This is a genomic window from Nocardia sp. bgisy134 (assembly GCF_965341865.1).
GTDB lineage: Bacteria > Actinomycetota > Actinomycetes > Mycobacteriales > Mycobacteriaceae > Nocardia.
Genome location: NZ_CBDQZP010000014.1, coordinates 170,490 through 225,669 on the forward strand (window position 1 = coordinate 170,490; position 55,180 = coordinate 225,669).

The 55,180-nt window shown below is 70.0% G+C and carries 47 protein-coding genes and 1 riboswitch (1 of these 48 running past the window's edge); of the genes, 29 read left to right on the forward strand and 18 right to left on the reverse strand.

From position 1 onward, the window contains the following. Positions 1 to 897 carry the 5' portion of an ABC-F family ATP-binding cassette domain-containing protein gene (locus ACRWNM_RS24295; RefSeq protein WP_431970431.1) on the reverse strand. 579 nt of this gene lie to the left of the window's left edge, so the window shows 897 of its 1,476 coding nt (coding positions 1–897); the start codon lies at positions 895 to 897; its stop codon lies off the left edge, out of view. Positions 898 to 968: 71 nt separating this feature from the next. Here ACRWNM_RS24295 and ACRWNM_RS24300 point away from each other — a divergent pair, with 71 nt between their 5' ends. Further along, the gene (locus ACRWNM_RS24300) at positions 969 to 1,556 is read left to right on the forward strand and encodes a TetR/AcrR family transcriptional regulator (RefSeq protein WP_431970381.1); all 588 of its coding nucleotides are present in this window, start codon (positions 969 to 971) and stop codon (positions 1,554 to 1,556) included. Between the two features lie 69 nt (positions 1,557 to 1,625). On the opposite strand, the gene gcvP is transcribed toward ACRWNM_RS24300, so the two are convergent. From gcvP to ACRWNM_RS24335, 7 genes are all read right to left on the reverse strand, one after another. Further along, positions 1,626 to 4,448 carry an aminomethyl-transferring glycine dehydrogenase gene (gene gcvP / locus ACRWNM_RS24305; protein WP_431970382.1) on the reverse strand — a complete coding sequence of 941 codons (2,823 nt, stop codon included), beginning with the start codon at positions 4,446 to 4,448 and terminating at the stop codon, positions 1,626 to 1,628. Between the two features lie 184 nt (positions 4,449 to 4,632). Next, positions 4,633 to 4,731, reverse strand: a riboswitch (glycine riboswitch). 133 nt (positions 4,732 to 4,864) lie between these two features. After that, entirely contained in the window at positions 4,865 to 5,449 is a 585-nt protein-coding gene (locus ACRWNM_RS24310) for a MerR family transcriptional regulator (protein WP_431970432.1), read from the reverse strand. Between the two features lie 220 nt (positions 5,450 to 5,669). After that, complete coding sequence (locus ACRWNM_RS24315) at positions 5,670 to 6,143, reverse strand: bifunctional nuclease family protein (RefSeq protein ID WP_141811267.1); 474 nt, start codon at positions 6,141 to 6,143, stop codon at positions 5,670 to 5,672. 215 nt (positions 6,144 to 6,358) lie between these two features. Continuing rightward, the gene (ftsR, locus tag ACRWNM_RS24320; protein ID WP_431970383.1) at positions 6,359 to 7,162 is read right to left on the reverse strand and encodes a transcriptional regulator FtsR; all 804 of its coding nucleotides are present in this window, start codon (positions 7,160 to 7,162) and stop codon (positions 6,359 to 6,361) included. Positions 7,163 to 7,232: 70 nt separating this feature from the next. Beyond that, positions 7,233 to 7,718 carry an oxoglutarate dehydrogenase inhibitor Odhl gene (gene odhI, locus ACRWNM_RS24325; RefSeq protein ID WP_431970384.1) on the reverse strand — a complete coding sequence of 162 codons (486 nt, stop codon included), beginning with the start codon at positions 7,716 to 7,718 and terminating at the stop codon, positions 7,233 to 7,235. Positions 7,719 to 7,882: 164 nt separating this feature from the next. Then, a complete protein-coding gene (gcvH, locus tag ACRWNM_RS24330; RefSeq protein WP_431970385.1) occupies positions 7,883 to 8,281 on the reverse strand; it encodes a glycine cleavage system protein GcvH in 399 nt (132 codons plus the stop codon). Between the two features lie 42 nt (positions 8,282 to 8,323). Beyond that, positions 8,324 to 8,965: a CDP-alcohol phosphatidyltransferase family protein gene (locus tag ACRWNM_RS24335; protein WP_431970386.1), complete on the reverse strand. Its 642-nt coding sequence runs from the start codon at positions 8,963 to 8,965 to the stop codon at positions 8,324 to 8,326. 128 nt (positions 8,966 to 9,093) lie between these two features. Between ACRWNM_RS24335 and ACRWNM_RS24340 the strand changes: the two genes are divergently transcribed. From ACRWNM_RS24340 to ACRWNM_RS24350, 3 genes are all read left to right on the forward strand, one after another. Next, on the forward strand, positions 9,094 to 10,788 hold the full coding sequence (locus ACRWNM_RS24340) for a GMC oxidoreductase (protein ID WP_431970387.1): 1,695 nt from the start codon (positions 9,094 to 9,096) through the stop codon (positions 10,786 to 10,788). Positions 10,789 to 10,901: 113 nt separating this feature from the next. Next, positions 10,902 to 12,245 carry a DUF2252 domain-containing protein gene (locus tag ACRWNM_RS24345; protein WP_431970433.1) on the forward strand — a complete coding sequence of 448 codons (1,344 nt, stop codon included), beginning with the start codon at positions 10,902 to 10,904 and terminating at the stop codon, positions 12,243 to 12,245. Between the two features lie 110 nt (positions 12,246 to 12,355). Further along, positions 12,356 to 13,246 carry a nuclease-related domain-containing protein gene (locus ACRWNM_RS24350; protein ID WP_431970388.1) on the forward strand — a complete coding sequence of 297 codons (891 nt, stop codon included), beginning with the start codon at positions 12,356 to 12,358 and terminating at the stop codon, positions 13,244 to 13,246. A gap of 24 nt (positions 13,247 to 13,270) precedes the next feature. Here ACRWNM_RS24350 and ACRWNM_RS24355 read toward each other — a convergent pair whose 3' ends face one another. Continuing rightward, positions 13,271 to 15,205, reverse strand: a complete 1,935-nt coding sequence (locus ACRWNM_RS24355) for an acyl-CoA dehydrogenase (RefSeq protein ID WP_431970389.1) — start codon at positions 15,203 to 15,205, stop codon at positions 13,271 to 13,273. Positions 15,206 to 15,291: 86 nt separating this feature from the next. Here ACRWNM_RS24355 and ACRWNM_RS24360 point away from each other — a divergent pair, with 86 nt between their 5' ends. Genes ACRWNM_RS24360 through ACRWNM_RS24370 form a run of 3 tightly spaced genes read left to right on the forward strand, consistent with a single transcriptional unit; the run spans position 15,292 to position 18,556 of the window. Next, entirely contained in the window at positions 15,292 to 15,945 is a 654-nt protein-coding gene (locus ACRWNM_RS24360; protein ID WP_431970390.1) for a TetR family transcriptional regulator, read from the forward strand. Next, positions 15,945 to 16,877 (forward strand): ABC transporter ATP-binding protein, encoded by a 933-nt coding sequence (locus ACRWNM_RS24365; protein WP_431970391.1) that lies wholly within the window; start codon positions 15,945 to 15,947, stop codon positions 16,875 to 16,877. The genes ACRWNM_RS24360 and ACRWNM_RS24365 overlap by 1 nt, the downstream gene beginning before the upstream one ends. Continuing rightward, positions 16,874 to 18,556 (forward strand): ABC transporter permease, encoded by a 1,683-nt coding sequence (locus ACRWNM_RS24370; protein WP_431970392.1) that lies wholly within the window; start codon positions 16,874 to 16,876, stop codon positions 18,554 to 18,556. The genes ACRWNM_RS24365 and ACRWNM_RS24370 overlap by 4 nt, the downstream gene beginning before the upstream one ends. A 48-nt stretch (positions 18,557 to 18,604) precedes the next feature. Here ACRWNM_RS24370 and ACRWNM_RS24375 read toward each other — a convergent pair whose 3' ends face one another. Further along, entirely contained in the window at positions 18,605 to 19,465 is an 861-nt protein-coding gene (locus ACRWNM_RS24375) for an LLM class F420-dependent oxidoreductase (protein WP_431970434.1), read from the reverse strand. 233 nt (positions 19,466 to 19,698) lie between these two features. Between ACRWNM_RS24375 and ACRWNM_RS24380 the strand changes: the two genes are divergently transcribed. Further along, positions 19,699 to 21,123: a threonine/serine ThrE exporter family protein gene (locus ACRWNM_RS24380; RefSeq protein WP_431970435.1), complete on the forward strand. Its 1,425-nt coding sequence runs from the start codon at positions 19,699 to 19,701 to the stop codon at positions 21,121 to 21,123. A gap of 111 nt (positions 21,124 to 21,234) precedes the next feature. Then, complete coding sequence (locus ACRWNM_RS24385; protein ID WP_431970393.1) at positions 21,235 to 21,897, forward strand: heme oxygenase (biliverdin-producing); 663 nt, start codon at positions 21,235 to 21,237, stop codon at positions 21,895 to 21,897. Positions 21,898 to 21,900: 3 nt separating this feature from the next. On the opposite strand, the gene ACRWNM_RS24390 is transcribed toward ACRWNM_RS24385, so the two are convergent. Beyond that, a complete protein-coding gene (locus tag ACRWNM_RS24390; protein WP_431970394.1) occupies positions 21,901 to 23,415 on the reverse strand; it encodes a sugar transferase in 1,515 nt (504 codons plus the stop codon). A 496-nt stretch (positions 23,416 to 23,911) separates the two neighbouring features. On the opposite strand from ACRWNM_RS24390, the gene ACRWNM_RS24395 reads away from it, so the two are divergent. The 4 genes from ACRWNM_RS24395 to ACRWNM_RS24410 are packed head-to-tail and all read left to right on the forward strand — an operon-like array spanning position 23,912 to position 27,694. Beyond that, positions 23,912 to 25,231, forward strand: a complete 1,320-nt coding sequence (locus ACRWNM_RS24395; protein ID WP_431970395.1) for a methyltransferase domain-containing protein — start codon at positions 23,912 to 23,914, stop codon at positions 25,229 to 25,231. Next, the gene (locus tag ACRWNM_RS24400; RefSeq protein WP_431970397.1) at positions 25,228 to 26,004 is read left to right on the forward strand and encodes a glucose-1-phosphate cytidylyltransferase; all 777 of its coding nucleotides are present in this window, start codon (positions 25,228 to 25,230) and stop codon (positions 26,002 to 26,004) included. The genes ACRWNM_RS24395 and ACRWNM_RS24400 overlap by 4 nt, the downstream gene beginning before the upstream one ends. Then, the gene (locus ACRWNM_RS24405) at positions 26,001 to 26,651 is read left to right on the forward strand and encodes a PIG-L deacetylase family protein (protein ID WP_431970398.1); all 651 of its coding nucleotides are present in this window, start codon (positions 26,001 to 26,003) and stop codon (positions 26,649 to 26,651) included. The genes ACRWNM_RS24400 and ACRWNM_RS24405 overlap by 4 nt, the downstream gene beginning before the upstream one ends. 2 nt (positions 26,652 to 26,653) lie before the next feature. Further along, positions 26,654 to 27,694, forward strand: a complete 1,041-nt coding sequence (locus tag ACRWNM_RS24410) for an NAD-dependent epimerase/dehydratase family protein (RefSeq protein WP_431970399.1) — start codon at positions 26,654 to 26,656, stop codon at positions 27,692 to 27,694. A gap of 25 nt (positions 27,695 to 27,719) precedes the next feature. Here the strand turns inward: ACRWNM_RS24410 and rfbC are convergent, their stop codons facing one another. Then, positions 27,720 to 28,292, reverse strand: coding sequence for a dTDP-4-dehydrorhamnose 3,5-epimerase (gene rfbC / locus ACRWNM_RS24415; protein ID WP_431970400.1), 573 nt, complete (start codon positions 28,290 to 28,292; stop codon positions 27,720 to 27,722). 34 nt (positions 28,293 to 28,326) lie between these two features. On the opposite strand from rfbC, the gene ACRWNM_RS24420 reads away from it, so the two are divergent. Both ACRWNM_RS24420 and ACRWNM_RS24425 read left to right on the forward strand, forming a co-directional pair. Further along, the gene (locus ACRWNM_RS24420; protein WP_431970401.1) at positions 28,327 to 29,466 is read left to right on the forward strand and encodes a class I SAM-dependent methyltransferase; all 1,140 of its coding nucleotides are present in this window, start codon (positions 28,327 to 28,329) and stop codon (positions 29,464 to 29,466) included. A gap of 61 nt (positions 29,467 to 29,527) precedes the next feature. Beyond that, the gene (locus ACRWNM_RS24425; RefSeq protein WP_431970403.1) at positions 29,528 to 30,166 is read left to right on the forward strand and encodes an MspA family porin; all 639 of its coding nucleotides are present in this window, start codon (positions 29,528 to 29,530) and stop codon (positions 30,164 to 30,166) included. Between the two features lie 21 nt (positions 30,167 to 30,187). On the opposite strand, the gene ACRWNM_RS24430 is transcribed toward ACRWNM_RS24425, so the two are convergent. Together ACRWNM_RS24430 and ACRWNM_RS24435 are read right to left on the reverse strand one after the other, a co-directional pair. Further along, entirely contained in the window at positions 30,188 to 31,024 is an 837-nt protein-coding gene (locus tag ACRWNM_RS24430) for a glycosyltransferase family 2 protein (protein WP_431970404.1), read from the reverse strand. 9 nt (positions 31,025 to 31,033) lie between these two features. After that, positions 31,034 to 32,359, reverse strand: a complete 1,326-nt coding sequence (locus ACRWNM_RS24435) for a polysaccharide pyruvyl transferase family protein (protein ID WP_431970405.1) — start codon at positions 32,357 to 32,359, stop codon at positions 31,034 to 31,036. Positions 32,360 to 32,607: 248 nt separating this feature from the next. Between ACRWNM_RS24435 and ACRWNM_RS24440 the strand changes: the two genes are divergently transcribed. The 11 genes from ACRWNM_RS24440 (at position 32,608) to ACRWNM_RS24490 (ending at position 47,573) form a co-directional block, all read left to right on the forward strand. Then, positions 32,608 to 33,684: a glycosyltransferase family 4 protein gene (locus tag ACRWNM_RS24440; protein ID WP_431970406.1), complete on the forward strand. Its 1,077-nt coding sequence runs from the start codon at positions 32,608 to 32,610 to the stop codon at positions 33,682 to 33,684. Continuing rightward, on the forward strand, positions 33,681 to 34,835 hold the full coding sequence (locus ACRWNM_RS24445) for a glycosyltransferase family 4 protein (RefSeq protein ID WP_431970407.1): 1,155 nt from the start codon (positions 33,681 to 33,683) through the stop codon (positions 34,833 to 34,835). Before ACRWNM_RS24440 ends, ACRWNM_RS24445 begins: the two co-directional genes overlap by 4 nt. Further along, positions 34,828 to 36,219 (forward strand): lipopolysaccharide biosynthesis protein, encoded by a 1,392-nt coding sequence (locus tag ACRWNM_RS24450; protein ID WP_431970408.1) that lies wholly within the window; start codon positions 34,828 to 34,830, stop codon positions 36,217 to 36,219. Before ACRWNM_RS24445 ends, ACRWNM_RS24450 begins: the two co-directional genes overlap by 8 nt. Continuing rightward, positions 36,216 to 37,229 (forward strand): CgeB family protein, encoded by a 1,014-nt coding sequence (locus tag ACRWNM_RS24455; protein WP_431970409.1) that lies wholly within the window; start codon positions 36,216 to 36,218, stop codon positions 37,227 to 37,229. Before ACRWNM_RS24450 ends, ACRWNM_RS24455 begins: the two co-directional genes overlap by 4 nt. A 73-nt stretch (positions 37,230 to 37,302) precedes the next feature. Further along, positions 37,303 to 38,649: a hypothetical protein gene (locus ACRWNM_RS24460; RefSeq protein WP_431970410.1), complete on the forward strand. Its 1,347-nt coding sequence runs from the start codon at positions 37,303 to 37,305 to the stop codon at positions 38,647 to 38,649. Between the two features lie 19 nt (positions 38,650 to 38,668). Beyond that, positions 38,669 to 39,949: a Wzz/FepE/Etk N-terminal domain-containing protein gene (locus tag ACRWNM_RS24465; RefSeq protein WP_431970411.1), complete on the forward strand. Its 1,281-nt coding sequence runs from the start codon at positions 38,669 to 38,671 to the stop codon at positions 39,947 to 39,949. Beyond that, positions 39,946 to 41,304, forward strand: a complete 1,359-nt coding sequence (locus ACRWNM_RS24470) for a glycosyl hydrolase family 28-related protein (protein ID WP_431970412.1) — start codon at positions 39,946 to 39,948, stop codon at positions 41,302 to 41,304. The genes ACRWNM_RS24465 and ACRWNM_RS24470 overlap by 4 nt, the downstream gene beginning before the upstream one ends. Before the next feature lie 4 nt (positions 41,305 to 41,308). After that, positions 41,309 to 42,658, forward strand: a complete 1,350-nt coding sequence (locus ACRWNM_RS24475) for a GNAT family N-acetyltransferase (protein ID WP_431970413.1) — start codon at positions 41,309 to 41,311, stop codon at positions 42,656 to 42,658. Between the two features lie 75 nt (positions 42,659 to 42,733). Beyond that, positions 42,734 to 44,113: a glutamate-1-semialdehyde 2,1-aminomutase gene (locus ACRWNM_RS24480; protein ID WP_431970414.1), complete on the forward strand. Its 1,380-nt coding sequence runs from the start codon at positions 42,734 to 42,736 to the stop codon at positions 44,111 to 44,113. Continuing rightward, positions 44,110 to 45,249 (forward strand): glycosyltransferase, encoded by a 1,140-nt coding sequence (locus ACRWNM_RS24485; protein ID WP_431970415.1) that lies wholly within the window; start codon positions 44,110 to 44,112, stop codon positions 45,247 to 45,249. The genes ACRWNM_RS24480 and ACRWNM_RS24485 overlap by 4 nt, the downstream gene beginning before the upstream one ends. Positions 45,250 to 45,545: 296 nt before the next feature. Next, positions 45,546 to 47,573: an SDR family oxidoreductase gene (locus ACRWNM_RS24490; RefSeq protein ID WP_431970416.1), complete on the forward strand. Its 2,028-nt coding sequence runs from the start codon at positions 45,546 to 45,548 to the stop codon at positions 47,571 to 47,573. 13 nt (positions 47,574 to 47,586) lie between these two features. Here the strand turns inward: ACRWNM_RS24490 and sigJ are convergent, their stop codons facing one another. Then, positions 47,587 to 48,510 carry an RNA polymerase sigma factor SigJ gene (gene sigJ / locus ACRWNM_RS24495; RefSeq protein ID WP_431970417.1) on the reverse strand — a complete coding sequence of 308 codons (924 nt, stop codon included), beginning with the start codon at positions 48,508 to 48,510 and terminating at the stop codon, positions 47,587 to 47,589. A 177-nt stretch (positions 48,511 to 48,687) separates the two neighbouring features. On the opposite strand from sigJ, the gene ACRWNM_RS24500 reads away from it, so the two are divergent. From ACRWNM_RS24500 to ACRWNM_RS24510, 3 genes are read left to right on the forward strand one after another with little or no spacing between them, the layout of a single operon-like run. Then, positions 48,688 to 49,797, forward strand: coding sequence for an amidohydrolase family protein (locus ACRWNM_RS24500; protein ID WP_431970418.1), 1,110 nt, complete (start codon positions 48,688 to 48,690; stop codon positions 49,795 to 49,797). Positions 49,798 to 49,827: 30 nt separating this feature from the next. Then, a complete protein-coding gene (locus ACRWNM_RS24505; RefSeq protein ID WP_431970419.1) occupies positions 49,828 to 50,214 on the forward strand; it encodes a hypothetical protein in 387 nt (128 codons plus the stop codon). Further along, on the forward strand, positions 50,196 to 51,779 hold the full coding sequence (locus ACRWNM_RS24510; protein WP_431970420.1) for a multicopper oxidase family protein: 1,584 nt from the start codon (positions 50,196 to 50,198) through the stop codon (positions 51,777 to 51,779). Before ACRWNM_RS24505 ends, ACRWNM_RS24510 begins: the two co-directional genes overlap by 19 nt. Before the next feature lie 107 nt (positions 51,780 to 51,886). On the opposite strand, the gene ACRWNM_RS24515 is transcribed toward ACRWNM_RS24510, so the two are convergent. From ACRWNM_RS24515 to ACRWNM_RS24525, 3 genes are all read right to left on the reverse strand, one after another. After that, positions 51,887 to 52,492, reverse strand: coding sequence for a cutinase family protein (locus tag ACRWNM_RS24515; RefSeq protein ID WP_431970421.1), 606 nt, complete (start codon positions 52,490 to 52,492; stop codon positions 51,887 to 51,889). A gap of 234 nt (positions 52,493 to 52,726) precedes the next feature. Continuing rightward, the gene (locus tag ACRWNM_RS24520) at positions 52,727 to 53,740 is read right to left on the reverse strand and encodes a zinc-binding alcohol dehydrogenase family protein (protein ID WP_431970422.1); all 1,014 of its coding nucleotides are present in this window, start codon (positions 53,738 to 53,740) and stop codon (positions 52,727 to 52,729) included. A 275-nt stretch (positions 53,741 to 54,015) separates the two neighbouring features. Beyond that, complete coding sequence (locus ACRWNM_RS24525) at positions 54,016 to 54,879, reverse strand: expansin EXLX1 family cellulose-binding protein (protein ID WP_431970424.1); 864 nt, start codon at positions 54,877 to 54,879, stop codon at positions 54,016 to 54,018. Positions 54,880 to 55,180 lie beyond the last annotated feature (301 nt).

The window sequence follows — 55,180 nt, forward strand, 5'->3', positions numbered from 1 at the left end:
CCGCGAGGAGATCGAACTCTGCACCCGTCCCGCGTTGCGGTCGTAGGCCATCTTGTTGTTGTCCTTCATGACCCGGCCCGCCGCGACCCGGTGCGCGGTGGTCGCGGAGAACTCCTCGAGCCGCCGGATCTCGTCCCGCCACTGCGCGTACTCCTGCTCCCAGCGCTGCCGCGCCGCCGCCTTGGCGGCGAGGAAACCGGTGTAGCCGCCGCCGAATCGCGTGACGCCGCCGTGCTCGACCTCGATGATCGCGGTCACGACCCGGTCCAGGAAGACCCGGTCGTGCGAGACCACCACGACGGTGCCGCGATGGGCGCGAAGACGGTCTTCCAGCCAGGTCAGGGCGGCGTCGTCGAGATGGTTGGTCGGCTCGTCGAGCAGCAGGATCTCCGGGGACGCCGCCAGCAGGCAGGCCAGCCCGAGCCGCGCCTGCTCCCCGCCGGAGAGGCTCGCCACGGCGCGCTCGCGACCGATGCCCGCGAGGCCGAGGCCGTGCATGGCCTTGTCGACCCTGGCATCGGCGTCGTAGCCGTCCCTGGCTTCGAAGGCGGTGAGCAGGTCGCCGTAGGCGTCCATGTCCTGCGCGGCGGCGGCTTCGTGCATGCGCCGCTCCAGGTCGCGCAGGTCGGCAAGCGCCAGATCGATGGCGTCGGCGACGGTCTCGCCGGTCAGTGTCTGCGCGAGATAGCCGCGGCCGCCTGCCGCGGTGATGGTCACGACGCCCTCGTCGGCGGGTTCGGCTCCGGTCATGACGCGCAGCAAGGTCGACTTGCCCGAACCGTTCTCACCGACGATCCCCACCCGTTCGCCGGGCCGGATCGAGAACGTGACTCCGTCGAGCACACGACGGTCGCCGTAGGACTTCGCAACACCCCGAAGGGTCAGTTGGGTGGTCAGATGCACTCCAATCGCTACTTGTGTAGCTTTAACTTAGCAAGCCGTCCGCACTAACGCAACAGGAGTTGTCTTTGGAGACTCGGAAACGTCCCGGCGGCCGCAGCGCGCGGGTACGCGACGCGGTGCGCGCGGCCACCCTGGAGGAACTCGCCGAGCACGGTTACCAGGGCCTCAGCGTGGACGCCGTCGCCCAGCGATCAGGGGTGCACAAGACCACGGTCTACCGCCGCTGGGGCAGCCCAGAAGGACTGATCGCCGACGCGCTCGACTTGGCCGCCGACGAGCCGTGGCCCATGCCCGACACCGGCACGCTCGCCGAAGATCTGCGCGCGCTGACCGAACTCGTCCGCACCGGCTTCGCCGATCCAGAGGCGGGCCCGGTCGCCGCCGCGTTCATCGCCGCCGCCATGCAGAATCCGGCCGCGGCGACCGCGCTGCACGACTTCTATCAGGCACGCCATCGACAGTCGGCCGAGATCGTGCGCCGGGCCGTGCGCCGCGGCGAACTCGACCCCGAGGTCGACGCGGAGCAGGTCGTCCGCTTCGCGGTCGCGCCGATCTTCTACCGGCTGTTCATCTCTCGCGAACCGGTGACGGCGGAGGACGCCCGCCATGCCGCCGACGCGGCCCTCGCCGCCGCCCGCGCCCACGCGCTCTGAACGCTTCCGAATACGCGAAAGGCCGCCGCACCGCGGAACGATCCTCGAGTGCGGCGGCCTGGCTGTACGTCAGTCGGCGTAGGCGTCCAGCGGCGGGCAGGAGCACACCAGGTTGCGGTCGCCGTACGCGCCGTCGATGCGCCGCACCGGCGGCCACACCTTGGCCCTGGCGTGCGCGAGACCCCGTGGGTAGACGGCGATTTCGCGGCTGTACGGATGATCCCAGTCCCCGACCAGGCTGGCCGCGGTGTGCGGCGCACCGCGCAGCGGATTGTCCTGCACCGGCCAGACACCCGCGCCGACCTGATCGATCTCTTTGCGAATGGAGATCATCGCCTCGATGAAATCGTCCAGCTCGGCGAGGTTTTCACTCTCGGTCGGCTCGACCATCAGCGTGCCGGCGACCGGGAAGCTCATGGTCGGCGCGTGGAAACCGTAGTCCGCCAAGCGCTTCGCCACATCGTCGACGGTGACGCCGGTCCGCTTGCTGATCTCGCGCAGATCGAGGATGCACTCGTGGGCGACCATGCCGTTCTCACCGGTGTAGAGCACCGGGAAGTACTCGTCCAGCCTGCGCGCCAGGTAGTTGGCCGAGGCGATGGCCGAGAGCGTGGCGCGACGCAGGCCGTCGGCGCCCATCATCCGGATGTAGGCCCAGGTGATCGGCAGGATCGAGGCCGAGCCGTACTTCGCGGCTGATACCGCGTGCGAACCGCGTTCCAGCGGGTCGCCCGGCAGGTACTTCGCCAGATGCGAGCGCACCGCCACCGGGCCGACGCCGGGACCGCCGCCGCCATGCGGGATGCAGAAGGTCTTGTGCAGGTTCAGGTGGCTGACATCGCCGCCGAACCGGCCAGGCCGGGCCAGACCGACGAGCGCGTTCAGGTTCGCGCCGTCCACGTAGACCTGGCCACCCGCGTCGTGCACCAGCGCGCACAGCTCGGCCACCTCGTGCTCGTACACGCCGTGCGTGGACGGGTAGGTGATCATGATGCAGGCCAGCCGGTCGGCGTGGTCGGCGATCTTGGCGCGCAGGTCGTCCAGATCGACGTCACCATTGTCGCGGCACTTGACCAGTTCCACGCGCATGCCGACCATGGCCGCCGAGGCGGCGTTGGTGCCGTGCGCGCTGGACGGGATCAGGCAGGTGTCGCGGTGCGTGTCGCCGCGGTCCAGGTGATAGCGGCGGATGGCCAGCAGACCGGCGTACTCGCCCTGGCTGCCCGCGTTCGGCTGCAGGCTCACCGAGTCGTAGCCAGTGATCTCGCAGAGCCAGGTCTCCAGGTCTGCGACGACCTTCAGCAGGCCGGGGGCGTCGTCGACCGGGGCGTAGGGGTGCACCCTGGCGAAACCGGGCCAGGTGATGGGCTCCATCTCCGCGGTCGCGTTGAGCTTCATGGTGCACGAGCCGAGCGGAATCATGCTGCGGTCCAAGGCGATGTCCTTGTCGGACAGCCTCCGCAGGTAGCGCAGCATCGCGGTCTCGGTGTGGTAGCTGGTGAACGCGGGGTGGGTGAGGAATTCGGAGGTACGCGTCTCGATGGCGGAGGCGGGCGCGACGGCGGCGTCGGTGTCCAGCGACCGTGCGGTGCCGAAGGATTCGAGCACGGCCGCGACGTGCGCCGAGGTGGTGGCCTCGTCGCAGGCGATGGCCACGTGATCGGCGTCGACCAGCCACAGGTTGATGCCGCGCGACTTCGCCTTGGCCACAACGGCTTCCGCGCCGCCCGGCACGTGCGCCAGCACGGTGTCGAAGAAGGTGTCGTGCACGACAGCGCCGTCCAGCCCCGCCGCGATCGCCGCCGCGTGCCCGTGCACCCGCCGCGCGATCGCCCGCAGACCGTCGGCGCCGTGGTAGCTCGCGTACATCGCGGCCACGATGGCCAGCAGCACCTGGGCAGTGCAGATGTTCGAGGTCGCCTTCTCGCGACGGATGTGCTGCTCACGGGTCTGCAGCGCGAGCCGGTAGGCGAGATCGCCGTCGGCGTCCACCGAGACGCCGACCAGCCTGCCCGGCAGCTGCCGCGCGTACTGGTTGCGCACCGCCAGATACCCGGCGTGCGGACCACCGAAGCCGAGCGGCACGCCGAAGCGCTGGGTGGTGCCGAAACAGACGTCGGCGCCCTGCTCGCCGGGCGGGGTGATCAGCGTCGCCGCGAGCAGGTCGGCGCCCACCGCGACCAGCGCGCCGCGCTCGTGCGCGGCCGCGATCACGGTCGTCCAGTCGACGATCCGGCCGGACGCGCCCGGCGCCTGCAGCACCACGCCGAAGAACGCGCCCTCCGGCAGCGCCCCGGTGGACAGGTCCGCCTCGACGATCTCGATGCCGAGCGGCTCGGCCCTGGTCTCCAGGATGGTGCGGGTCTGCGGGAACAGGTCCGCGTCGACGAGCAGCCGCGCCGACTTCGACCGGCCCGCCCTGCGCAGCAGCGTCATGGCCTCGGCGGCCGCGGTGGCCTCGTCCAGCATGGACGCGTTGGCCACTTCCATCCCGGTCAGATCCGAGACCATGGTCTGGAAGTTGAGCAGCGCCTCCAGGCGACCCTGGCTGATCTCCGGCTGGTAAGGCGTGTAGGCGGTGTACCAGGCCGGGTTCTCCAGCAGATTCCGCACCAGCACGGGCGGGGTGAGGGTGTCGTAGTAGCCGAGGCCGATCATCGAGGTGGCCACGGTGTTGGCGTGCGCGAGGGCGGCCAGCTCGGTGAGCACCTCGTGTTCGGTGGCCGCGGGCGGCAGCTCGGCCAGCGCGCCTGCGGCGGAGTCGTCGAGGATGCTGGCGGGCAGCGCGACGGTAGCGAGGTCGTCCAGCGAATCGACGCCGACGACGGGCAGGATCAGGGCGAGTTCGTCCCGGTCGGGTCCGATATGACGGTCGGCGAATGATCGAGTCACGGCAGCAGCTCCAAGGTCGGGCGGGTCGAGCCGTGTCGATGGGTAGACGCGGTGTCGACGGGGTACCAGCCCTCCCCCTCTGTCGTGGTGCCTGAGAGATTCGGGCGGCCCGGTCGAAGCCATTCCCTTTCCCCATGGGCGGGCGGCCCTGCGCACGCGCAGACCACCGCTTTCCAGAGGCGCCGAAGCCCGTACGGTCCCTGTTGCCTGAGAGATTGACGGGGAGGTGCTGCTCCTTCGGCGCCCGGTCTGTTCGAGACCGGAACTCTCCCGCACGGCGGCGACGCACCGTCAGTTTATGTCGGCGCGCCGCGAAACGATGCCTCCGCCCGGGTGTCGCCCTCGTCACTCCGCCGCGGCGGACAGCGAAAGGCCACCGTCCCGCGCGGGTGACGGTGGCCTGATGCCGCTCGGTGTCAGCCGGTGGCCCTGTTCATCCGCGCCTTGCGCCGGAACGCCAGCTCGTCCTCCGGACGCTCGGTCGCGGTGCTCGCGCGCTCCGCGGGGAAGTTCGCGATAGCGCCGGTCAGCTCGCGCATGGCGCCGCTCACGGCGATACCGAAGACACCCTGCCCGCCCTGCAGTAAATCGACGACCTCCTCGGGCGAAGTGCACTCGTACACCGAGGTGCCGTCGGAGAACAGGGTGATGCCCGCCAGATCCTGGACGCCCCTGCTGCGCAGATGATCGACGGCGATGCGGATGTTCTGCAGCGAGATCCCCGCGTCCAGCAGCCGCTTCACGATCTTGAGGACCAGGATGTCCTTGAACGAGTACAGCCGCTGACTACCCGAGCCCGCCGCGCCCCGGATGGAGGGCACGACGAGTCCGGTCCTGGCCCAGTAGTCGAGCTGACGGTAGGTGATTCCAGCGACCTGGCACGCGCTCGGCACACGGTAACCGACGAGCTCGTCGGGTACGGAGTCATCCGGGAACAGGCCGGGCTGCACCTCTGAGCCCTCGGTTGAGCCCTCGGTCGGACGGACGTCCGGCCGCCGCACATCCTGCGATTGCTCTGCCACTGACCACTCCCTTGCTCCGCAGACGCCTAGCCTCATCGATGGCCCGGCTCCGTGATGACCAACAACCCGTCATTCCGGACGTGGCCCAACTATCGAGATTACTCCCGTTGATTGTCTCGGGAGCGGCATCGTCGGACCAAACGCGACGCGCGGTAAAAGTCTGTAGCTGTAGTTGAGGTCTAGAAGATTTTCGGAATCCTCAGCTGTCGGTGGCCTTGAAGTCGTCCGGCGACACCGACTCGAGGAACTCCTTGAACTTCTCCACTTCGTCCTCGCGTTCGTCGGGCATCACCAATCCCGCTTCCTCGAGGACCGCTTCCTCGGCGTGAATCGGGCAACCCACGCGCAACGCGATGGCCACCGAGTCGGACGGCCGCGCCGAGATGCGTAGCTCGTTGTCGAAGACCAGATCCGCGTAGAAGGTGCCCTCTTGCAGATCCACGATCCGGACTTCCTTGAGAGTGTGCCCGAGCTCGGTGATCAAGATCTTGATCAGATCGTGGGTCAGCGGGCGGATGGGCGTCACCCCCTCCTGCTCCAGCACAATGGCCGTCGCCTCGGCCTGCCCGATCCAGATCGGAAGGTACCTGTCCCCCGACACCTCGCGCAGCAACAGCACGGGCTGGTTCTGTGGCTGCTCGACGCGGATGCCGATCACGCGCATTTCACTCATGCCCGCGCCTCGCTAACCCTCGGCTCCGGCATGCGCGAAGCACGCTGTGACATGATTCGCTCGCTCATAGCACTGCCTCCCATATTCGCCGGCCGCCCGACCTGACCGCTGCAGAGCACGCCGTACCACGAGTCTAGGCGAACCCATGGCGGTGCTGCGATCGGTGTGCACAGCCGAAATCGGCGTGTTGCCGGGGTGGAACACAGGAGCGGAAGTCAGCTTCCGAGAGAGTTGCGTACCGAGGCTTTCACCAGGCAGGTGTGCAGCGTCAGCGAGAGTGCCGCGAGTTCGCGCACAGTTTCCTCGGCCCTTGCCCGCGCGCCCGCGTCGCGGCTCTTGGCGATCGGCGCGGCGATCTGCGCCAACAGCGCGGCCTCCCGGTCCGCGGCCAGTTTGAAGGCGCGCAGATGCCGTGCCTCCAGGCCGAATTCGGCCATGGCGCGGGCGGTTCTGGCCAACGTGACCGCCTCGCCGTCGAAGAATCCGGCGGCGCCAGGGGTGATCAGGTTGGCCCGGATCAGATCGTTGAGGAACCGCTCATCGATCTCGGCCTGCTCCAGCAGATCCGCTCGGGTGAGCCGGATTTCGTGATCGAAGCGCAACTCGTCCGGCGAGACCTCGCCGGGCACCACGCCCAGCCTGCGCGGCGCGGCCGTCCGCGGGACACGGCCGACCTGCGCGGCGGCGGAGCCGGAATCGGCGCCCGTGATCGGGCCCGATTCCGCACCGCCGGGACGGCCGGAGTGCGCCCGCGCGCGAGCTTCCCGCACGCCGAGCGTGGCCGCTCCGCTGTCGATCGCTTCCAGTTGCTCCTTGATCACCTTCAGCGGCAGGTACTGATCGCGCTGCGCGGTCAGCACGAACCTGAGCCGTTCGCAGTCCGCGACCGAGAACCTGCGGTAGCCGGAGGGCGTGCGCTCCGGCCGGATCAGGCCCTCGGACTCGAGGAACCTGATCTTCGAGATGGTGATGTCCGGGAAGTCGGGTCGCAGTAGGTCGAGAACGGAGCCGATCGACATCCCTCCGCGCGCCCACTGCGCCGCGCCCGTCACAGCGCCGTGCCTTTCACACACATCGGCGCCGTCGTGCTCATAGACTGCCCGCACCCGCTGACGGCTCGTTCACGGCGGCGCGCGGTCCGGTCAGGAACACGAGCCGGAACTTGCCGATCTGGACCTCGTCGCCGTTCTGCAGCTCCGAGGAGTCCACCGGCTCCCGGTTCACGTAGGTGCCGTTCAGGCTGCCCACGTCCACCACCTGGAACGTGTCGTCGTCCTGCCGGAACTCGGCGTGCCGACGGCTGACCGTGACGTCGTCGAGAAAGATGTCACTGTCGGGGTGACGCCCCGCCGAAGTGGTCGGCTGATCCAGGAGGAACCGCGATCCCGCGTTCGGCCCGCGCTTGACGACCAAGAGGGCTGCGCCGACCGGCAGGCCCTCGACCCCTTGGACCGGCTGCTCACCGGTCTGCTCACCGGAGCGCGACGCGTCGACCTCGCTCAGGAAATCCGCGCGGAAGACCGACGTCGTCTCGGCCGCGGTCTCCTGGTAACCCGGGTCTTTGTTCTCGCTCACCGTTTCTCTCCTCCTCGAACCTGATTATCCATGCAAGCAGGTGATGCTTCGCCGACACGACCGGTCGTGTCGCTAGAACACCGGCAGCGGATGCCGGTACATCTGTTGGCTTTGACCGTACCCTGCCGGGGCGTGCCCGTGCAGGGAGAACTAGGAAGGCCGCGTCAGCCCCCGATAACTCCTTGATAACCTGCCGCATCCAGCAGTTCACCCAGCGTGACATCGAGCCCGGCGGCGTCCTCCACCTCGAGCTCGAACAGCCAGCCCGCACCATACGGGTCGGTGTTCAGCGTCTCCGGCGCGGAGGTCAGTTCTTCGTTCACCGCAACGACTTTCGCGGCCAGCGGGGCGTAGATGTCCGAGACGCTCTTGGTGGACTCGACCTCCGCGATGCCCTCGCCCGCGCTCGCCGCCCGGTCCGCGTCCGGCAGCTGCACGAACACGACATCACCGAGCTGCGACTGCGCGTAATCGGTGATGCCGACCCGCACCCGATTCGGGGCGACCCGGCGCACCCACTCGTGCTCTTCGGTGTACCGCAGATCCTCGGGGGTTAGGGGCACTGGGCGTCCTTTCGTAGTGAACGTTGCACGCAACCTTATCGGTTATGGGCGACGGTGCCCCACAGCCGGTATCGCTCGCGCCACCGCAATGGCCTTGCCCGCGTAGAGCACGCCGGTCCAGAGATACACCGCCGTGCCCCAGACCAGGAAGGCCCCGCCGAAGGCCCGGCCGAAACCGGCGAGTGCCCAATCCATCTGTCCGGCAAGCAACCATGGCAGCGCGGACATGAGCGCGAAGGTGGCGGCCTTGCCCAGATAGATGACCTCGGGCGGGTCCAGATCCCGCCGTTTGTAGACCGAGAGCGTGAAGGTCAGCATCAGATCGCGGCCGACGAGCAGCAGCGCGACCCACCACGGCAGCAGGCCGCGGATCACGAAGGCCAGCAAGGTGGTCACCAGGAAGAGCCGGTCCACGAACGGGTCGAGCAGCGCGCCCAGACGGGACCCCTGATCCAGCAGCCTGGCCAGCTTGCCGTCCAGGAAATCGGTCACGCCGCTGGCGACAAGCAGCGCGAAGGCCCAGCCATCGGCCTCCTCGACGAGCAGCAGCCACAGGAACACCGGCACGCCGATCAGCCGCAGCACGCTCAGCACGTTCGGGACGGTGAGGATGCGGTCGTCGAACACGCCACCGCCGGTGTCGGCGCGCTCGCCGGGTTCGGTGGTCCCCGATTCCGTTGTCACACGCCTGTGCTTACCGCACGAGCCCCTGGCGTCGCCATCCGGGCTCGCCGTGGGTTTACGCCACATCGCCCACCCTGAAAGAATGAATATGAAACCATCTCATCATCGATAGATGAGGAGAGGATGTCATGCCCGCATTCGACTACGACGTGGTAGTGATCGGTTCCGGGTTCGGCGGCAGCGTGAGCGCCCTGCGGCTGACCGAGAAGGGCTACCGGGTGGGCGTGCTCGAGGCCGGGCGGCGCTGGACGGCCGACGACCTGCCCAGCACGAATTGGAACGTGCGCAAATCCCTTTGGGCACCGCGCCTCGGCCTGACCGGTCCGCAGCGGATCAGCATTCTGGGCAAATGCGCGGTGTTCTCCGGCGCCGGAGTGGGCGGCGGCTCACTCATCTACGGCAACACCCTCTACGAGCCGCTGCCGAGCTTCTACACCGACAAGCAGTGGGCGCACATCACCGACTGGAAGGCCGAGCTGGCGCCCTACTACGACCAGGCCAAACGGATGCTCGGCGTCGCGCCCAACCCGCGCATGACGCCCGCCGACACCGTGATCAGGGAGATCGCCGACGACCTCGGGGTCGGCGATACCTTCCACGCGACGAACGTCGGAGTCTTCTTCAACGAGTCCGATCCCGGCACCGAGGTCGACGACCCGTACTTCGGCGGCGCCGGCCCGCGCCGCCGCGGCTGCGTGCACTGCGCACGGTGCTTCACCGGCTGCCCGCACAACGCCAAGAACACCACCCCCACCAACTATCTCTACCTGGCCGAACAGGCGGGCGCCGAGGTGCATCCGCTGACCACGGCCACCGTGGTGCGCCCGCTGTCCAGCGGTGGCTACGCAGTGGAGACCGAGCGCTCGGACCGCTGGATCCGCAAACAGCACAGGACGTTCACCGCCGAGCAGGTGGTATTCGCGGGCGCCGCGCTGGGAACCCAGAAGCTGCTGCACCGGATGCACGACGAGCGGGTGCTGCCCGCGCTCTCGCCCAGGCTCGGCGAGCTGACCCGCAGCAACTCCGAGGCAATCCTCAATGTGGTGAGCCGGACGCGGCGCGATTTCGCCGAGGGCATCGCGATCACCTCCTCCATCCATCCGGAGGCCGACACGCACATCGAGGTCTGCCATTACGGCAAGGGACAGAACGCGCTGTTCCCTATGTCGGTGCCGATCGTGGACGGCGGCGCGTTCCGGTTCCTGCGGTTCCTGCTGGCGATCCTGTTACACCCTGCGGTGTTCCTGCGCAGCCTGAACGCCAGGCACGCGTCGGAGAAGTCGGTGATCCTGCTGGTGATGCAGTCGCTGGACAACTCGCTCACCTCGTTCCGCAAGCGCGGGCAGCTGAAGACGAGGCAGGGCACGGGCGAGCCGAACCCGACCTGGATCCCGCTCGCGCACGACGTCGGCCGCCGCTTCGCGGAGAAGGTCGACGGTGACACCCACGGCCTGATCATGGACGTCTTCGACATCCCGGCCACCGCGCACTACATCGGCGGCTGCGTGATCGGCGAGAGCGCCGAGACCGGCGTGGTCGACCCGTATCAGCGGGTGTTCGGGCATCCCGGCCTGCACGTCGCGGACGGGTCGGCGGTCACCGCGAATCTCGGCGTGAATCCCTCGCTGACCATCACCGCCCAGGCCGAGCGAGCCATGGCCTTCTGGCCGAACAAGGGCCAGGACGATCCACGCCCCGCGCTCGGCGAGCACTACCGGCGCATCGATCCGGTGGCGCCCGTCGGGCCCACCGTCCCCGCCGCGGCGCCGGGCGCGCTGCGCCTGCCGATCGCGCCGGTCGATCCCCCCGTGCCTGCGACCTGAGCCGCGCGGTCTCGGCGTCCGCACGATGCGCGGGAATCGACGGCGGCAGGCTAGCGTGATCCCTCGTGTCGGACAGTGGTGTTGATCTGCGTTCCTACGTCCCCGCCGAGGAGATGCGCGAGCGTGGGCGCGCCCTGCGCGAGCGTGTCCCGGTGACCGCGCGCGACCGCGAGGTCACCGGCACGCGGCGGCCGGAGGTGCTCGAATTCCTGCGCGCCGCACACGCGGACCGGCTCCCGCACCTGGTGCCGCTGCGGGTGGGGCGCATGATGTCCGGTCCGTTCACGTTCTACCGCGGCGCGGCCGGACTGATGGCCGCCGATCTGGCCGATGGACCGGTCAGCGGTCTCGACGCGCAGCTGTGCGGTGACGCGCACGCCGCGAACTTCGGCCTCTACGGCACCTCGCGCGGCGAAATCATCATGGACATCAATGATTTCGACGAGACCATCGCCGGGCCGTGGGAGTGGGATCTGGAGCGCCTCGCCGCCAGCCTGGTGCTGGCCGGGCGCGAGTCGGGCGCCGACGAGGACGACTGCCGCAGGGCCGCGCGCGACGCCGCCCGCAGCTACCGGATCGCCGTCGACACGCTCGCGGAGCAGCCTTTCATGGAGTCGTGGACCGCCCTGCCCGACGAATCCGTGATCAGCAGGGCCAAGGCCGACGACCTGCTCGACGACTTCAAGAAGGCGGCCAAGAAGGCGCGCAAGAACAACAGCGCCAAGGTCGCCGCCAAGTGGACCAGGCATCTCGACGACCACGTGACCGATGTCAGCAAGCACCGATTCGTCAGCGACCCACCGGTTCTCACCCCGGTCGAGGACGCCGTGGAGCAGGCCGTCATCGACGGATTGCAACGCTACGGCGATACCCTCGGCGAGTCGCGACGCAACCTGCTGGCCCGATTCGCGGTGTCGGACGTCGCTTTTCGTATCGTCGGCACCGGAAGCGTCGGGCTGCACAGCTATGTCGCGCTGCTGCACGGCAACGACGGCGAGGTGCTGGTGCTGCAGCTCAAGCAGTCCATTCCCTCCGCGCTCGCGCCGTACCTGCCCGTACCGCCGGTGCGCCACGAGGGCGAGCGAATCGTGCAGGGCGCCAGGCTGGTTCAGTCCGACTCCGACATGCTGCTCGGCTGGACGACGCTCGCACTCGGCGGGCGCGAGCTGCCTTTCATCGTCCGGCAGTTCCGCAACTTCAAGGGCAGCATCGACCCGGCCGCGCTGCCCGCGGACGATCTCGACGACTACGGCAGGCTGGCGGGCGCGCTGCTGGCCCGCGCGCATTCGCGATCGCTCGATCCCCGTCTGCTCTCCGGGTATCTGGACGGTGACGAGAGCTTCGACGAGGCCGTCGCGAATTTCGCGGTGCGCTACGCCGATCGCACCGAGGCCGACCACGCCGAGCTCGAACGTGCGGTCCAGGCTGGGAAACTCGCCGCCGAGGTTCCCGAATGACCGGTGCCGCCGGCTTCCAACACGCCGCGTGTCGGTGTTGGCGCGGCGCGCCGCGCGCCATTGCTCGTATCCTGTCCACTGTCGCGTGACGACGTGAAGGGCGGTCGCGAATGCTCGTACGAGTACAGAACCCGGCTGGCACGAATGCCGAACGGGCACTGATCGATTGGCTGCGCACGTGGAAGGACCCGGTGAGCCCGCACGGCGTGGCCACCATCAATTGCAGCCTGTTCCACAAGGACAAGCTGCACCAGTTCGACGCGGTCGTCTGGACGCCGACCAGCTGCGTGGTGATCGAGGCCGAGGCGCTCGTCGCCCGCCAGGACGGCGTGCTGGAGATCCCGCTGAACGGGCCGTGGACGATCAACGGTGAACCCGCCGCGATGGAGAGCAGGGACAAGCGCACGCCGCTGGAGAAGTCCCGCGATCACACCTTCGCGCTGCAGGACTGGCTGTCCGCCCGCGGCCTCGGGCAGCGCGCGGTGCACGGCGTGGCGCTGGTGGTCCCGCTGCGCGGAGCCGAGCTGCAGATCCAACAGGCGTGGAGCGACCCGAGTTTCGACGTCATCCTCGGCAACGACCCCAGCAGGCTGCGGCACTACTTCGACACGCTCGCCGAGAGCGAGAAGCACCTGTGGACCGCCAACGACGTCGCGGTCGCCTTCCGCGGTCTCGGCATCCTCCCCTATCTACCCGCACCGCAGGAGCTGATCAACGAGGGCTTCATCGGCCCCGTCGACATCACGCTGTGGCACGGCGGCCCGCAGCAGGCCCAGGCCGAGGCGTACGCCGAAGAGCTGGCCCAGCTGGAGCGCGACGCGCGAGGGCCGATCGTCAAGGCTCCGTGGTACAGCCCGTGGAAGCTGTACCCGACCGAGCGCGGCGACATCGACATGGGCCGCGCGCTCATGCGGGCGGTGCTCACGGTCGGCATGGTGGTGGCCATCGCCTGGGTGCTGTGGTTCGTCGTCACCGCGATCCTCACCTACGGGCCGGGCTGATCGCTCGGCGCGCACCGCCCCTGATCAGCTCCGCTCGTAGACGCTCGCGTCGTCGAGCATGGCGGCGCGCAACATCGTCTCCGGCACGCCCATCGCCTCCACCAGCGTCAGCGCGTGCGGGCGCAGCCGGTCCACCAGCTCGTTCACCCCGCGGCGCACCGCCTTCGCGCGCTCGACCGACATGAACCGGTGCATGATGAACCAGGCCGAGTTCTCCTCGAGCATGGTGTAGACGAACAGGTCGCACACGTCGTCGGCGAGCGCCTTGGCGTCCGGGTCCTCGATGTCGCCGATGCCTTCGATGAAGGCTTCCAGCACCAGCCGGTCGATGTGCGCGGCGCCCGCGGCCAGGATGTGGTCCTGGGCGTTGTTGAACGCCTCGAAGGGACCGGTCTCCTCGGCCCGCGCGCGCAGCCGGTGCGCCGCGGTGCGGACCAGGTAGTCCTCGCGGTCGGCGAACAGTTGCAGCTGCACCGAGCGCCGGGACAGGTCGCCCTCGTCGACTCCGTCGTCGCCGCGGTCGCGCAGCGTCTGGATGAGCTGACGCACACCGGAGCGCTTGCGCACCACGTCACCGGCCATGGTGGCGGCGAAACGCACCCAGCCGAGCGCGTCCAGATCGCGGATCTCGTCGGCGTAGGCGGTCAGCAGTTCCTTGGCGACCAGTTGGGTCAGAACGATGTTGTCGCCCTCGAACGTGGTGAACACGTCGGTGTCGCCCTTGAGCGTCACGAGCCGGTTCTCGGTGAGATACCCTGCGCCGCCGCACGCTTCGCGACATTCCTGGATGGCGCGGGTGGCGTGCCTGGTCTGGGCGACCTTCAGGCCCGCCGCGCGCTTCTCCAGCGCGCGCTGCGCGTTCGGCTCCAGATCCTGGCCGGTCTGCACCAGGTGCATGCGGCGAACCAGGTCGTTCTGCGCGAAGGCGTAGGCGTAGGACTTCGCCAGCAGCGGCAGCAGCCTGCGCTGGTGGCTGCGGTAGTCGAGCAGCACCGTCTCCTCGCCGCTGTCCGGATCGGCGAACTGCCTGCGCTTCAGCGCGTACCGCAGCGCGATGCTCAGCGCCACGCGCGCTCCCGCGGCCGCCGCGCCGCCCACGCTGACCCGCCCGCGCACCAGCGTGCCGAGGGTGGTGAAGAAGCGCCTGCTCGGGTTGTCGATCTCCGAGCTGTAGGTCCCGTCGGGCGCCACGTCGGCGTAGCGGTTGAGCAGGTTCTCGCGCGGGACGCGGACGTGATCGAAGGTGATGCGGCCGTTGTCGACGCCGAGCAGGCCGCCCTTGAGCCCGTCGTCGGAGGTGGTGACGCCGGGCAGGTCGGCGCCCTGGTCGTCGCGGATCGGCACCAGCAGGCAGTGCACGCCCTGGTTCTCACCGTTGGTGATGAGCTGGGCGAAGACCGCGGCCATCCTGGCGTGCTCGGCGGCGCCGCCGATGTAGTCCTTGCGCGCCGACGGCGTCGGGCTGTGCACCACGAATTCCTGGGTGCCGGGATCGTAGGTGGCGGTGGTCTCGATGTTGGCGACGTCGCTGCCGTGCCCGGATTCGGTCATCGCGAAGCAGCCGAGCAGGTCCAGCGAGATCAGCCTGCGGATGTACTCACGGTGCCGTTCGGTGCCGAGGTTCTCCACCGCCCCGCCGAACAGGCCCCACTGCACGCCCGCCTTGACCCACAGCGACAGGTCGGCGTAGGCGAGCATCTCCAATCCGGTGACGGCCGCGCCCGGTTCGCCGGTTCCGCCGTTCTCCCTGCGGAATCCGCGCTCGGCGTAGCCGAGGGTCGCGATCACCCGCATCTGGTCCAGCACGCGGGCCCTGGCCGCCTTGTAGTCGAGGTAGGGGTCGCCGGTGAATTCCTGCCCGGTCAATTGGGTTCGGGCCTCCTCGCGGACCGACCCCCATGGTCCATCGAGTGCCGCACGAAGGTGTTCTGCCGTCGTAGAGCTGCTGCCGGTAGCCATGACTTCGACCATAGTCGCCACGTACCACGCGGAATCGAGGCAAAACTCTTGCCCCCGATTGAACACACGTTTAATATACTGAACATGTGTTCAAGCAACAGCCCGTATCGCAAGGATCCTCCGCGGATCTGACCACGGCGGCCCGTATCAGAGACGCCGCGATCGAAGTCTTCGGCGAGCACGGATTCCAGGTCGGGGTTCGTGCCATCGCGGCCGCGGCAGGCGTCTCCCCCGGACTCGTCAACCACCACTTCGGTTCCAAAGACGGTCTGCGCGCCGTGTGCGACGACCGGGTGCTGGAGCTGATCCGGGACGAGAAGGTCAAGGCGATCACGGCACCCAACGCCGCGTCGGGCATGCTCGCCGCCCTGGCCGAGATCGAGATCTACGGCCCGCTCGTCGCCTACATGGTGCGCAGCCTGCAAGCAGGCGGACCGATGGCCGAGTCGCTGTTCGAGCACATGGTCGCCGACGCCGAGGTCTACATGCAGCAGGCCGTCGACGCGGGGACCGTGAAGCCGAGCCGCGACCACAAGGCCCGCGCCCGATATCTGATGATGCTCAATGTCGGCGCCATCCTGCTGTGGGTGCAACTGCATCGCCGCGACGACGAAAAGATCGATTTCCGCAGGGCGATCCGCGCGATCACCGAAGAACTCACCCCACCGGCCCTCGAGTTCTACACCCAGGGCCTGCTCATCGACACCACCCTGATGGACACTGTCATGAAGGAGCACTGATGTCCGAGGTCATCGAAGCCGAGGATCTGCGTAAGACCTTCGGCCACGTCAAAGCCCTCGATGGGCTGAACCTCACGGTCAGTGAGGGCGAAATCCACGGCTTTCTAGGCCCCAACGGCGCGGGCAAGTCGACCACCATCCGGGTCCTGCTCGGCATCCTGCGCGCCACCTCGGGTCACGCCAGGCTGTTCGGCCGCGACCCGTGGACCGACGCGGTCGGCCTGCACCGCGAATTGGCCTACGTGCCGGGCGATGTCACGCTGTGGCCGTCGCTGTCCGGTGGCGAGACCATCGACCTGCTCGCCAGGATGCGCGGCGGCATCAACGCCGAACGTCGCGCCGAGCTGATCGAGCGCTTCGATCTCGACCCGCGCAAGAAGGCGCGCACATACTCCAAGGGCAACCGGCAGAAGGTCGCGCTGATCTCCGCGCTCGCCTCCGACGTGCGGCTGCTGCTGCTCGACGAGCCGACCTCCGGCCTGGATCCGTTGATGGAACAAGTCTTTCGCGAGTGCGTGCACGAAGCGCAGCAGCGTGGCACGACGGTGCTGCTGTCCAGCCACATCCTGTCCGAGGTGGAGGTGCTCTGCGATCGGGTGACCATCATCCGGGCAGGGCGGACCGTGGAGACCGGCTCGCTGTCCGATATGCGCCATCTCTCGCGCACCGCTATCACTGCCGAATTGCTCGGCGACCCAGGCGATCTCAGCCGGATCGGCGGCGTCGAGGACATCGAGCGCGACGGGTCGACGCTGCGCTGCCAGGTCGACAGCGAGCACCTCGGCGAGCTCATCCGGGTACTCGGCGACGCGGGTGTGCGGAGCCTCACCAGCGCGCCGCCCACGCTCGAGGAACTGTTCATGCGGCACTACCACGTCGACGGCCAGGCGGGCGACACCGCGACGACCCACGGGGAGAAGGTGCGAGCATGACAGCATCGCGGAGCGATTCGTTGAGGGGTGGCGGCCGGGTGACGGGTGGGCCCACCGCCGTCCACCGCGCCTCTGCCGCACCGCTTTTCGGCGAATCCGCCGATTTCGCGGGCACCTGGCAGTTGCTGCGGCTGTATCTGCGTCGCGACCGGATCGTGCTGCCGCTCTGGTCGCTGCTGATCGGGTTGATGCCCGCCTTCCAGGTGGTCAGCATCAAGGACCTGTACACCACCCAGACTCAGCTGGACGATTTCGCCCGGACCACCGCCGACAGCCCGGCCCTTGTCGCCATGTACGGGCCGGTGTTCAGCACCGAGCTGGGCTCGATCGGCACTTGGAAGGCCGGCGCGATGTACACGATGATCGCGATCGCGACCATCCTGACCGTCATCAGGCACACCAGGGTCGAGGAGGAGACCGGTCGCGCGGAACTGGTCGGCGCCACCAGCATCGGCCGCTTCGCGGGGCTCACGGCGGCGCTCACGCTGACCTTCGGCGGCGCGCTGATCGCCGGAATCTCCTGCGCCGCTTCGCTCTACGCCGCCGACCTGCCCGCGGCGGGTTCGCTGGCGTTCGGCGCGGCGCTTGCCGCGTCGGGCATCGTGTGGGCCGCGATCGCCGCGGTCGCCGCCCAGGTGAGCGCCGGTGCGCGGGTCGCGCGCGGCGTCGCGTTCGGGACACTGGGCGCTGCCTTCGCGCTGCGCGCGGTCGGCGACGCGGGCAACGGCGTACTCTCCTGGTTCTCGCCGATCGGCTGGTGCCTGCAGATCCGCCCCTACGCCGACGAACGGTGGTGGGTGCTGCTTCCGCTCGCCACGGCCGCCGTGCTGGCGACCGGCGCCGCCTACGCCCTGCTCGCCTCGCGCGACACCGGCTCCGGTCTGCTCGCCGAACGGCCAGGCCCCGCCGCCGCGGCGCCGCGACTCTCCGGCCCCGTCGCGCTGGCCTGGCGTCTACAGCGCGGCACGCTGCTGGTCTGGACGGTGGGCTTCGGCCTCTACGGTCTGCTGATCGGCGGCGCGGTGAACAGCGTCAGCGACATGCTCGACGACAGCGGCACCATCACCGATCTGGTCACCCGCATGGGTGGTTCGGAGAGCCTGGAGGAGTCGTTCATCGCGTACGCGCTCGCCATGCTGGCCGCCGCGGCGTCCGCGTTCTCGATCTCCGCGGCGTTGCGCCTGCACGACGAGGAGGCCAGCCAGCGGGCCGAGGCCACGCTGGCGGCCGCGGTCGGCCGGACCCGATACGCGTTGAGCCACATCGCTTTCGCGCTGGCCGGCCCCGCGCTGGCGCTGCTCACCGCCGGGCTCGCGATCGGTGTCGTCTACGGTCTCACCACCGGTGATCTCGGCGAGAAGCTGCCGGAATCGCTGGCCGCCGCGGCCGTGCAGGTACCCGCGGTCTGGGTGGTCACCGGCATCACGATCGCGCTCTTCGGGCTCGCGCCGCGCTACACGCCGGTCGCCTGGGGCGTGCTGAGCGGCATGGTCGTGCTCTTCTTCGTCGGCTCGCTGAACGGGCTGCCGCAGTGGATGGTCGACCTGGTGCCGTTCGTGCACCCGCCGAAGCTTCCGGGCGCGACGTTCGAGGCGACGCCGATCCTGTGGTTGCTGGGCACCGCCGCCGTCCTGCTCACCGTCGGCATCGCGGCCTACCGCCGCCGTGACCTGCGCTGACCCGACACCGTGCGCCGCCGCTCGTTCGCGGGCGGCGGTGCACGCGTCTCAGCGCCGGTCGATCCCGGTGAGCCCCAGTTTGCCCGCCAGCCGCTCGAGATAAGCGCGGACCTCCTCGGCGTCGCGGTCCGGCAGACCGAAAACCGCCTCCGTCACGCCGAGTTCGGCCCACTGCGCCAATTGCGCGGCATCGTGCCGCCCCGCCAGCGCGACGATCTCCGGGGTCTCGGTACGTCCGTGTTCGCGCCAGATCCGGTGCAGCAGTTCGATCTTCTCGCCGAGGCCTTCCTCGGTGGGTGTCGTGATCCACCCGTCGGCGTTCTTGGCGAGCCAGGCGAACGACTTCTCCCCGCCCGCCGCGCCGAGCAGCACGGGGATGCGCTTCTGCGTCGGCTTCGGCCATGACCAGCTCGGACCGAAGCTCACGAACTCGCCGGAGAAGCTCGCCTCCTCCTCGCTCCAGATCGCGCGCATCGCGTCCAGGTGTTCGCGCAACACCGTGCGCCGCTTGTTGGCGGGCACCCCGTGGTGGGCGAGTTCGTCGGTGTTCCAACCGAATCCGACGCCGAGGCTGACCCGTCCGCCGGACAGGTGGTCCAGCGAGGCGATGGCCTTGGCCAAGGTGATCGGGTGGTGTTCGGCGGGCAGCGCCACCGCGGTCGAGAGCGTGATCCGTTCGGTCACCGCCGCGGCCGTGCCCAGCGCGACCCAGGGATCGAGCGTGCGCAGGTAGCGGTCGTCGGGCAGGCTGGCGTCGCCGGTGCGCGGATGCGCCGCCGCGCGCACCACCGGAATGTGCGTGTGTTCGGGGACATAGAACGAATCGAAGCCGGCCCGCTCGGCTGCCGCGGCGGCGTCGGCGGGCGTAATGCCCCGGTCACTGGTGAACAACACGATCCCGTACCGCATCGCACGCACTCCCATCGCCAGAAATTAGAACAAGTTCTACCACCTTTCACCGCGCCGCACCATGGTCTTGCGCCCCGCGCACGCGTGCTGACAGGCGCGGATGCCGGACCCGCACCGCGACAACTATGGTCGCGGGCATGGGTCTTGACGCGCCGCCGGGAGGAGACAACACGAATCCGCGAGCCGATCACCCCGGCTGGCGCAACAGGGTGTGGCCACGCCGGGCCCCGCATCTGCCCGGTGTCAGCGAGGCCGTCGGGCTGCTGGTGGCCGACCGGCAGGCCACCGCCGACACCATCGTGGCCGCGCCCACTCCCCTGCAACCAATCGACCTCACCGACGACGCGAGGGTGGCCGAGGTGCTCGATCTCGCCGTACGCGCCGGAGAGGTGGTGCTCGCGTCGGGCACCGGCGTCATGGACACCACCACCCAGGTGCGTTTCATCGCGGCCACCTACGGCCTGGCCCGCTGCGATGTCGACGTCACCTACGACTCGATCCGCATCTGGGCCGACCGCGGCCCGCTGCTGCCGCCCGCGAGCACGATGCGCGTCGTGCAGTATCGCGCGCTCGACTTCACCCGGCTGGCCGCGGTGGACCGGCTCACCCGGCGCATCCGCACCCAGGTGGTCGCGCCCGAGGACGCGCGCGCGTCCCTCGACGCCATCACCTCCGCACCACACCCGTACCACCGCTGGACCGCGACGTTCGGCTGGTCGCTGCTCGCCGCCGCCATCGCCGCGCTGCTCGGCGCGGGCATCGTCGTCGCGGCGCTCAGCTTTGCCACCACCGCGGCGATCGACCGGACGAACCGGGTGCTGAACCGCTACGGGTTGCCGTTCTTCTTCCAGCACATGATGGGCGGACTCATCGCCGCGGTCCCTGCCATCGTGCTGTCCACCCTCGCCGAACCGCTCGGCTTCCACGCGGATCCCACGCTGATCATCGCGGCGGGCATCACCGTGCTGCTCAGTGGTCTGCAATTGGTGGGTTCGGTGCAGGACGCCATCACCGGGGCGCCGATCACCGCGACCGCGCGGCTGCTCGAGGTGGTGATGATGACCGGCGGCATCGTCGCGGGCATCGCGCTGGCGCTGCGTCTGGCGCAGGTGGTCGGCGCCACCGTGCCGTCCATCGATATGACCTCGGGTCGCGACATCACCGATCTGCCGGTCAAGATCGCCGCGGGCGCGATCGCGGCGCTGGCCTTCGCGCTCGCCTGCTACGCCGAGAAACGCGCGCTGGCCGCCGCGGCGTTCGGCGGCGCGGCGGGCGCGATCAGCTATCTGCTCGTCCAGCACGCCGGATTCGGTCCGGTGATCTCCTCCGGGGTGGCCGCCACCCTGGTCGGCATGGCCGGTGGTCTGATGGCCCGCCGCGCGCTGACGCCGCCGCTCGTCGTCGCGGTCGCGGGCATCACGCCGCTGCTGCCGGGTCTCAGCGTGTATCGCGGGCTCTACGCCATGCTCAGCGACGAACCGTTGCTCGGCTTCGATCAGCTGCTCGCCGCATTCGGCATCGGCTGCGCGCTGGCCGCGGGTGTGACGCTCGGCGAATGGTGCGACCGCTCGCTGCGCCGTCCGCGGATTCTCAGCCGTTTCGGTTCGCTCCGACGACCCATCGTCCGGCGCAGGCGGCGCGCGAATCCCGCACACTGATACCCTGCCGCGACTCGGGTGCGGCGAAACCGGCGAACCGGTATGGTCTGTGCGGTTAGTTAGGGTAGCCAAACAAGTGGGCTGCCGCAGGCGACGGTGAGGTGGTTCGGAATGTCGGAAGCAGTACCTTTCTCGGCACGCATCCAGTCCGCCACCGCGCGTCAGCACGCGGAGGCGGAGAACTCCTCGTTCATCAGCGACATGCTCGGCGGCGCGCTCGGCATCGACTCCTACCACCGCTACACCGGCCAGCTGTGGTTCATCTACCGCGCACTGGAGCAGCGCTGGCCCGAACTGGCCGACGACAGCGTCGCGGGCCCCTTCATCAAGCCGGAGCTGGCCAGGACCGCCGAACTCGAGCGCGACCTCGTCGCCCTGCTCGGCCCGGACTGGCGCGCCCAGCTGCGGGCGCTGCCCGCCACCGTCGCCTACGCCGAGCGCATCGAGGAGTGCTCGCGCGACTGGCCCGCCGGGTACGTCGCCCACCATTACACCCGCTATCTCGGCGACCTGTCCGGCGGTCAGGTGATCCGGGGCACCGCCGAGAAGCTGTGGGACCTGCCGCGCCGCGGCGACGGGGTCCGCTTCTACGTCTTCGACGGCATCGCCAATCCGGCCGCCTTCAAACGCGAATACCGGGCCCTGCTCGACGACCTGGCGGTGGACGAGCTCGAGCGCAGGCGGGTGCTCGAGGAATGCCAGCGCGCCTTCGACTACAACTCCGCGATCTTCGCCGAACTCGCCGCGGAGTTCCCGGCGCGCCGCCCGTCCTGACGGTCAGTAGGCGCCCTCGCCGCGAGCGACCGCGCCGATGGTCTTGGCGATGAGCAAGAGGTCGAGCACCATCGACCAGTTCTCCACGTAGGAAAGATCCAGCCGCACCGAGTCTTCCAGCGAGAGATCCGATCGGCCGCTCACCTGCCAGAGCCCGGTGATGCCCGGCTTGACCAGCAGCCTGCGCCGCATCTCGCCGTCATAGCTGTCGACCTCGCGCTGCACCTGCGGACGCGGGCCGACGACGCTCATCTCACCGCGCAGCACGTTGAGGAACTGCGGCAGCTCGTCCAGACTCAACTTCCTGATCACCCGCCCGACCGGCGTCACCCGCGGATCGTCCCTCATCTTGAAGAACACCGGGTTGCCGCCGTTGGCCTCGATCAGCGCGGACACGGTGCGCTCCGCGTCCTGGTACATGCTGCGGAACTTGATCATCCGAAAAGGCTTGCCGCCGCGCCCGATCCGCTCCGAGAGGTAGAACACCGGCCCGGGGCTGGTCAGTTTGACCGCCAGGGCGATGGCCAGCAACACCGGCGCGATCGCCAGCAGCACGCCCGCCGCGAAACACGCGTCGAAGACCGCCTTTCCGGTCGACTTGGCCCGGTCGTACTGCGGTTTGGCGATGTGCAGCATCGGCATTCCCGCGACGAGCCGGTTCGTCAGCCGGGTACCGGAGATGTCGACCACGCCGGGCGCGACGATCAGCTCGACGCCGAGCGGATCGAGTTCCCATGCCATCCTGCGCAATTCGACCGGACCCAGGTAGTCCGTCGCGGTGACCGCGACGGTGTCCGCACCGCTGCGGCGCACCGCCTCCAGCACCGAGCGATCGTCGCCGACGACGGAGAAGCTGCGGCCGGATGCCCGCAGCGAGTAGCGCCCCGTCGTGGCGACCCCGTCCGGAATGCACACGCCCACCACGCGATAGCCCGAATCCGGGTCTCGGGAGAACGCGCTCGCCATCGCCTGCGCAGCCTCCGGGGCGCCGACCACGAGCACCGAGGTCAAGCACTCCGCGCGATCGCGGCGCCTGACGCGGGTGTGCCAGCGCCAGCCCAGCCTGCTGGACATCAGTCCGAGCAGCCCGAGCGGCAGTGCGATCGCCAAATAGCCACGCGCGAAATCGATCTGGACGATCAGCGAGACGATGGCCACGGCGCCGAACAGGCGCAGCGTTGCCGAGACCAGCCGCCGGTATTCCTCGGTTCCCGAGCCGACCACCTGCGGCGAGCGGGTGTTCCCGGCGGCGAGGAACAGCGCCCAGGTCGCCGCGAGCGCCACGGAAACGACCGTATAGCCGATCTCGTAGGACAATCGCCAGGCCAGCGGCGGCGCCGCGGGCCCGCCGAACCTGATCACCTGCGCCAGACCGACCGCGCCCGCTATCACTAGCAGATCCGTTGCGGCCAAGTGCTTCACGTAGTCGGCTTGCCAGCGTTCCCGCTCGGAACGCGGCGGGATGTGCGACGGTCCGGATATATCGAGATCGTCGCTGCCCGTGAGCTCGTAGCTCATGGAACACACACCTCCCCCTGGGAGAGAATTCGTTGCTCCCGATCCCTGTCGATCGGTCCCCCGCAGTCCCGCATCGGCCGTCCCGGGGTGTTCGGTCATTCGACGGCCAACAGCAGATTGTTACAGAACTCGAAACGGCGCACATATCGAATGCCAAGGGTCACACTGTATTCCAGAGAATAGCCGACGAACTTCCGGTCGGTTTCGCCCCCGAATCGGAAATCCGGCCCGATCGGAATATTACGGCAGGTAGCGCACTCGAGTTGCTTTCGAATCGAAACGGCGACCGGGGGGCCGATCGCGTCAACCCCCGATAGCGGACTCGATGCCCGCCCACGACACGCCGAGAGACGTGTCCGTAAACCGCTATCTCACAGTCGATTTCATCAGCCATACGGGGGCAGTTGGTTGTAACGTCTCACTGGATCGCCTCGCCGCCTGAGGCGTGCCGGCCGCCTGCCGGGCGATCCGATCTCTCAGCAGAAGGTGGGTCTGCATGCGTTGTCGTCTGTGTGATTCCGCGCGCCTTTCGAGCGTGCTCGACCTCGGCGCGACACCGCCGTGCGAGAAATTCCTCGCGGTGGACGAACTAGATCTGCCCGAACCCGCCTATCCGCTCCATCTGCGGTTGTGCGAGGACTGTCTGCTCCTGCAGATTCCGGCCTTGATCACGCCCGAGGACACATTCACCGAATACGCTTATTTCGCTTCGTATTCCGAAAGTTGGGTGCGGCACGCTGAAAGATTCGTTTCGCACGCCGTCGAACGGCTCGGCCTCGGACCCGAATCCTTCGTCGTGGAGGCCGCGAGCAACGACGGCTATCTGCTCAGGCACGTGGTCGCCGCGGGCATCCGCTGCCTCGGCATCGAACCGTCGGTGAACGTCGGCGCGGCTGCCCGCGCACTGGGCGTGCCGACCGAAACCCAGTTCCTGGACGAGGATTCGGCGGCGAAGGTGCGCGCGGTGCACGGCCCTGCGAACCTGGTCGTCGCCAACAACGTCTACGCGCACGTGCCCGACCTGCGCGGCTTCACCCGTGCGCTGCGCGAGCTGATGGCCGACGACGGCTGGCTGACGATCGAGGTACACCACGCGGCGAACCTGGTGCGGCTCGGGCAGTTCGACACCATCTATCACGAGCACTTCCAGTACTACACCGTGTTGTCGGCCCAACGCGCACTCGCCACAGCTGGGCTCACCGTCGTCGACGTGGAACTGCTTGCCACACATGGTGGTTCGATCAGACTGTGGGCTCGGCCCGAGGCGGCGGCAGGCGCGCCCGGTGAACGCGTCGCCGCGGTGCTGCGCGACGAAGCCGCGGCCGGGCTGCACGACCCCGACGGCTACCGGGATCTGGCCCCGCGCGCCGCGCATGTGCGTCAGGAGCTGTTGCGCTATCTGCTCGCCCGGCGCGCCGAAGGCAAAAGGGTGGTCGGCTACGGTGCGCCGGGCAAGGGCAACACCCTGCTCAACTACTGCGGCATCCGCCCCGATCTGCTCGAGTACACCGTCGACCGAAATCCCTACAAGCACGGCCGTTTCACGCCCGGCACGCGCATCCCGATCCACCCGACCGAACGTATCGATGCCGACCGGCCGGATGTGGTGCTGGTGCTGCCATGGAATCTGGAGACCGAGCTGACCGCGCAATTGCGCCACGTCGCCGACTGGGGCGGCGAGCTCGTCTACCCGCTGCCGACCGTGCATCGCGCCGACCTCACCAGCGCGACCCCAGACGACGACGCGGACCCGTCCACCGCCGCGGCGTCCACCGACAACGACTTCGAACACTTCACGGGGAGGCACGCGCGATGAAAGTTGTGCTGTTCTGCGGCGGCTACGGGATGCGGATGCGCGACGGCTCCGACGACATGATCCCCAAGCCGATGCAGCTGGTCGGTCCGCGACCGCTGCTCTGGCACGTGATGCGCTACTACGCGCACTTCGGCCACAAGGAGTTCATCCTGTGCCTCGGCTACGGCGCCGAGCACATCAAGAACTTCTTCCTCACCTACGAGGAGTCGGTCTCCAACGACTTCGTCATCCGCGAGGGCCGCGTGGAGTTGCTGCGCAGCGATATCAGCGACTGGTCCATCACCTTCGTGGACACCGGCGTGGAATCGGCCATCGGCGAGCGGCTGCGACGCGTACGGCAGTACATCGGCGAGGACGAGGTGTTCCTGGCGAACTACGCCGACGTGCTGACCGACGCGCCGCTGGACGAGATGATCGCCAGGTTCACCGCCTCCGGCGCGGCGGCCTCCATGATGGTCGTGCCGCCCCAATCCTCGTTCCACTGCGTCGATCTCACCCCGACCGGCGAGGTCAAGGACATCATGCCGGTCGCGAGGATGCCGCTGTGGGAGAACGGCGGGTACTTCGTGCTCACCCAGGAGGTGTTCGACCTGCTGCCACCCGACGGCGACCTGGTGGCCGACGCCTGCGGCGCGCTGGCCGGGCAGGGCAGGCTGTTCGGGTACCGGCACCTCGGGTTCTGGAAGCCCGCCGACACGTTCAAGGAGCGCGCCGAACTCGACGCGGGCTACCGCGCGGGCGTGCGGCCGTGGATGGTCTGGGAACCCGCGTGATCCCTCTGATCGTCGCGCCCGTCGCCGAAATCGCGGTGCTCGGCGCGCACTGCGACGACATCGCGATCGGCATGGGCGCCACGCTGCTCACCCTCGCGCGCCGCCGTCCCGGCCTGCGGGTGCGCGCGCTGGTCCTGTCCGGCGGCGGCACCGAACGCGAGGCCGAGGAGCGCGCCGCGCTCGCCGATTTCTGTCCCGGCGCGGCGCTCGCGCTCACCGTCCTCGACATCCCGGACGGTCGCGCGCCCGCGCACTGGGACCGAATCAAGAACGCGCTGGCGGACTTTCGCGCTGGCTGTGCGCCGGATCTGGTGTTCGCGCCGCAGCGCGGCGACGCCCACCAGGATCACCGGCTGCTCGCGGAGCTGACGCCCACCGAGTTCCGCGACCACCTGGTGCTCGGCTACGAGATCCTCAAGTGGGAGACCGATACGCCCCGCCCCACCGTCTTCCAGCCGGTCGCCGTCGATCTCGCCGAGGAGAAGGCGCGGCTGCTGCACAAGCACTACCCCTCCCAGACCGGGCGCGACTGGTTCGACGAGGCCGCGTTCACCGGCCTGTCCCGGCTGCGCGGCGTACAGAGCCGCAGCGGGCACGCGGAGGCATTCGTATTGGACAAGGCCGTCGTCGAGCTGGGAGGCAACTGAACATGCGGGTACTGCTCACCGGACACCAGGGTTATCTCGGCACCGTCATGGCGACGGTGCTACGCGCCGCGGGCCACGACGTGGCCGGACTGGACTCCGGGTTCTTCGCCGACTGCGTGCTCGGCGCGCTGCCGGGTGATCCGCCGGGCTCGTCGGTCGACCTGCGTGACGTGTCGGCCGAGCAGCTGACCGGATTCGACGCGGTGGTGCATCTGGCGGCCCTGTCCAACGATCCGCTGGGCGCGCTGGCGCCCGAGATCACCTACGACATCAACCATCACGCGTCGGTGCGGCTGGCCCGGTTGGCGAAAGCGGCAGGCGTGCGCCGGTTCCTGTACGCCTCGACCTGCTCGGTGTACGGCGCCGCGGGCGAGGACCTCGTGACCGAGGACGCCCCGCTGCGCCCGATCACCCCGTACGCGGAGAGCAAGGTGCGCGTCGAGGACGATGTCGCGGCGCTCGCCGACTCCGGCTTCTCGCCCGTATTCCTGCGCAATGCCACGGCTTTCGGCTTCTCGCCGCGACTTCGGGCCGACATCGTGCTGAACAATCTCGTCGGCTACGCCGTGCTCACCGGCGAGGTGAAGGTGCTCTCCGACGGCACGCCGTGGCGGCCGCTGGTGCACGCGCGTGACATCGCCGCCGCGTTCGCGACCTGCCTCACCGCGCCGATCGACGCGATCCACACGCGCGCGTTCAACATCGGCACCGAGGAGAACAATCTGACGGTCGCCGAGATCGCCGAGGCCGTGGTAGCCGCTGTGCCCGGCTCCCGGCTGCTCGTCACCGGGGAGAACGGCGCCGATCCGCGCTCCTATCGCGTCGATTTCTCCGCCGCGCGCGATGCCATCGGATTTCGCGCCGAGTGGACCGTGCCCGCGGGCGCGACCGAGCTGTACCGCGAGTACACCGCGAGGGGGCTGACCAGTGCCGACTTCTTCCACCGTTTCACGCGACTGCCGCACCTGCGCAAGCTGTGCGACTCCGGGGTGCTCGACGCCTCGCTGCGCCGGATCGGGACAGCGGCCGCCGCGCAGACTTGATCGGACGCGCCGCAGGGTCGTCGGCTCAGCGCGCCGCGGGACGCTGCCAGACGGCGCGCAGCAGCTGTTCCCAGCTGCTCGCTGCCGCGTCGCGCGCCGAGACCTCGGTCACCGCGAGGGGCCAGGCGATGCCGAGGTCGGGGTCGTCGTAGGCGACGCCGATGTCCTCGGCCGGGTCGTGCGGCCGATCGATGCGGTAGCAGACGTCGGCCGTCGCGGTGAGGGCCTGGAATCCGTGCAGGAAGCCCGGCGGCACGTACAGGTGGTGGAAGTCCTTGTCGTCCAGCCGAAATGCCTGCTGCGCGCCGAAGGTGGGCGAGCTGGGCCGGATGTCGACGAGCACGTCGTGCACCGCGCCGTGCGCGCAGCGGACCAGCTTGGCCTCGCCGCGCCCGGAGCGGCCGTGCATGCCGCGAATCACGCCGCGCGCGGAACGGGATTGAGAGTCCTGGACGAACGCGGCCGCGGCGCCCGGCGCGCCGAGCCGCTCGTCGAAGGCCTCGGCGTCGAAGGTCCGGGTGAAGAAGCCCCGAGCGTCGTGGAACGGCTGCGGAACGAGCAGCAGGACGTCGGCGAGCTCGGTCTGCTCGATACGCACGGGGTCATCGTGCCATGAGAGAGGGGAATCCGGCATGAGTTCCGAGCCGGGGAATCTCTGCCGCGGCTGCGCGAGTGCGGCGCTGCGCCCGATACTCGATCTCGGGAAAGTTCCTGCGGCCGACCATTTTCCGAGTGCGCAGAGCCCGATCGATCCCGACGAGGCCGGACATCCGCTGCGCATGGACTACTGCGCCGCGTGCGGACTCGCCCAGCTCGCCGAGGACGACACCGTCACCGCGGAACCGAGGGGCGTGGAGCCGCGGGCGCTGCGCGATCAGGCGGCCGACGCGGTCGCCGCGGTGGCGGCGGCCGGGCTGCTGACCGGACACACCGCGCGCGAATTCGGCAGCCCGCACGGCGGCACCTGGCTACCGCTGCTCGCCGCGCGCGGCTTCACCGAGACCGTGGCCCCGGCAGACATGGTGCTGGACTGCTTCGGGATCATGCACGAGCCCGATCAGCGGGCCGCGTTCCGGCGGCGCGCGGCCGCGACCGCGCCGCACGGCGCACTGCTTGTCCAGTACCACTCGCTGGCCACCATCGTGTCGGCCTGCCAATGGAACGCGTTGCGCCACGGGCACTTCGCCTACTACTCGCTGACCGCGCTGCGGGGACTGCTGCACGAGGTCGGCATGAGCGCGACGCACGCCTGGACCTTCGACCTCTACGGCGGGACCATGCTGCTGCGCGCGGTGCACGGCGCGGCGGCACCGCACGATTCGGTCCGCACCGTGCTCGACAGCGAAGCGCCCCACGTCGATCCGGGCGCGCTGCCCGCGCTCCAGCGCACTGTCGACCGGCACGCGAGCGCGTTGCGCCGATGGCTGGAGGACCGGGCCGAGCGCGGATTTCGCGTCTACGGATACGGCGCCGCGTCGCGGGCGGTCGCCCTGTTCAGCCTGGCCGGGGCGCACCGCGGCCTGATCGCCGGGGTGGCCGACGCCTCCCCCGCCAAGCAGGGGCGGCGGATGCCGGGAACCGACATCCCGATCGTCTCCCCGCGCGAACTCGTCACGGCGCGACCGGATCTCGTGCTCCTGACGCTGCCCGATCTGCTGGCCGAGGTGCGCGCGGCCTACCCGGAACTCGACGGCCGCTGGGTGGTCGACGGGCCGTCCGGACCGCGGGAAGGAGGCACCGGGACAGCGATCGTTACCCGCGCCCCAACGTGATTCGTTGTCGCAGGGCCGCGTTCATTCCGTATGACAAGTATTCACGCAGCGAAGGACTTTGATGATCAACCTCAACCTGCCTCCTCGTCGGGGCGTCCGCGCCGTCGCGCTCGCCTCCGTCCTGGCGGCCGGGCTGGTCTTCGGGAACGGTTCCGCCGCGGCGGTAATCGACAGCAGCAATACCGTCGTGGACCGCCAGGACCGCGCGGTGGAAGCCATCCAGGCCGACACCCGCATCGATTTCGTACCCCCGCTGGACGGCAACCCGCTCACCAGGGAGTGGTTCCACCACGGGGAGGCGGCTTTCAAGGTCTCCGGTCCGCACGCCGAGGACTGGAAGGGCCGGATCACCATCGGCTATCAGGTCGGGTTTCCCGCCACGCTGAACGGCAAGATCCGCTTCGAGTATTCGACACCGGGCCTCGGCGTCGATCTCGGCGGCGGTGACGGCGCGTTGCTCAAGATCGACGGCTTGATCCCTCGGCTCGGTCTCCAGCTGGAGGTCGGTTTCGGGCCGGGTATCCAGACGATCGAATGCGCGAGCGGCGAGATCTCCGGCACGTCGGGCTTCATTCGCATGTCGGGCTTCCACGGCACCGTCACCGGCGTTGTCGGGCCGACCAACATTCGCCCGTTCGTGATGATCGTCGGCGCGAACGGCGACACGGTGATCACCTACGGCAGGCTCTGGACTATCTGAGCCCGCCGCAGGCCGCCCGGATCAGACCAGCAGATCCGGGCGGTTCCGCACGGTCGCCAGCGTCCGCACGCGCAGCCGGTGCAGCGCCGCCTTCGCCAGCCTGGTGTCCCCGGCCAGCACGTCCCCGCGGTGCACCAGTTCGGGATAGTCCTGCGCGATCCGGTGGTGGAAGCGGTACATCTCCGTCAGCTTGCTCACCGTCGAGGACCGGCTGCACAGGTTGAACGACGAATTGCGCCAGGCGGCAAGGATCTCCGTCATCCCGAAGAACGCGCCGAACGAACCGACCCTGGCGAACAGATCGACGTCCATCGGAAACACCAGATCGCCGCGCAGTCCGCCGACCTTGTCGTAGTGCTCGCGGTAGAACATCGCCGCCGCGGTCGGTCCGAAGTCGGCGGGCCCGCGTCGCACGATGGTGCGCGCCAGCACGCGCGGGGTCTGCCTGCCGAGCAGTCCCGCGAGGCCGAGCCCGGACTCCATGACCGCCCCCGCTTCGTCGATCACCTCGAACCGGCTCGACGAGATGGCGATCGAGCGGTCCGCCATCACCGCCAGCTGCGCGGCCAGCGCGCCGGGCCGCAGCACGTCGTCGGCGCAGACGACCTTGACCAGCGTGCCGGTCGAGGCGGTGATGACCTTGTCCCAGTTCCGGCCGATCGGTAGCACGGTGTCGTTGCACAGCACCCGCACCCGGGGATCGTCGACGGAGCGCGCCACCTCCCCCGTGTCGTCGGTGCTGGCGTTGTCCAGCACGACCAGTTCGAAGTCCTCGTCCTGTGCGAGTACCGAATCCAGCGTGGCGGCCAGCGTCCGCCCCGAGTTGTACGCCGGAACACACACCGACAGCGATGCCATGTCAGCCCCCTAGCCGTCGACCCGGGCGACCGGGCCGTTCTCCACCAGCCTGAACACCCGCTCCAGGCCCGCCCTGCTTGCTTCGATCTGCTCGACGGCCTTCTGCTGCAACGGATCACGCAGCTCGGGAGCGGCTGCCCACTGCTCGTCGATGGCCTCGCGCAGCGCCGTGTCCAGGTCGGGGTCGTCCAAGTGCACCACCCGCAGTCCGGCGCCGAACATGCCGGCCAGACCGTGGAATTTGTCGTCGTAATACTCCGAGGCGGTGATGCCGACCGCCGGAATGCCTTGAGACAGCGCGAAAACCGCCAGGTGGTAGGCGCTGGTCACCAGCACGCGGCAGCGGGCGACCTGCCTGGCCACGTCCTGCGGGCTGCCGCCGCGTCCGACCGGCGACCTGCGCCGGACCGCACCCGTCAGCAGCGGCAGCGTCGAGCGGCGGTCCTCGGAGGCGTACTCGGAAATGATCAGCGGCATCAGTCCCGCGTCCAGCGCCGCGGCGCGGTCACGGACCACCCGGCCCAGCGTCTCCCGCGCCTCCGCGCCGACCGGCGCGTACTCCGCGACCCGCAGGCACAGGCCGAGGTCGGCGCCGATGCGGGCGTCGCGCAGCCGGTAACCGAATTCCACCGCGTCGTCGCCGGTGACCATCGTCTGTTCCGGCGCGACGCCGAGCCGCGCCAGCAGTTCCGGTCCGCGCCTGCGCTCGCGCAGCGCGACGAAGTCCACTCCCGGCAGCACCTCGGCGGCGCGATCGAGCAGGCCCCGATCGCGTAGCGGGCCTAGACCCTGGCCGACGAGCGCGGTCGGAATGCCTTGGGAACGCGCCTTTTCCAGGAGATCGAGGGTGCGGTGCGCCTGGTACTTGTCGACGTCGGTCATGTACCCGCCGCCGAGGGCGAGCACCAGCGAGGCCTCGGCCACCGCCGCGGGGACCTCCGCCCGCGGCTCGGGCGCTTCGGGCTCGGCGACGGCGGTCGCGGCCTCGGCGCGCAGCGCGCGGACCCGGTCCTTGGGTCCGTCGGTGGCCGCACGCCAGCGCAGCGCGGCAGGTCCGATCAATTTCGTTGCGGCCGTGCGGGATACCCGGCCCATCCAGCCGCTGGAACCCCAGGACCAGTCGGGTCCGCTGATGGGTTCCGCCTCGGGAAGCAGCGCGCGCAGCACCGCGGGCTGGTGAGTGAGCACCCCGATGCGCGCGTGCGGCCAGCGAGCGCGCAACCGTTCGACGGTGGTGACCATCATGGCGATGTCACCGCGATTGCGCAGCCAGTACTCACCGTTCTCCACGAGCACGCGAATATCGCGCTCGGCAAGGGTGACTCGCTCGGGCACAGAACTACCGATCCCCACTGTGTCAGTCCTCCCGCTGGTCCCCCGCGGGTCGGCTCGTGCCGAGCACGAACTCGCTGTGCAATCTACCCCACGCCACCCGCCACGGCCAGCGTTCGCGATGCCACGCCGAGTACGCCTCCGTGTCCTAGACTGTTGCGCGGGAAGCGAGTTCGGCCGGGCGATGCGCGCGACCGGTGCAGGGAGTAGGGGGCCGTGTGACGGCAGGGACGGGGTCACTGCGTGTGCACATGACCGGGTCCGAATGGTTCACCGCGGAGCCGGGTGGACTCAACCGATACTTCACCGAGCTGTTCCACGCGCTCGCCCGCAGACCGGAGGTCGCGGTGTCGGCGGCGGCCTGGGGCGCGACCGGTGACGACGATCCGCCCGGAGCCCGATCCTGGGGCGCGACAGGGGGCTCCACCGCCCGGCGGGCCCGCGTCGCGTTCCTGGATCGAGCAGCGCTGCGTCGCGCCGCCGTGCTGGATCGTCACTTCTGCCTCTACGGGCCCGCCGCGATCGGCGGGAAGGGGCGGCTGCCGCTGGTGGTGCATTTCCACGGCCCTTGGGCGGCGGAGAGCAGGCTCACCGGGCAGCGTGAGCTCGCGGCCAAGGCGAAGTACCTGATCGAACGACTGCGTTACGCGGGCGCGGACCGATTCGTGGTGCTGTCCAACCATTTTCGCGAGGTGCTCGGCGCGGACTACCGGATACCCGAGGAGCGGATCGCGGTGATCCCGCCGGGGGTCGACCTGTCCCGTTTCCGTGCCGCCCCGCCGCCCGCGGACGCGCCGACCCGCACCGTCCTGTGCGTGCGCAGGCTGGAACGCCGCATGGGCATCGATACGCTGCTGCGCTGCTGGCCCGGTGTGGTGGCCGAGCGTCCGGACGCGCGCCTGGTGATCGTCGGAACCGGCACGGCGGAAAGGGAATTGCGCACCATGGCCGCCGGGGCGGGCCTCGGCGACTCCATCGTGTTCGCCGGGCACGTGGCCGACGAGCGGCTCGCCGAACTGTACGAACAGGCCGCGCTCACGGTCGTGCCGACCACCGCGCTCGAGGGTTTCGGACTGATCGCGCTGGAGTCCCTCGCCGCGGGCCGGGCGCCGATCGTCACCGACTGCGGCGGGCTTCCGGATTCGGTTCGCGGGCTCGATCCTTCGCTGATCGTCCCGGCCGGCGCGGCCGACGAGCTGGGCGCGCGCATCACCGCCGCGCTGCACGGCGCGGTGCCGACCCCCGAGCGCTGCCGTGCGCATGCGGAAACCTTCTCGTGGGACGTCACCGCGCAGCGCCACGTGGCGATGTACCGGACGATCACATGACGATCCGGGCGGTGTTCCTCGCGCACACGGCGGTTCCCTCCGGCGCCGAACTGGCCACCCTGCGACTGGTGTCCGCGCTGCGCGCCGAGCGGCTCGTCGAGGTCGCCGTGATCTACACGGAGGACGGTCCGATGGTCGAGCGGACGCGGGCGCGCGACGTCGACGCGCGCGTGGTCCGCGGCGCGTTCGACAGCCGCGCCATGACGATCGGGTCCGGGCCGCTGCGGCTGCTGGCGGGCGCGCTCGCGCTGCTGCGCCTGGGCTGGACCCTCGGCGCGCACCCGGCGATCGGGCAGGCCGACGTGCTGGTCGCCGAGAGCACCAAGGCGCTGGCGATGGGCGCGGTGGCGGCCCGGCGCGCGGGCATACCCCTGGTCTGGCAGGTGCACGACCGGATCGCGGCCGACTACTTCGGGCGGCTGCCCGCGCTCGTCGTCGGCCTGCTCGGGCGGGCTGTGGCACAGGGCTTTCTGGCCAACAGCCGAACCACGCTGGCCACGCTGCGCACCGGCCGGCGCCCGGCCGAAGTCGCCTATCCCGGAGTCGAACTCGGTGCCGCACCGGACCGCGCCGCCCAGCGCGACCCCGCCGAGACGGTGGTCGCCGTATTGGGGCGGCTCGCCCCGTGGAAGGGACAGGACGTGCTGTTGCGCGCGGTGGCCGCGACGAGGATCCGGCCGCGCCGGGTGCTGCTGATCGGCGGCGCCTTCTTCGACGAGGAACCCTTCGCCACCGAATTGGACCGGCTCGCAGCGGATCTCGCGCTCCCCGTGACCCGCACCGGTCACGTCGACGACCCGAGCCCGTACCTGTGCGACGCCGACATCCTGGTGCACTGCTCGGTGCTGCCCGAACCGTTCGGTCAGGTCGTCGTCGAAGGCATGCACGCGGGCTGCGCCGTGATCGCCTCCGGCCCCGGCGGTCCCGAAGAGATCGTGCGCACGGGCGCCGACGGTCTGCTGGTGCCCGGCGGGGACGAATCGGCGCTCACCGCCGCGCTCGACACCCTCATCGGCGATCCGGACCTGCGCACGCGCCTGGCCGCGGCGGGGCGCGGGCGCGCCGCGGATTTCGACGTCGCCGTCACCGCCCGATCCGTCGCCGCCTTCCTCGGCCGGATCGTCCAGCGCCGGGGCGCCGCCCATGTCTGAGGCGCGGTATGCCGCGGACCACGCGGGTGCGGGCGGCGCGCATCGCAGGGACGACGAGGCGCGCGGGCCGTCCGGCGGCGGCGCGCACCGCTCGCAGGGGTTGCTCGCGGTGCTGCGCGATATCGGGTACGTCAGCTTCGGCAAGTACGGCCAGTACGTCATCACGGTGGTGACGGTGCCGCTCATCGCGCGCGTACTCGGCACGCACGGACTCGGCCTGCTCGCGATCGGCATGGCCGCCTATTACCTCGGCTCGCTGCTGGTGGACCTCGGCATCACGTCGTTTCTCGCCGCGCGGGTGCACGACACCGCCGAAGACCGCGAGGACCGGCGCGGCTACGTCAACCAGCTGCGCGGCGACTACCTCGCCATCCGCGCCACCGGCCTCGCGGTGCTCGGCGCCGTGCTGGCCGCCGGCCTGGCGGTCGGCGTTCCGGAACAGGCGGACATGATCCTGCTCGGCCTTGTCGCCGGCGGATTCTCGTCGACATCGGAGGACTGGCTGCTGATCGGGCAGGGCCGGTTCGGCACCTCGACCGCGTATCAGGCGGTGGGCCGGATCGGGTATCTGATTCTGCTCGTGGTGCTGCTGCCCCGGCTGCCGCACGCGTACGTCGCGCTGCTCTGCCTGCTCGTGTCCTCGGTACCGACCGTGACGCTGACCTGGTGGGACGCGCTGCGCACCTACGGCAGGCCCGCGCGGCCGCGACTGGTGCGGTCCGTACTGCGCACCGGCGCACCGGTACTCACCTCGCGGTTGCTGATCACGTCGTACGGTCAGGGCGCGCCGGCGGTCTACGCCGCGGTGCTCGACGCGGCGGCGCTCGGGCTGTACTCCGCGGGCGATCGGCTGGTGCGGGCGATCCAATCGATGCTCGACCCCATCGGCTTCGCGCTGCTGCCGCGCATGGCCCGCCGCAGCGCCGACCACCGCTTCTGGCGGCACGCGCTGCAAGCGCTCGCGGCGGCAGTGTGCGTGGCGACGGTGGCGGCCGCGGCGGTGTGGCTGGCCGCGCCCGTGCTCGTCCACCTCGTGTTCGGCGACAAGTTCACCGGAGCCATCGGGCTGTTGCGCGTCGAGGTGCTGATATTGCCCGCCACCACGGTCACCTCGTTCGTCACCACCGCAGTGCTTCCGGTGCGGCAGGACACCACCGGCGTGCTGATCGGCGCGGTGCTCGGCACCTGTGTGGCCGCCGCGGCGCTGGCCATCGCGTTCCGCACACACTCGGTGTGGACGCTGGTGTACGGCTCGGTGGTCGTCGAATGCACCGTTGCCGCCTGGTATCTCGCGCGCGTGCGCAGGCTGATCGTGCGCGAGCGAACCCCGGCGGCGAGCTCCGATCCGGCCGTGGTGATGATGCGCGAGGAGGGCGGCGCTTGAGGATCCTCTATGTCGGCGACGATTGGATCGGCAGCAATGCCCGCTCACTGGCCGACGGCTTCCGCCAAGCCGGGCACGAGGTGCTCGTCGTCGACTCCACGCCCGTGACGCTGCCCGCGCGGCTGTCCCCGCCGTGGCTCTACGCCAAGGCGGCGCGGCGGCGCGCGCCCTGGGCCGTCGAGCGGCTGCACACCGAGATCGACAGCGCGGCAGCGGCTTTCCGCCCGGATCTGCTGTTCGCGTTCAAGTCGGTGCACCTGGACCAGCGGCGGCTGCTGGCCACACCCGCGGCCCGCCGCGTGCACTACAGCCCCGACGACGTCGCCAATCCGGAGAACATCACCCCCGATTACCTGGCGCACGAACCGGACTGGGATCTGGTGGTGACCACCAAGCGGCACAACGTCGCCGAGCTGCACGAGCGCGGCGCCCGCGCGGTCGCTTTCGTGCGCAGCGCCTACGACCCGGCCTGGCATCACCGCGCGGCGCGGCGCGGCCGACGTGAATTCCTGGCCGGTTTCGTCGGCGTGTGCCGTCCGGACCGCCGCGCCGACCTCGTCGCATTGGCGCGAAAGTACGGCGAGCGCATGTTGATTCGCGGACCGGGCTGGCGACGAGTGCCCGAATTGCGGTCGACGGGGGCGGTGGTGGCGGGACCGGTATACGGGCAACACTATTCGGCGGTGATCGCCACGGTCACCGCCAACCTGGTGCTGCTCAACTCCGACAACCGCGACACCCACACCTGCCGCACCTTCGAAGTGCCCGCGGCGGGCGGGCTCTTCGTCGGCGAGCGCACCGACGAGCACGCCGAACTGCTGCGCGACACGGCCGAGTGCTTCCTGTTCACCGACACCGCCGAACTGCACGAGATCCTCGACTGGTGCGCGGCCAACCCGGAGCGGGCCGCCGCCGTCGCCGACGCCGGGCACCGCAGGATCGTCGAAGGCGGCCACCGCTACGTCGACCGGGCGCGGGAGATCCTCGCCGCGCTGGAGGCTCAGGTATGAGCGAGCGCAGCGAGCGAACAATGTGCCAGCCCGCCGGAGGCATGCCGGAGCCGAGCGCCAGCGAGGCTCGGGCATGAATCCGGTCGCCGAACTCGCCGCCGTCGCGGGGGCGCTGCTCACCCTGGTCGTCGCGGCCGCGTGGATTCCCGGTGTGGTGCGGGTTTTCGTGATCGCCCAGGCGGCGTTCTGGTCGCTGTCCTACATCGCGCGGCCGCTGGTGTTGCTCGCGGTGCGGCCGCAACCGCACTACGGCGACAACGTGCCCGACCCGCGACTGGCCGAGCTCGGCTACGACCGCGGCATCGCTCTCGTTCTCGACCACGTCGTGTTCGGACTGTGGGTGTACGCCGCGCTGGTGGTGGCCTACGCGGTGTGGGCCCGCAACCGTCCGCCTGCCGCGCCCGCCTTGGCAGGCGACCCGGATCTGATACCCACGCTGGTCACCATGTACGCGCTCGGCCTGCTCGGTCGCGCCGCCGCGGTGGCCACCGGCGCGGTCGGCAACGCAGGCGATGTCACCAGCGCCAACCCGATCCTGAGTTTCGTCTCGATCCTCGCCACGGTGGCGTCGCTCGGTCTCATCGTCTTCGCGCGCCCGGCGCGACCCGAGACCGCCGCCCTCGTCGTCGGCGCGCTGCTGGCCGGGGAGCTGGCCTGGACCGCGGTGGTGGAATCGAAGACGCCGATCATGGGCGCGGCGATGGCCGTCGCGATCCGCTTCGCCCTCTCCGGGTGGACGCGGGCCAAGGCGTTCGGCGTCGCCGGGATCGGTGTGCTCGGCATCGGCGGGTTCGGCTGGCTGCAATCGTTCAAGACCACCGAGCTCGCCAAAGCCGAAGCGGCGCTGATCGATTCGGACTACCCGACGGGCATGCGTCCCTTTCTGAGCATCCTGCGCCGGTTCGACCTGCTCGAGGCCGCCACCGACGCCTACCTGCACGGTCCCGGCTACTGGCTGACGCCGGGCGAGGTACTGAACAACGCGGTCCTCAGTCTCGTGCCCGCCCAACTGCTCGGCACCCAGAAGTTCCAGTCCGGCACCGCGTGGGCGCAGGACGTGCGCGGCGCCTCGGTCGACATGAGCAAGGTCTCGGTCTCGCTGGCCGAGGGAAATCTCAACGAGGGCTATGTGCTCGGCGGCTACACGGGCGTACTCGTCTGCGCGCTGTTCACCTTCGCGCTGCTGCTCGCCTGGGCGCGGGCGCTGTCCTCGCGGCTGTTTCCCGTCGTGGTGCTCGGCCTCGCGATCACCGGCTCCTCCGCGCTGTTCGAACGCGGAATCCTCGGCAGCATGGAGAACCTCGGCAAGTTTCTGCAGGCCGCCGTGCTGGCCTGGTTCATCCACGCGGTGGTCACCGAGGTGCGGCGCCGCACCCGGCACGCGCCACCGCAGGTCGTCGTTTCACCCGTCGTAGCGTAGGGAAAAGAGGTTCCTGGCAATGGGATTGACCGAATACTGGCGGATCGCGCGCCGACGCTGGCTCGTCATCGCCGGGGTGGCACTGGTGTGCCTCGCGGCGTCGGCGGTCTATCTGCGCGGCCAGCCGACCACCTATTCGGCCTCCAGCAGCATGTACGTGTCGATGGCGACCGGCACCTCGGTGAACGACTCCTATCAGGGCGGGTTGGCGGCTCAGCAGCGGGTGCGGTCGTACCTGGACCTGGCGACCAGCGTCACGGTGGCGGAACGGGTCATCGACGATCTGAGCATCGACATGTCCGCCGACGAACTGCGCGGCAAGATCACCGCCACCTCGCCGCCCGCCACCACCCTCATCGTCATCTCGGTCAGCGACGGCAACGCCCAGCGGGCGCGCGATCTCACCAACACCGTCGTCGCGCACTTCCGCAGGCTCATCGACGAATTGGAGACCATCGAACGCGACGCCGCGCCCGCCGCCCGCGTCGCGGTGGTGGACCGGGCGGAGCTGCCCACGTCACCCTCCGGACCGCAGTCCGGGCGCGTTCTGGCGCTGGGTCTGCTGGCCGGGCTCGCGCTCGGCGCGCTCGCCGCGTTCCTGCGCGATCGCACCGACCGCACGCTGCGCACGTCCAACGATCTCGAGGCGCTGCTGCCGGTGCCGATCTTCGGCATCATCGACGAGGGCAGGCCCGGCGCGGCCGACGAGACGCGCAGGATGCGCACCCGGCTGCTGCGCGAAGGGCACACGCACGCCATCCAAGTGACCAGCCTTTCCCCCCGTTCCGAACCGGAAGTCGCACTGGCACTGGCGAAATCGTTCGCCGACACCGGACGCTCGGTGGTGCTCGTCGACGCCGACACCTCCGGCCGTGGCGGATCGGAGCGATTCGCGACCGGACATGGGCAGGGGCTGGCCGCTGTGCTGCGGGGCGCGCCCGCCGCCGAGGCGCTGACCGGATGGCCGGAGACGGGCCTCACCGTGCTCCCCCTCGGCGACACCGACCTGCAAACAGCGGATCTGCTCGCGTCCGAACGGTTCGCGGGCGTGCTGGCCGAGCTGCGCGCGGATTTCGAGCACGTCGTCGTGCAGACCGCCCCGGTCGCCGCGGCCGCGGACGCCATCACGGTGGCGCCGCTGTGCGAGCGGACGCTCGGCGTGGTCGAACTCGGCGCGACCACGGCACCCCAATTGCGTGGCGCGCTCGCCACATTCGGCTCCGAGCGGCTCACCGGCGCGGTAGCGTACAGCAGGCCGGGCAACCGCTTGCAGCGGCTCGTGGGAAGGCTGCGGAGATGACCGACGACGGCCTCGGCCGACGACGATTACTTGCCGCGTCGCTGGGCGCCGCGGTGTCGGTGCCGCTCGTCGCGGCCTGCGCCGATCCTGAGACGCCCGGCATCGGATTCCGTTCCCCGCACGTCACCGACGCGCCCGCGGCGCGCAACGTGCGCGATTTCGGCGCGATCGGCGACGGGGTGGCCGACGACACCGCGGCCATCGCCGCCGCGGCCGCGGTGCAAGGCATGCCGCTGGTCCTCTATCTGCCCGCGGGCCGCTACCGGGTGACGGCCTGGCCGCCGATGGCGGACTACGCCACCGTCCTCGGCGACGGCGGCGACGTCTCGCTGATCGTGTGCGAGACCGACACCACGCTGATCTCGCTGCGCCAACGCAATCGGGTCCGGTTCGCGCGGCTGGGCATCTACGTCTCCGGGCCGCGCGCGACCGCCGTCGAGCTGTCCGAGTGCTTTCGCTGCTCGTTCGACTCGGTGGTGATCCGCGGCAACCATCTCAGCGGCAACCACCCGCGTTTTCTCGAGCAGCGCGGCGTGGTGCTCGAGGACAACACCGGCGGCACCTCCTTCGTCAACTGCGACATCAACAATTTCGGTTTCGGCATCGTCACGTCGTGCATCCAGAACTACGTCACCTCCTCCAAGCTGACCAGCAACTACGTGAGTGTGCTCGGCACCGGCAACGATCACAACGCCGGACTCGCGCTCAGCAACGTCGAATTCGTCTCCGACAGCGATCCGCGCACCACCGCGCGGCACATCGATGTCGACGGCGCGGCCAACGACTGGTGGCTGACCAATGTCTGGTTCGAGGGCGCCGCCACCGCGCTGGCGATCGGGCGGCGTGAGCGCGGCGGGCCCGCGCAGTTCGGCATGGTCAACTGCAAGGTCGCGGCGCGTGAGGTCTGTCTCGAGCTGGCCTACTGCCGCCAGCCCTACCTGGCCAACGTGCAGTTCGACAAGGATCTCGACAGGCATCCCATCGAGGTGCGGGTGGATCGCACCGGCTGTCCCGAAGGCACCGCGGTGAACCTGATCTCCAGCGCCTCCGACGATCTCGAGCCTGGGCTTTTCCCGGACGGCTGGACCGTGATCAGCCGCGACAGCCTGCACACGCCCCGATTCGACGGCACCCTCGTCGGCCGGGCAGGCCGCAGCGACGCCGACATCTTCCAGGCGCAGACCAGTGACGGGACCGTCCGCTCGGCGGTGCTCTCCAACGGCGCGTGGCTGTCCGACCATCCCGACGCGGGCGTCGTGCTCAAGGACGCCGCGGGCGGCTATTGGCGATTGTCGGTGGCCACCGACGGCGCGCTACGGACGAAGTCCCTCGGCCGCCAGCGACCCAAGGAGTGATCCCGTGTCCGACAAGCAGCCATCGCTGTCGCGCATCCGGCTCGGTCCGGTGGTCCTGCACGGCGCCACAGTGGTGCTCCGCCCGCCCCGGATCGCCGATCACGGGCAGTGGCGCCGGATCCGGTTGCGCGATCGGAGCCAGATCGAACCGTTCTGGTCGAGCTCCCCGCTGGAGTGGCACGAACGGCACACCGCGAGACTGTGGGTGCGCGAATGCCTGGCGGTACGCGAGGAGTCGCGCGCCGGGCGGCGGGTGGCGATGGTGATCGAGGTGGACGGCCGTTTCGCCGGACAGGTCGAGCTGATCTCGATCGACACCGGAACGGGCAGTGCGGAACTCGGCGTCTGGGTGGACTCGGAGGTGGCCCGGCACGGCATCGGCGGTCTGGCGGTGGCGATGGTGCTCGACTTCGGTTTCGGGCCGGTCGGATTGCAGCGCATCACCGCACCGATCTCACCCGCCAACGTCGCGACCGCGAGCGGAGCCGTCCGGCTCGGGTTCCAGCGCGAGGCCATGATGACCCGCTACTTCGACGCAGGGGGCGCCCGGCGCGATCACGAACTGTGGGCGCTCACCGCCGCCATGGTCCCGCCGGGTGGCTTCGCCGCCGCCTGGGTGCGCGGGCACCGCGCCGACCGTTCGGCGCCGAGGCCCCTGCCGCCGACCGCCGAGCGCACCGGCCCACCCATCGACACGGGCACCGTGATCGCCGCCGCGGCACGGCATTACGCGGGACGCGTGCTGCACCTGATGGATCCGCTGCGCGCCCCGCGCGTGCCGCCGCTCAGCGACCGGGACCAGCCGCGCGTCGTCCTGCGCAAGCGGCGGCTCGCGGACGGCCGGCAGTGGCGTGCGGCCCGGCTGCGGGCCAGGGCGGCACTGGACCCGAATGCCGAAGCGCCGCATTCGACGTGGGCGGACGCGCACACCCGGGGGCACTGGCTCCGCGAGGTGCTGCGGTCCAGACCCGGGCTGCGTTCGACGGCGGGCCTGGTGCTCGCCATCGAAGTGGACGGCGCCTACGCGGGCGAGTGCCGCCTGTTCGATCTGGACATGTTCGATCGCAACGCGCGCATGTTCGTCTGGACCGATCCCGCGCTCGGCGGCGACACGGACCGGGTGCGCACCGCCGCCACTCGGCTGCTCGTCGCCTACGCCTTCGACGCGCTGGGGCTGTGCCGCATCGCCACCGCGATCGAACCGCAGGACCGCGACGCAGCGGCCGTCGCCGCCCGGATCGGCATGGTGCGGGAGGGCAGGATGAGCCGGTTCGTCGGGGCCACCGGCCGCCGCGCCGACCACGATCTGTGGGCGGTCACGGTTCCGGACGACACGGCGTCGCCCCGGACGTAGAGTTGTGCGCAGAATCCTTCGCGCGCAACCACTTTCACTGTGCGCGCGATCGCACGGGGAAGCCAGGAGATCGGTATGGAGCACCGCACGGCTGAGGAACCGGCCCCGCGACATCGCGGGTTCACGCGCAGCAACGAACTCCAGGCGCGCCTGCACGACCTGGTGCCGGGCGGCGCGCACACCTACGCACGCGGCCCCGACCAGTACCCGGAGTCCATGGCGCCGATCCTGGTGCGCGGCAGCGGCTGCCGGGTCTGGGACGCCGACGGCAACTGCTACATCGAATACGGCATGGGCCTGCGCTCGGTCACCCTCGGCCACGGCTACCGTCCGGTGCTGGACGCGGTGGCGGCCGCGATCGCCGACGGCGTCAGCTTCAGCCGTCCCACCGAGCTGGAACTGCTTGCCGCACAGGACTTCCTGGATCTGGTCCCGGGCGCCGACATGGTGAAGTTCGCCAAGAACGGCTCCGATGCCACCACCGCGGCCGTCCGGCTGGCTCGCGCCGTCACGGGGCGCACCGTGATCGCGGTCTGCGACCAGCCGTTCTTCTCGGTGGACGACTGGTTCATCGGCACCACGCCGATGGCCAGCGGCATTCCCGCCGCCGCGGTGGCCGAGACGATGCGGTTCCGCTACAACGATCTCCCCTCGCTCGCCGCGGTCCTGGAGACCGAGGCCGTCGCCGCGGTGGTGATGGAGGCGGCCACCGCCCTCGCCGAACCGGACCCCGGCTTCCTGGAAGGCGTGCGCGAACTCTGCGACCGGCACCGCACCCTGCTCGTCTTCGACGAGATGATCACCGGATTCCGCTGGTCGGCGGGCGGCGCGCAGGCGGTGTACGGCGTGCGGCCCGACCTGTCCTGCTGGGGCAAGGCCATGGGCAACGGTTTTCCCATCTCCGCACTGGCGGGCAGGCGCGAGCTGATGGAGCTGGGCGGCCTGCGCACCGACCGGGAGCGGGTGTTCCTGCTCTCCACCACGCACGGCCCGGAATCGTCGTCGCTGGCGGCCTTCCGCGCGGTGGTGCGCGAGTACGCGACCGGCGATCCCGTCGCCCGTATGGAACACGCGGGGCGGCTGCTCGCCGACGGGGTGAACGCCGTCGCCGCCGAACTCGGCATCGCCGAACACCTCGAGGTGCTCGGCAGGCCCTCGTGCCTGATCTTCGCCACCCGCGACGCCGACGGCGAGCCGTCGCAGGCCTTCCGCACGCTGTTCCTCCAGGAACTGCTCGAGCGCGGTGTACTGGGCCAGTCCTTCGTCACCTCCGCGGCGCACACCGAAGACGAGGTGGCGCAGACGATCTCGGCCTGCCGTGAGGCGGCGATCGTCTATCGCAAGGCGATCGAGCAGGGCAGCGTCGACGGACTGCTGCACGGCAGGCCCGTCGCCCCCGCACTGCGCAAACACGCCGAACCGCGCCGGATCGACACCGGGCAGGCGGGCGCGTGACCGAGCCTCCCGCGCCGCGAACCGTCACCGCACCGCGCATCGCGATCGTCCACGAACGCTTCACCGAATACGGCGGCTCCGAGGCGGTGGTCGCCGAGCTGCACGAAACCTGGCCCGGCTCCGAGGTTTTCGCCCCGATCGTCGATCCGGAGGGCATCCGTCCGCCGCTGAGCCGCGTGCACGACACCTGGCTCAGCCGCGTCCACGCGGCCACCGGGCGGCGCTCGCACGCCCCGCTGTTGCCGCTGGCGCCGCGCGCACTGCGCGGCCTGCCGCTCGACGGACGGTTCGACGCCGTCGTCATCAGCCACCACGCCTTCGCCACCCAGGCCGCGTTCGCGACCGAGGCGCCGACCATCGCCTATGTGCACAGCCCGGCTCGCTGGGCCTGGGAGCCCGGCTTCCGCGCCCAGGAGGCGGGCGGGCCCGCGGGCCGGTTCGCTCTCACGGCTCTCGGCGCGCTGGCCCGCCGGTGTGAGACGCGCGCCGCGCCGCGCCTGACGCACGTCATCGCCAACTCGCATGCCGTCGCCGACCGCGTCCGCGAGTGGTGGGGGCGGCCCGCCACGGTGATCAATCCGCCGGTGGACATCCACCGCTTCACCCCCGATCCCGCGGTGGCGCGCGAGGACTTCTTCCTCTTCGCGGGCAGGCTCGTGCCGTACAAGCGGCCCGACCTGGCGATCCGCGCCGCACGGCGGGCGGGCTGCCGCCTGGTGATCGTCGGCGGCGGACGCTTCCGCGCACACCTCGACACGCTCGCGGGGCCCGAGACCACCTTCCTCGGCCCGGTCTCGGACGAGGTCTTGCAGGACATGTACCGGCGTTGCCGCGCGCTGCTCATGCCCGGCATCGAGGATTTCGGCATCATCCCGGTCGAGGCGATGGCCTGCGGCGCGCCCGTGCTCGCCGTCGGACTCGGCGGCGCGCTGGACACCGTCCGGCCCGGCGTCACGGGCGGCTACGTCGAACCGGGTCCCGACGGCGCGGTGACCGCCGCCCTCGCCGCGGCCATGACGGATTTCGACCCGGCCGCCTACGATCCCGCCGAAATTCGCGCGCACGCCACCACATTCGCCCCGGCGGCGTTCCGCGCTCGGATAGCCGACGCCGTCGCGAGCATTCTGGTCAATTGACCAAGTGAGCCGGACGGTTGCCCGAAAGGAACCGCCACACCGGGTAACTAGAAAGACCTGTAACACATACCGTTTGACCTGGGGTGACGGTGAGCATTCCCACACGGCGGTCGACGCCGATCAGCTTGCCCCGCCGACGCTGAACCGATTACAGTTTCCTATAAGTCAGGACGAAGGTGTTCCTACTTTCGGCCCGACCGCTGTCACCGGGGGCCGATTCGTTGACTCCGCATTCACCGCCGCATGCCGGATCAATGGTGCGCGACAACAGGTTCGAGTGAACAGCAGGAGGGACGATGGTCTCGTACATCGTGACGGGCGGAACCGGATTTCTGGGTCGACGGGTCGTGCAAGGGCTGCTGGATACCGATCCCGAAGCGATCATCCACGTGCTCGTCCGCGCCGAATCGTTAGCCAAGTTCACGGAATTGGCCGAGGGCTGGCACGGCGGCGAACGCGTCTTCGCCCTGGTCGGCGATCTCACCGCCGAGCGGCTCGGCCTGCGTGATCAGGCGCCGAAGGCCGATCACGTGATCCATCTGGGCGCGGTCTACGACATGACCGCCGACGAACACACCGCGCACGCCGCCAACGTGGCGGGCACCCGCTCGGTGATCGCGCTGGCTCGAGAGCTCGACGCGGTGCTGCACCACGTGTCCTCGGTCGCGGTCGCCGGCGACCACAAGGGCAAGTTCTTCGAGGAGGATTTCGACCTCGGCCAGAACCTGACCTCCCCGTACCACCGCACCAAATTCGTCGCTGAACAGCTGGTTCGCGAGTCGCGCGGGGTGCGCTGGCGGGTGTATCGACCGGCGATCGTGGTCGGCGACTCCCGCACCGGCGAGATGGACAAGATCGACGGCCCGTACTACTTCTTCTCCGCCATCGCCAAGCTCGCGGCCCTGCCGTCCGACCTGCCGATGCCGCTGCCCGACCTGGGCGCCACCAACATCGTCCCGGTCGACTACGTCGCGGCGGCCATGGTGGAGCTGGTGCGCAAGTCCGGCCTCGACGGCCGCACCTTCCACCTGGTGAACCCGCGGCCGCAGCCGTTCGACGCCGTGTACGGCGCACTCGCCGCGGCGGCGGGCGCACCCGCAGGCATCGGCCCCGTGCCGGGCAGCGGGCTGGCGCTGCACGGTCTCGCGCAGCTGCCCGGCGTGCCCGCGGTCCGCGATTTCCTGTTGGCGCAGTTGGGAATTCCCCCGGAGGTCGCGCCGCACACGTCCTTCTCCTCGGAGTTCGTCTCGGACTCCACGCAGGCCCAGTTGCGCGGCAGCGGCTTGTCGGTGCCGTCGTTCGAGAGCTACGCCGCGCGGCTGTGGCAGTACTGGCGCGCGAACCTGGATCCGAACCGGGACCGCCCGGCCGACAGCGGCGACCCGCTGTCCGGACGGATCGTGCTCATCACCGGAGCCTCCTCCGGCATCGGCCTGGCCACCGCGCACGCCGTGGCACGGCGCGGCGCCACCGTGCTCATGGTGGCGCGCGGCCGCGCCGACCTGCTCGCCGCGGCCGAGTCGGTGCGCGCGGAAGGCGGGGCGGCGCATACCTATCCGTGCGACATCACCGACCCCGAGGCCGTCGACGGCCTGGTGAGCGCGGTGCTCGCCGACCACGGCCACGTCGACTACCTGGTGAACAACGCGGGCCGCTCGATCCGCCGTGCGGTGGCGAACTCCACCGACCGGATGCACGATTTCGAGCGGACCATGGCGGTGAACTACTTCGGCGCGGTGCGGCTCATCCTCGGCCTGCTGCCGTCGATGCGGGCGCGGCGTTTCGGTCACATCGTCAACATCTCCTCCATCGCGGTGCAGACCAAGGTCCCGCGCTTCGCCGCCTACGTGGCCAGCAAGTCGGCGCTGGACAACTTCAGCGAGATCGCCGCCGTCGAGAACCGGGACGCGGGCATCACCTTCACCTCGGTGCGGATGCCGCTCGTGCGCACCCCGATGATCGCGCCGACCGACCTGTACCGCTCGCTGCCGGTGCCGGATCCCGACCGGGCCGCGGCCATCGTGGTGCGGGCGCTGGAGGACCGGCCGCACCGCATCGACACCCCGGTCGGCACCTTCGCCCAGGCGGTCGATCTGCTGATGCCTTCGGTGAAGCGCACGATCATGCATCAGGGCTTCCGCATGTTCGGCGAATCGCATGCGGCACAGGGCGTCTCGACCGAGGTCCCGGTTTCCCCCGGTGCCGCGGAGGACAGCTCGGGGCGCGGCCCGCTCACCCTTCTCGCGCCGGTGCTGCTGCCGCTGATGGCACTGCCGAACCCGGCGGCCAAGGTCGCGCGGGTGGTGCCCGGCCTGCAGTGGTAGACCGGGCCGCGGCTCAGCGGATGTGCGTCAGCTTGTCCGGATTGGTGACCGAGTAGATGCCGCGCACGGTGTCCTCGGCGGTCACGTCCAGCACGACGACGGCCAGCGGGGCGTCGCCGTCGAAGAGCACCGCGCACGGATCGGTGCTGACGGCCCGGTACCGAACCCGGTAGCCGGGCCGCAGCCCGCGCGCCACGTCGGCGAACAACCGCGCCACCGCGCCCGCTCCGTGCACCGGGCGCAGGCTGGTCGCGGGGCCGCGCTCGCCGCCGTCGGTCCACAGGGTGACGTCGGGGGCGAGGACGGCGAGCAGGTCCTCGAGGTCGCCGCCCATCGCCGCTTCGACGAACCGTTCGGTCACCCGGCGCCGCGCCTTCGGATCGGCGTGCCCGCGCGGACGACGGGCTTGCGCGTGACCGCGGGCGCGGTGCGCGATCTGGCGCACCGCCGCCGGTGTGCGCCCGAGGATCTCGGCGATCTCGGTGTGCGGGTACCCGAACACCTCGTGCAGCACGAACACCGCGCGCTCCAGCGGGGTCAGCGATTCGAGGAGCACCAGCAGCGCCATCGAGAACGCCTCGGTGCGCACCACGCGGTCGGCGGCGTCGGGCTCGGGTTCGGTCTCGCGCACCACGGGCTCCGGAAGCCATTGTCCGACATAGGTTTCCCGTCTCCGGATCATCGCGTTGCGCCGCGCGAGCGCCTGATTCACGGCCACCCGCACCAGGTAGGCGCGCGGGTTGGCGATCTCCTCGGCCGACAGCGCCGTATTGCGCGGCGCCAGCGACAGCCAGGTCTCCTGTAGCACGTCCTCGGTGTCGGCGACGCTGCCGAGCATCGTGTAGACCACCGAGAACAGCAGCTCGCGGTGTCGCACGAACACTTCTGTCGCGGCATCGGTATCCATGGCGCTGGCGCCCGCGGGCCGGTGTTCCATCACATCTCCCTGTCTACGCTCGCTCGTCTCGAGCATGAGAGGGCCGCGCCGCATCGGGGTGTGACGCGGCGCGGCCATCGAGTGATCCATCTCACTCGAACGTCACACTCGCGCCTCTCCCGCGACTCCTGAGGTCCGTACGCGGCGCCCTGCCGCCGAGAACGAAGGAGAGCACCGATGCGCACCGTAATTCGCGACGTCCGACTGTTCGACGGGGAGAAGACCAGCACCGACGCCACCGTGCTGATCGTCGACGACCGCATCGCCGGCTACGACGGCGGCACCGCCGACGTCGAGATCGACGGCGCGGGAAAGACCTTGCTGCCGGGATTGATCGACGCGCACACCCACGTGTTCGGCGACGACCTGGCCGAGGCGCTGCGCCACGGCGTCACGACCGAACTGGACATGTTCTGCCTGCCGAATCACCTCCCCGCCCAGCGGGCGCTGGCCGCCGAGCGGGACGACGTCGCCGACTTCCGCAGCGCGGGCACCCTCGCGACCGCGCCAGGCGGACATCCGAGCCAGCTGCTCACAGCGCCCGGGATGGACGCGCTCGATGTCGCGCCGTTCGACACCATCGAGCGCCCGGATCAGGCCGAGGATTTCGTGCGCGCCCGCATCGCCGAGGGCGTGGACTACCTGAAGATCGTCGTCGACGACGGGGCGGTGCACGGCACGCGGCTTCCCGTGCTCGGCGCGGACACCGCGGCGGCGCTGGTCACCGCGGCGCACGCGGCAGGGTTGCGCGTCCTCGCGCACGCCGTCACCGCCGCCGAGGTGCGCATCGCACTGGACGCGGGAGTCGACGGGCTCGCGCACGTGTGGACGGACGAGGACACCGCGCTCGTCGACCGCGTCGCCGCGCAGGGTGTCTTCGTCGTCTCCACGCTGGTGTACTTCGCCGCGATCGGCGATCCGTCGGCGCAGACACCGGACTGCGCACGGACCGGAACACTCGACGGCGCCACCCGGGTCGCGCGCGCACTGCACCGCGCGGGCGTTCCGCTGCTGGCCGGTACCGACGCCACGCCGTTCGTCCCCGCGCACGGCGTCGACCTGCACACCGAACTGCGCATGCTCACCGAGGCGGGACTCACGCCGGAGCAGGCCCTCGCCGCGGCGACCAGCCTGCCCGCCCGGCATTTCGGGCTCGCCGACCGCGGCCGGATCGCGCCGGGGCTGCGCGCCGACCTGCTGCTGGTCGACGGAGATCCCACCACCGACATCACGGCGACAACCGCGCTCGCGGAGGTCTGGCGGCGCGGCGTGCGCCAGGCCCGCTGATCCCGCTTCATCCTTCCGGTAGGAGAATTCGTGACCGAATCCCTTGCTCCGCCCCGCTTCTGGCCACTGGCGCTGTTTCGAGCCTGCACCGCCGTCGCGGCGCTGCTCGTGCTGAGCCAGGCGCTGCTGGCGGGCGAGTTCTTGTCCGGGCACTTCGAGGCGCTGGCGGCACACGGCCGCAACGGCGGCGTCGTGGCGGTGTGCATGGTGCTCCAAACCGTCGCCGCGATCCTGTTGTGGCGCTTGGGTTCCGGCCCGTCGTGGCCGGTCCGGACCGGTGTCGTGCAGACGGTCATCGCGGGTGCGCTCATCCCGCTGGGTGAACAGCGGATCCTCGCCGTGCACGTGCCGCTCGCCGTGGGGCTGTCGATCGGCACCGCACTGCTGACAACTTGGGCGTGGCGGTGGCGCGCGTGAACCGGATGAGCCGACGCGGATTCCTGGCGGCCGGGGCGGGCCTCGGCGTCGCGGCGACCTTGGGTGCGGCGGGCGTCCGGGGCGGCCTGCTGCTCACGCCAGGACAACCCGGCCGCGTGCTGCCGAGCGCGGCGCCCCTGCCACCGGCCTTCCAGGCGCCGCTGCCCGTCCCCGCCGTCCTCGCACCGGTGCGCAGCGACGCGGAAGCGGACTACTACGAAATCGTCCAGCGCGAAACGGATCTGGAGATCCTGCCCGGTCTGCGGACACCGGCCTGGACCTACGGCGGAAGCTTTCCCGGTCCGACCATCCTGGCGCGATCCGGCCGTCGGTCGGTGGTGCGCCACCGCAACGAATTACCGCACCCGGTGGTCGTGCACCTGCACGGCGGGCACACCCCGGCCGACAGCGACGGCTACCCGATGGACGTCATCCTCCCGCACGGTGCGACCGCGGCCACGAGCGTGCACCACGGCGACCACGGCGCACCTGCGGCCGGGTACACGAACTCCCACGGCGAGCGCGACTATCACTATCCGAACGACCAACGCGCGGCGACACTCTGGTATCACGACCACCGGCACGGCTTCACCGGTCCGGCGGTCTGGCGCGGACTCGCCGGGTTCCACCTGATCACCGACGACGAGGAGGCCGCGCTCGGGCTGCCCACCGGCGACCGCGACATTCCACTGATGATCGCCGATCGCTCGTTCGCCGAGGACGGTTCCTTCGCCTATCCGCAAGCCGATCCGGCGCTGCACACCCCCGGCGTCACCGATGCGTACATGAACGGTGTGCTCGGCGACGTCGTGCTGGTCAACGGCGCGCCGTGGCCGCGCCTCGAGGTCGATCCGCTGCGCTATCGGTTCCGGCTGTTGAACGGTTCCAACGCCCGCCGCTATCGTCTGGCGCTGGATCCGCCACCGCCGGGTGGTGGCGGGTTCGTCCAGATCGGCAGCGACGGCGGGCTTCTCGAACGGCCCGTCGCCCACGACACGATCGACCTCTCTCCCGGCGAACGGGTCGACCTCGTCGTGGATTTCGCGCTCTACCGTCCGGGAACGCGGGTGCTGATGCGCAACGAGTTCGGGACCGGACGCACCGCCGAGGTCATGTGCTTCGACCTCACCGGGTCATCGCGGCGCGACGACAGCACCGTCCCCGAGCGGCTGAGCCGGATCGCCGCGCTGGACCCGAGCGCGGCGGTCGCGGTGCGCACCTTCCATTTTCAGCTGCGCGAACACGGCTGGGCCGTCAACGGCAGGCTCTACGCACCGGGCGAGCCGCTGGCCAGGCCGAAGCTCGGCTCGGTCGAGATCTGGCGTTTTCTCACCGATTTCCACCACCCGGTGCACGTCCACCTCGATCCGTTCCAGGTGATCGGGCGCAACAACCGCGCACCCGGCCGATTCGACGCGGGCTGGAAGGACACCGTCGACCTGCGTCCCGCGGAGGCGGTCGAGGTCGCGGTGCGCTTCACCGACTATCCCGGCCCGTTCATGCTGCACTGCCACAATCTCGAGCACGAGGACATGGCGATGATGGCCGACTTCGTCACCGAATGACCCGAATTCGGTTCGTGGACAGCAACATTCACTGCGGCGAGCGTGCACACAAGTGTCGGGGCCGACGTTGCCGCCGGCCCCGACGTCCCGGATTTCCCGGCCGGTGCTCAGACGTGGGCGGCCGCGAAGTCCGCGGCGGGCCACATCGCCCAACCGTAGTTGCCGTGCGCCGCCGGATCGAAACCGCCGCCGCACACCGGGTCGCCGCCGGTGCAGTAGTTGGCGGTGCGCCAGGCGTACAGCCCCGGCACGTTCCATCCGATCAGGCGGACCGGATCACCGAACAGCAGCACCGCGGCGATCCTCGATTCCAGCTCGTACGGCAGGACGTACATGCCGGGCAGCACGGTCACGATGCCTGTGCCGAGCACGCCGTGCGTGACGACCGCGCCCTGCGAGTAACCGACCAGAATGAACCGCTGATCCGGGCACATCGCCGCCTGGGCCATGATGTGCGCGGTCATGTCCCGCGTGCCATCGCTCACCGAGGATGGAACGAGCAGGTCCGCCGGGTAGTTCACCGCATACGCGGTGGAGTCGACCGGAAGCGTTTGGAGCAGTGTGCCGTACAGCGGATCGCCGACCACACTCCCCAACCACCCCGGTTCCCCGGTACCTCGGGCCACGACCACGTCCACTGCAGCACACGCGTCGGCTGACGCCGGTGTGCCGAGACTTGTCGCCGCTCCGACCCCCGCTACGAGCAATAGCACTGCGAATGCCCTTGCCAGAGGCCTCTTTCGGAACAGATTTACCTTCCGGTTCGCCATGATGATCACCCACTCACGCCGTTGTGAGAACACCGAGTGACGGTTGTCAGTGACAATCACTCGGCTATATCCGCGAAGGTAAGAACGGCAGTGAGTTGCGTCAAGCAACTCGATCCAAGCGAGACCGAGTCATCGCACAATCGTTGTGCGAGTGGGTTGCCCGGCGCGGCGAGGACGCTACGGGACGAGAACCGCTGCGCCCGTGAACCGCCCGTGCGCCAGGTCGGCGAGCGCCCGATCCGCCCTGTCCAGGGAGTACCCCTGCGTCGTCACGGTTATCCGGTGTTTTTCGGCCAGGGCCAGGAACTCCCGCGCATCGGCGCGAGTGTTCGCCGTGACCGAGCGAATTTCCCGCTCCTGGAACAGGTGTCGCTGATAGTTCAAGGCCGGGATGTCGCTCAGGTGGATCCCGGCGATCGCGAGCACGCCGCCGCGGTCCAGCGCCTCCAGCGCGGGCAGTACCAGCTCGCCGACGGGCGCGAACAGAATCGCCGAATCCAACGGCGCCGGTGGCGGTTCCGCGGCGCCCTGCACCGAGGCGGCGCCGAGCTCGCGGGCCAGCTCGCGAGCGGCCGGATCGCGGGTCATGACGTGCACTTCGGCGCCGCGAGCCAGTGCGACCTGTGCCGCGATGTGCGCGCTGCCGCCGAAGCCGTAGATGCCGAGCCGCCCGCCCTCGGGAAGGGAGGCGCGTTGCAGCGCGCGGTAGCCGATGATGCCCGCGCACAGCAGCGGCGCGGTCTCGGCGTCGTGGTACCCGGAGGGCAAGTGGTGCGCGAAATCGGCGGGGACGGTGGCGAACTCGGCGTAACCGCCGTCGGCGTCCCAGCCGGTGTAGCGCGACTCCGGGCAGAGGTTCTCGGCGCCGCGCAGGCAGTAGCGGCAGGTTCCGCAGGTGTGGCGCAGCCAGGCGATGCCGACCCGGTCGCCCGGCGCGAACGCCCGCCCGGCCGACGCCGTCACCTCGGGACCCAGCGCGACGACTTCACCCACCACTTCGTGGCCGGGCGTCACACCGACCCGATGCACCGGGAGGTCGGCCTCGGCCACATGCAGATCCGTGCGACACACCCCGCAGGCGAGCACGCGCACCAGCAGTTCTCCCGCGCCCGGCTCGGGCGCGGGTTCGCGCACCAGATCGATCGGCCCGTCGTCGATCGGGCCGGGGCGGCGGACACGCCACGCGATCATCGGTTCACTCCGAATCACCTCTTCGCGATGTGACGGGGCTCGGACCAGTCTGACACGATCTCGCCGCGGCGGGCGCACTCCCGGCTACTCCCCCGGCCGGACCGGCCACGTCGCGCGTCCATCGTCGCACCGAGCCAGAAACGAGCGGCTCGGCACCGGCTGGACGTCCGATCTCCCAGACGATGCCGCGATCGCGGCGAAGTTCACTCGCTCTCACCCGGCCAGGCCAACGGCCGGACAATTCCGCGGCGATGTGGCGTTCGCGGGGCTTCGTGCTAGCGAACGCAGAGCGACGGGGCGGCGATCGAATTCTGGGCGCGCATCGGCGAGGTGACGGGCACGACGATCGGCGCGGGGTCGGCGGCGGCCGAGTAGAGCCGCACGCCGGTCTGACGTTCGCCGGAATCGATTGTCACCCCGATGATCTCGGCTTCGTGCCCGTACGCGTCGGTGATCCGCGCGATGAACGGTCCCGTTCCGGCCCCGACGAGAGTCCAGTAGTTGTCCATGCCGCGCGTCAGCTCGCGCCACTGCTCGCCCGCCTCGTCGCGCAGCGCGACCTGGCGGATCGGGTTGCCGGTGCCGGTGATCAGCAGGGACAGCCACCCTCTCGTCGAATCCGGTTTCACCGCGTAGCCGAGTTCGGGGGCGGGCTCGGGATCCCGCACCAGCCGATAGCTGATCTGCGCGACGCCGTCGGCGCGGTCGGCGATCCGGTCGAACGCGGCGATGCTCAGATCCAGCTGCCCCGGAGCGCATCCCGGGCAACGATCGGCGACGAGCACGCGTACCGCTCCGTGCGGACCGCGGACGTCGAGGTGGCCGCCGCACAGGTCGGCCCGGCCGAACTCCGCGGTGGACAGCCCGGCGTAGAGTCCGTCGGCGGGGAGGTCCTCGAACGAGCACGCGACTGTCGACTTGGACGAGTAGTACCGCGCTTCACCCGGCATCGGCGGCAGCGGCGGCCAATGTCGCGCGGGCACACCGGAACTGCCTCCGGTCGCAGGCGACCACGTCGGGAGGGTCTGCACGCCGCCATCCGTTGCCGGCTCGCACGTGACCGCTTCGGGCCGCGTCGCCCACACCGCGACGCCGACCACCGCGATCACCGTGCCGACGACCGACCACACCCAGCCCATCCGAAAATTACGCTGCCGTATCGGTATTCGATGCACGGCCGTCCCCGGCTTCCAGCTCGCCCCGCTCGCGGACTGTCGATCCTGACTCGACAAGGAAACCAGCAGAATTCATACCGCGCGGCCCGAACGGAAATTCTTCAGTGTGCAAGGCTCGAACCAGGGCAAACCACAAGCAAATAGCCAGGATTCACGCGGGGGCGGGACCGCGGAACCGGAAAAGATCCGATGCCCCTCGGGCGTACCTCCGCGTCCGCTCCGGCCGCGCGACGAGCTGTCGACGAAATCGGCCCGACAGCGCCCC

What these genes read in the sequence shown, in the direction of transcription:
- ACRWNM_RS24445 (WP_431970407.1), top strand. Translation starts at nt 33,681, where the DNA reads ATGACGATCCGGGCGGTGTTCCTCGCGCACACGGCGGTTCCCTCCGGC.
- ACRWNM_RS24420 (WP_431970401.1), top strand. Translation starts at nt 28,327, where the DNA reads ATGAGTTCCGAGCCGGGGAATCTCTGCCGCGGCTGCGCGAGTGCGGCG.
- ftsR (WP_431970383.1), bottom strand. Translation starts at nt 7,162, where the DNA reads ATGTCGATCGGCTCCGTTCTCGACCTACTGCGACCCGACTTCCCGGAC.
- ACRWNM_RS24345 (WP_431970433.1), top strand. Translation starts at nt 10,902, where the DNA reads ATGCGCGAGCGTGGGCGCGCCCTGCGCGAGCGTGTCCCGGTGACCGCG.
- ACRWNM_RS24440 (WP_431970406.1), top strand. Translation starts at nt 32,608, where the DNA reads ATGACCGGGTCCGAATGGTTCACCGCGGAGCCGGGTGGACTCAACCGA.
- ACRWNM_RS24385 (WP_431970393.1), top strand. Translation starts at nt 21,235, where the DNA reads ATGTCGGAAGCAGTACCTTTCTCGGCACGCATCCAGTCCGCCACCGCG.
- ACRWNM_RS24470 (WP_431970412.1), top strand. Translation starts at nt 39,946, where the DNA reads ATGACCGACGACGGCCTCGGCCGACGACGATTACTTGCCGCGTCGCTG.
- ACRWNM_RS24480 (WP_431970414.1), top strand. Translation starts at nt 42,734, where the DNA reads ATGGAGCACCGCACGGCTGAGGAACCGGCCCCGCGACATCGCGGGTTC.
- ACRWNM_RS24350 (WP_431970388.1), top strand. Translation starts at nt 12,356, where the DNA reads ATGCTCGTACGAGTACAGAACCCGGCTGGCACGAATGCCGAACGGGCA.
- ACRWNM_RS24460 (WP_431970410.1), top strand. Translation starts at nt 37,303, where the DNA reads ATGAATCCGGTCGCCGAACTCGCCGCCGTCGCGGGGGCGCTGCTCACC.
- ACRWNM_RS24340 (WP_431970387.1), top strand. Translation starts at nt 9,094, where the DNA reads ATGCCCGCATTCGACTACGACGTGGTAGTGATCGGTTCCGGGTTCGGC.
- ACRWNM_RS24425 (WP_431970403.1), top strand. Translation starts at nt 29,528, where the DNA reads ATGATCAACCTCAACCTGCCTCCTCGTCGGGGCGTCCGCGCCGTCGCG.
- ACRWNM_RS24370 (WP_431970392.1), top strand. Translation starts at nt 16,874, where the DNA reads ATGACAGCATCGCGGAGCGATTCGTTGAGGGGTGGCGGCCGGGTGACG.
- ACRWNM_RS24355 (WP_431970389.1), bottom strand. Translation starts at nt 15,205, where the DNA reads ATGGCTACCGGCAGCAGCTCTACGACGGCAGAACACCTTCGTGCGGCA.
- ACRWNM_RS24365 (WP_431970391.1), top strand. Translation starts at nt 15,945, where the DNA reads ATGTCCGAGGTCATCGAAGCCGAGGATCTGCGTAAGACCTTCGGCCAC.
- ACRWNM_RS24450 (WP_431970408.1), top strand. Translation starts at nt 34,828, where the DNA reads ATGTCTGAGGCGCGGTATGCCGCGGACCACGCGGGTGCGGGCGGCGCG.
- ACRWNM_RS24500 (WP_431970418.1), top strand. Translation starts at nt 48,688, where the DNA reads ATGCGCACCGTAATTCGCGACGTCCGACTGTTCGACGGGGAGAAGACC.
- ACRWNM_RS24430 (WP_431970404.1), bottom strand. Translation starts at nt 31,024, where the DNA reads ATGGCATCGCTGTCGGTGTGTGTTCCGGCGTACAACTCGGGGCGGACG.
- ACRWNM_RS24525 (WP_431970424.1), bottom strand. Translation starts at nt 54,879, where the DNA reads ATGGGCTGGGTGTGGTCGGTCGTCGGCACGGTGATCGCGGTGGTCGGC.
- ACRWNM_RS24395 (WP_431970395.1), top strand. Translation starts at nt 23,912, where the DNA reads ATGCGTTGTCGTCTGTGTGATTCCGCGCGCCTTTCGAGCGTGCTCGAC.
- ACRWNM_RS24375 (WP_431970434.1), bottom strand. Translation starts at nt 19,465, where the DNA reads ATGCGGTACGGGATCGTGTTGTTCACCAGTGACCGGGGCATTACGCCC.
- ACRWNM_RS24410 (WP_431970399.1), top strand. Translation starts at nt 26,654, where the DNA reads ATGCGGGTACTGCTCACCGGACACCAGGGTTATCTCGGCACCGTCATG.
- ACRWNM_RS24390 (WP_431970394.1), bottom strand. Translation starts at nt 23,415, where the DNA reads ATGAGCTACGAGCTCACGGGCAGCGACGATCTCGATATATCCGGACCG.
- ACRWNM_RS24520 (WP_431970422.1), bottom strand. Translation starts at nt 53,740, where the DNA reads ATGATCGCGTGGCGTGTCCGCCGCCCCGGCCCGATCGACGACGGGCCG.
- ACRWNM_RS24400 (WP_431970397.1), top strand. Translation starts at nt 25,228, where the DNA reads ATGAAAGTTGTGCTGTTCTGCGGCGGCTACGGGATGCGGATGCGCGAC.
- sigJ (WP_431970417.1), bottom strand. Translation starts at nt 48,510, where the DNA reads ATGGAACACCGGCCCGCGGGCGCCAGCGCCATGGATACCGATGCCGCG.
- ACRWNM_RS24490 (WP_431970416.1), top strand. Translation starts at nt 45,546, where the DNA reads ATGGTCTCGTACATCGTGACGGGCGGAACCGGATTTCTGGGTCGACGG.
- ACRWNM_RS24315 (WP_141811267.1), bottom strand. Translation starts at nt 6,143, where the DNA reads ATGAGTGAAATGCGCGTGATCGGCATCCGCGTCGAGCAGCCACAGAAC.
- ACRWNM_RS24465 (WP_431970411.1), top strand. Translation starts at nt 38,669, where the DNA reads ATGGGATTGACCGAATACTGGCGGATCGCGCGCCGACGCTGGCTCGTC.